The sequence below is a fragment of the Paenibacillus sp. GCM10027630 genome, from assembly GCF_042676305.1.
In the GTDB taxonomy this organism is placed as follows: Bacteria; Bacillota; Bacilli; order Paenibacillales; family NBRC-103111; genus Paenibacillus_S.
Genome location: NZ_JBHTGY010000015.1, coordinates 115344 through 173014 on the forward strand (window position 1 = coordinate 115344; position 57671 = coordinate 173014).

50 protein-coding genes (2 of these 50 cut by a window edge) are annotated in these 57671 nt (G+C 46.1%); 15 read left to right on the forward strand and 35 right to left on the reverse strand.

The window, feature by feature from the left end; translation table 11 throughout:
- The 8 genes from ACFQ0C_RS08225 to ACFQ0C_RS08260 form a co-directional block, all read right to left on the reverse strand.
- Positions 1 to 1057, reverse strand: the 5' portion of a protein-coding gene (locus tag ACFQ0C_RS08225) for a TRAP transporter large permease (RefSeq protein WP_379365710.1). 242 nt of this gene lie to the left of the window's left edge; the window shows 1057 of its 1299 coding nt (coding positions 1–1057); the start codon lies at positions 1055 to 1057; its stop codon lies off the left edge, out of view.
- Positions 1057 to 1557, reverse strand: coding sequence for a TRAP transporter small permease (locus ACFQ0C_RS08230; protein WP_258215389.1), 501 nt, complete (start codon positions 1555 to 1557; stop codon positions 1057 to 1059). The genes ACFQ0C_RS08225 and ACFQ0C_RS08230 overlap by 1 nt, the downstream gene beginning before the upstream one ends.
- A 234-nt stretch (positions 1558 to 1791) precedes the next feature.
- On the reverse strand, positions 1792 to 3192 hold the full coding sequence (locus tag ACFQ0C_RS08235) for a sensor histidine kinase (protein ID WP_379365713.1): 1401 nt from the start codon (positions 3190 to 3192) through the stop codon (positions 1792 to 1794).
- A gap of 267 nt (positions 3193 to 3459) precedes the next feature.
- The gene (locus tag ACFQ0C_RS08240; protein ID WP_258215387.1) at positions 3460 to 3720 is read right to left on the reverse strand and encodes a metal-sensitive transcriptional regulator; all 261 of its coding nucleotides are present in this window, start codon (positions 3718 to 3720) and stop codon (positions 3460 to 3462) included.
- A gap of 92 nt (positions 3721 to 3812) precedes the next feature.
- Positions 3813 to 4295: a DsrE/DsrF/DrsH-like family protein gene (locus ACFQ0C_RS08245; RefSeq protein ID WP_379365715.1), complete on the reverse strand. Its 483-nt coding sequence runs from the start codon at positions 4293 to 4295 to the stop codon at positions 3813 to 3815.
- Between the two features lie 6 nt (positions 4296 to 4301).
- On the reverse strand, positions 4302 to 4877 hold the full coding sequence (locus ACFQ0C_RS08250; protein WP_379365717.1) for a sulfurtransferase TusA family protein: 576 nt from the start codon (positions 4875 to 4877) through the stop codon (positions 4302 to 4304).
- Positions 4878 to 4940: 63 nt separating this feature from the next.
- Positions 4941 to 6086 carry an MBL fold metallo-hydrolase gene (locus ACFQ0C_RS08255; protein WP_379365719.1) on the reverse strand — a complete coding sequence of 382 codons (1146 nt, stop codon included), beginning with the start codon at positions 6084 to 6086 and terminating at the stop codon, positions 4941 to 4943.
- Between the two features lie 365 nt (positions 6087 to 6451).
- Positions 6452 to 7153 carry a class I SAM-dependent methyltransferase gene (locus ACFQ0C_RS08260; RefSeq protein WP_379365721.1) on the reverse strand — a complete coding sequence of 234 codons (702 nt, stop codon included), beginning with the start codon at positions 7151 to 7153 and terminating at the stop codon, positions 6452 to 6454.
- 187 nt (positions 7154 to 7340) lie between these two features.
- Here ACFQ0C_RS08260 and ACFQ0C_RS08265 point away from each other — a divergent pair, with 187 nt between their 5' ends.
- A complete protein-coding gene (locus ACFQ0C_RS08265) occupies positions 7341 to 8570 on the forward strand; it encodes an aminopeptidase (protein ID WP_379365723.1) in 1230 nt (409 codons plus the stop codon).
- 76 nt (positions 8571 to 8646) lie between these two features.
- On the opposite strand, the gene apgM is transcribed toward ACFQ0C_RS08265, so the two are convergent.
- The 4 genes from apgM to ACFQ0C_RS08290 all read right to left on the reverse strand — a co-directional run bounded on the left by apgM (position 8647) and on the right by ACFQ0C_RS08290 (position 14529).
- Positions 8647 to 9888 carry a 2,3-bisphosphoglycerate-independent phosphoglycerate mutase gene (apgM, locus tag ACFQ0C_RS08270; protein ID WP_379365725.1) on the reverse strand — a complete coding sequence of 414 codons (1242 nt, stop codon included), beginning with the start codon at positions 9886 to 9888 and terminating at the stop codon, positions 8647 to 8649.
- A 55-nt stretch (positions 9889 to 9943) separates the two neighbouring features.
- On the reverse strand, positions 9944 to 11431 hold the full coding sequence (locus ACFQ0C_RS08275) for an SLC13 family permease (RefSeq protein WP_379365727.1): 1488 nt from the start codon (positions 11429 to 11431) through the stop codon (positions 9944 to 9946).
- A 279-nt stretch (positions 11432 to 11710) separates the two neighbouring features.
- Positions 11711 to 12751 (reverse strand): type I glyceraldehyde-3-phosphate dehydrogenase, encoded by a 1041-nt coding sequence (gene gap / locus ACFQ0C_RS08285; RefSeq protein ID WP_379365731.1) that lies wholly within the window; start codon positions 12749 to 12751, stop codon positions 11711 to 11713.
- Between the two features lie 14 nt (positions 12752 to 12765).
- A complete protein-coding gene (locus ACFQ0C_RS08290; protein ID WP_379365733.1) occupies positions 12766 to 14529 on the reverse strand; it encodes a methyl-accepting chemotaxis protein in 1764 nt (587 codons plus the stop codon).
- A gap of 138 nt (positions 14530 to 14667) precedes the next feature.
- Here ACFQ0C_RS08290 and ACFQ0C_RS08295 point away from each other — a divergent pair, with 138 nt between their 5' ends.
- Positions 14668 to 15579, forward strand: coding sequence for a LysR family transcriptional regulator (locus tag ACFQ0C_RS08295; RefSeq protein ID WP_379365736.1), 912 nt, complete (start codon positions 14668 to 14670; stop codon positions 15577 to 15579).
- A 391-nt stretch (positions 15580 to 15970) separates the two neighbouring features.
- On the opposite strand, the gene ACFQ0C_RS08300 is transcribed toward ACFQ0C_RS08295, so the two are convergent.
- Both ACFQ0C_RS08300 and ACFQ0C_RS08305 read right to left on the reverse strand, forming a co-directional pair.
- A complete protein-coding gene (locus ACFQ0C_RS08300) occupies positions 15971 to 16144 on the reverse strand; it encodes a hypothetical protein (protein WP_379365738.1) in 174 nt (57 codons plus the stop codon).
- 69 nt (positions 16145 to 16213) lie between these two features.
- Positions 16214 to 16831, reverse strand: coding sequence for a nitroreductase family protein (locus ACFQ0C_RS08305; protein ID WP_379365740.1), 618 nt, complete (start codon positions 16829 to 16831; stop codon positions 16214 to 16216).
- 316 nt (positions 16832 to 17147) lie between these two features.
- On the opposite strand from ACFQ0C_RS08305, the gene ACFQ0C_RS08310 reads away from it, so the two are divergent.
- Complete coding sequence (locus tag ACFQ0C_RS08310; protein WP_379365742.1) at positions 17148 to 17480, forward strand: hypothetical protein; 333 nt, start codon at positions 17148 to 17150, stop codon at positions 17478 to 17480.
- A 122-nt stretch (positions 17481 to 17602) separates the two neighbouring features.
- Here ACFQ0C_RS08310 and ACFQ0C_RS08315 read toward each other — a convergent pair whose 3' ends face one another.
- From ACFQ0C_RS08315 to ACFQ0C_RS08350, 8 genes are all read right to left on the reverse strand, one after another.
- Entirely contained in the window at positions 17603 to 18892 is a 1290-nt protein-coding gene (locus ACFQ0C_RS08315) for an eCIS core domain-containing protein (RefSeq protein ID WP_379365744.1), read from the reverse strand.
- 129 nt (positions 18893 to 19021) lie between these two features.
- Positions 19022 to 20527, reverse strand: a complete 1506-nt coding sequence (locus ACFQ0C_RS08320; RefSeq protein WP_379365746.1) for a PP2C family protein-serine/threonine phosphatase — start codon at positions 20525 to 20527, stop codon at positions 19022 to 19024.
- A gap of 37 nt (positions 20528 to 20564) precedes the next feature.
- Positions 20565 to 20900, reverse strand: a complete 336-nt coding sequence (locus tag ACFQ0C_RS08325; protein WP_379365748.1) for an STAS domain-containing protein — start codon at positions 20898 to 20900, stop codon at positions 20565 to 20567.
- Positions 20897 to 21349: an ATP-binding protein gene (locus ACFQ0C_RS08330; protein WP_379365750.1), complete on the reverse strand. Its 453-nt coding sequence runs from the start codon at positions 21347 to 21349 to the stop codon at positions 20897 to 20899. The genes ACFQ0C_RS08325 and ACFQ0C_RS08330 overlap by 4 nt, the downstream gene beginning before the upstream one ends.
- 27 nt (positions 21350 to 21376) lie before the next feature.
- Positions 21377 to 24427 (reverse strand): HEAT repeat domain-containing protein, encoded by a 3051-nt coding sequence (locus ACFQ0C_RS08335; protein WP_379365752.1) that lies wholly within the window; start codon positions 24425 to 24427, stop codon positions 21377 to 21379.
- A 97-nt stretch (positions 24428 to 24524) separates the two neighbouring features.
- The gene (locus ACFQ0C_RS08340; protein WP_379365754.1) at positions 24525 to 25016 is read right to left on the reverse strand and encodes a GNAT family N-acetyltransferase; all 492 of its coding nucleotides are present in this window, start codon (positions 25014 to 25016) and stop codon (positions 24525 to 24527) included.
- A gap of 27 nt (positions 25017 to 25043) precedes the next feature.
- Complete coding sequence (locus ACFQ0C_RS08345) at positions 25044 to 27803, reverse strand: adenylate/guanylate cyclase domain-containing protein (protein ID WP_379365756.1); 2760 nt, start codon at positions 27801 to 27803, stop codon at positions 25044 to 25046.
- Between the two features lie 132 nt (positions 27804 to 27935).
- Positions 27936 to 31388, reverse strand: coding sequence for a stalk domain-containing protein (locus ACFQ0C_RS08350; RefSeq protein ID WP_379365758.1), 3453 nt, complete (start codon positions 31386 to 31388; stop codon positions 27936 to 27938).
- Between the two features lie 254 nt (positions 31389 to 31642).
- Between ACFQ0C_RS08350 and ACFQ0C_RS08355 the strand changes: the two genes are divergently transcribed.
- Together ACFQ0C_RS08355 and ACFQ0C_RS08360 are read left to right on the forward strand one after the other, a co-directional pair.
- Positions 31643 to 32029 (forward strand): DUF4280 domain-containing protein, encoded by a 387-nt coding sequence (locus tag ACFQ0C_RS08355; RefSeq protein WP_379365760.1) that lies wholly within the window; start codon positions 31643 to 31645, stop codon positions 32027 to 32029.
- 86 nt (positions 32030 to 32115) lie between these two features.
- On the forward strand, positions 32116 to 33813 hold the full coding sequence (locus ACFQ0C_RS08360) for an MORN repeat-containing protein (RefSeq protein ID WP_379365762.1): 1698 nt from the start codon (positions 32116 to 32118) through the stop codon (positions 33811 to 33813).
- Between the two features lie 69 nt (positions 33814 to 33882).
- Here ACFQ0C_RS08360 and ACFQ0C_RS08365 read toward each other — a convergent pair whose 3' ends face one another.
- Together ACFQ0C_RS08365 and ACFQ0C_RS08370 are read right to left on the reverse strand one after the other, a co-directional pair.
- Entirely contained in the window at positions 33883 to 34581 is a 699-nt protein-coding gene (locus tag ACFQ0C_RS08365; RefSeq protein ID WP_379365764.1) for an AIM24 family protein, read from the reverse strand.
- 44 nt (positions 34582 to 34625) lie between these two features.
- Positions 34626 to 35105 (reverse strand): DUF3450 domain-containing protein, encoded by a 480-nt coding sequence (locus tag ACFQ0C_RS08370; protein WP_258215362.1) that lies wholly within the window; start codon positions 35103 to 35105, stop codon positions 34626 to 34628.
- Positions 35106 to 35276: 171 nt separating this feature from the next.
- On the opposite strand from ACFQ0C_RS08370, the gene ACFQ0C_RS08375 reads away from it, so the two are divergent.
- The 10 genes from ACFQ0C_RS08375 to ACFQ0C_RS08420 all read left to right on the forward strand — a co-directional run bounded on the left by ACFQ0C_RS08375 (position 35277) and on the right by ACFQ0C_RS08420 (position 41034).
- The gene (locus ACFQ0C_RS08375) at positions 35277 to 35750 is read left to right on the forward strand and encodes an NUDIX domain-containing protein (protein ID WP_379365766.1); all 474 of its coding nucleotides are present in this window, start codon (positions 35277 to 35279) and stop codon (positions 35748 to 35750) included.
- An 82-nt stretch (positions 35751 to 35832) separates the two neighbouring features.
- Positions 35833 to 36285, forward strand: a complete 453-nt coding sequence (locus tag ACFQ0C_RS08380) for a GyrI-like domain-containing protein (RefSeq protein ID WP_379365768.1) — start codon at positions 35833 to 35835, stop codon at positions 36283 to 36285.
- Positions 36286 to 36300: 15 nt separating this feature from the next.
- Complete coding sequence (locus ACFQ0C_RS08385) at positions 36301 to 37002, forward strand: HAD family hydrolase (protein ID WP_379365770.1); 702 nt, start codon at positions 36301 to 36303, stop codon at positions 37000 to 37002.
- A gap of 161 nt (positions 37003 to 37163) precedes the next feature.
- On the forward strand, positions 37164 to 37325 hold the full coding sequence (locus tag ACFQ0C_RS08390; protein WP_258215357.1) for a hypothetical protein: 162 nt from the start codon (positions 37164 to 37166) through the stop codon (positions 37323 to 37325).
- Between the two features lie 222 nt (positions 37326 to 37547).
- Positions 37548 to 38072 (forward strand): GrpB family protein, encoded by a 525-nt coding sequence (locus ACFQ0C_RS08395; protein WP_379365773.1) that lies wholly within the window; start codon positions 37548 to 37550, stop codon positions 38070 to 38072.
- A gap of 27 nt (positions 38073 to 38099) precedes the next feature.
- Positions 38100 to 38519 carry an NUDIX hydrolase gene (locus tag ACFQ0C_RS08400; protein ID WP_379365775.1) on the forward strand — a complete coding sequence of 140 codons (420 nt, stop codon included), beginning with the start codon at positions 38100 to 38102 and terminating at the stop codon, positions 38517 to 38519.
- A gap of 69 nt (positions 38520 to 38588) precedes the next feature.
- Positions 38589 to 39329 (forward strand): methylenetetrahydrofolate reductase, encoded by a 741-nt coding sequence (locus ACFQ0C_RS08405; RefSeq protein WP_379365777.1) that lies wholly within the window; start codon positions 38589 to 38591, stop codon positions 39327 to 39329.
- Positions 39330 to 39396: 67 nt separating this feature from the next.
- Positions 39397 to 39858: a UPF0158 family protein gene (locus ACFQ0C_RS08410; RefSeq protein ID WP_379365779.1), complete on the forward strand. Its 462-nt coding sequence runs from the start codon at positions 39397 to 39399 to the stop codon at positions 39856 to 39858.
- Positions 39859 to 39932: 74 nt separating this feature from the next.
- Positions 39933 to 40268 carry a cupin domain-containing protein gene (locus tag ACFQ0C_RS08415; protein WP_379365781.1) on the forward strand — a complete coding sequence of 112 codons (336 nt, stop codon included), beginning with the start codon at positions 39933 to 39935 and terminating at the stop codon, positions 40266 to 40268.
- A gap of 97 nt (positions 40269 to 40365) precedes the next feature.
- Entirely contained in the window at positions 40366 to 41034 is a 669-nt protein-coding gene (locus ACFQ0C_RS08420) for a zinc dependent phospholipase C family protein (protein WP_379365783.1), read from the forward strand.
- A gap of 96 nt (positions 41035 to 41130) precedes the next feature.
- Here the strand turns inward: ACFQ0C_RS08420 and ACFQ0C_RS08425 are convergent, their stop codons facing one another.
- From ACFQ0C_RS08425 to ACFQ0C_RS08475, 11 genes are all read right to left on the reverse strand, one after another.
- Positions 41131 to 42783: a hypothetical protein gene (locus tag ACFQ0C_RS08425; protein WP_379365785.1), complete on the reverse strand. Its 1653-nt coding sequence runs from the start codon at positions 42781 to 42783 to the stop codon at positions 41131 to 41133.
- A gap of 51 nt (positions 42784 to 42834) precedes the next feature.
- Complete coding sequence (locus ACFQ0C_RS08430; protein ID WP_379365787.1) at positions 42835 to 44943, reverse strand: phage tail protein; 2109 nt, start codon at positions 44941 to 44943, stop codon at positions 42835 to 42837.
- A 53-nt stretch (positions 44944 to 44996) separates the two neighbouring features.
- A complete protein-coding gene (locus ACFQ0C_RS08435; protein WP_379365789.1) occupies positions 44997 to 47240 on the reverse strand; it encodes a putative baseplate assembly protein in 2244 nt (747 codons plus the stop codon).
- 194 nt (positions 47241 to 47434) lie between these two features.
- Positions 47435 to 47995, reverse strand: a complete 561-nt coding sequence (locus tag ACFQ0C_RS08440) for a DUF6155 family protein (protein WP_379365791.1) — start codon at positions 47993 to 47995, stop codon at positions 47435 to 47437.
- Between the two features lie 34 nt (positions 47996 to 48029).
- On the reverse strand, positions 48030 to 48482 hold the full coding sequence (locus tag ACFQ0C_RS08445; protein WP_379365793.1) for a GNAT family N-acetyltransferase: 453 nt from the start codon (positions 48480 to 48482) through the stop codon (positions 48030 to 48032).
- Between the two features lie 106 nt (positions 48483 to 48588).
- The gene (locus ACFQ0C_RS08450) at positions 48589 to 51669 is read right to left on the reverse strand and encodes a baseplate J/gp47 family protein (protein ID WP_379365795.1); all 3081 of its coding nucleotides are present in this window, start codon (positions 51667 to 51669) and stop codon (positions 48589 to 48591) included.
- Positions 51670 to 51771: 102 nt separating this feature from the next.
- On the reverse strand, positions 51772 to 52173 hold the full coding sequence (locus ACFQ0C_RS08455) for a GPW/gp25 family protein (protein WP_258215344.1): 402 nt from the start codon (positions 52171 to 52173) through the stop codon (positions 51772 to 51774).
- Between the two features lie 130 nt (positions 52174 to 52303).
- Positions 52304 to 53029, reverse strand: a complete 726-nt coding sequence (locus tag ACFQ0C_RS08460; RefSeq protein WP_379365797.1) for a phage baseplate assembly protein V — start codon at positions 53027 to 53029, stop codon at positions 52304 to 52306.
- A complete protein-coding gene (locus tag ACFQ0C_RS08465) occupies positions 53026 to 54120 on the reverse strand; it encodes a phage late control D family protein (protein ID WP_379365799.1) in 1095 nt (364 codons plus the stop codon). The genes ACFQ0C_RS08460 and ACFQ0C_RS08465 overlap by 4 nt, the downstream gene beginning before the upstream one ends.
- A 4-nt stretch (positions 54121 to 54124) precedes the next feature.
- On the reverse strand, positions 54125 to 54751 hold the full coding sequence (locus tag ACFQ0C_RS08470) for a CIS tube protein (RefSeq protein ID WP_258215341.1): 627 nt from the start codon (positions 54749 to 54751) through the stop codon (positions 54125 to 54127).
- An 85-nt stretch (positions 54752 to 54836) separates the two neighbouring features.
- On the reverse strand, positions 54837 to 57671 hold the final stretch of the coding sequence (locus tag ACFQ0C_RS08475) for a hypothetical protein (protein WP_379365801.1). Its footprint extends 3045 nt past the window's final position; only the last 2835 of its 5880 coding nucleotides appear in the window; its start codon lies beyond the right edge, outside the window; it ends in the stop codon at positions 54837 to 54839.

The window sequence follows — 57671 nt, forward strand, 5'->3', positions numbered from 1 at the left end:
CAACCGGCAATAAAATCGGCGTCATGATCAGGATCAGCGGCGCCATATCCATCGGAGCTCCCAAAATTAGTAGCAATATGTTAATAATGAGCAAAATAATAATCGGACTGTCGGAGATGCCGAGCATTAAATCTGTCACCATACCGGGGATTTTCAAGTAAGCCAATAACCAACTGAAGGCATCGGATGCGGCAATCAAGAATAAAACCATCGATACCGTACGGAATGTCTTCTTCAAAATTAGCCACATACGACTAACCGGAATATCGCGGTAAACAACAAATGTCAGGATGAATGCATACAAGCAGGCAAGCGCACCGGACTCCGTTGCAGTAAACCAGCCGGTAAAAATACCACCCAATATGATGGCTGCCGTTAACAAAGACATCACACCGTCAAGCACAATCTTGGGGACATCCTTACGCTGTATAGGGTCGCCCTTCGCATATCCCCGTTTGATTGCGTAAACATAGCTGGTTGCCATCAATGAAATACACAGAATAATACCAGGCACGATTCCCGCCAAGAACAAACTCGCAATGGATACTCCTCCACCTGCTGCCAAAGAATATAGCACAAGATTATGACTTGGCGGAACAACAACACCTTGAATAGCTGAGGATACGGTTACACCGACTGCATAATCGGTATCATACCCTTTTTTCTTCATCATAGGAATCATAACCGAACCGATAGAGGACACGTCCGCGACGGCAGATCCGGAAATATTTCCGAAAAACATACACGCCACCGAGTTAACCATCGCCAATCCGCCGCGAACTCTTCCGACAATCAATTGGGCGAAGTTGACGAGCCGCAAAGCAAGCTTCCCCTCACTCATCATATGGCCCGCCAATATAAAGAACGGGATCGTCAGCAGCGAATAGGAGCTTATCCCCTGGACCATCCGCTGGCCGACTACTGCAAGCGGTATTTCCAAATACATTACCGTCAGCAGTGTGGATAACGCCAAAGTAAGAGAAATCGGAAACCTCAGAATCATAAACAGCACAAAGCTTATGCTTAGAATCAATACGGCAATTGTTGCTTCTTCCACTAGTGCTCACCCTCTTCTATACCGTAATGCCTTTTGGTTTCAATACCGATAAACTGCAGAAACGAATATACACACACCAACACGCCTGTGATAGGCATAATCACGTAGATAACGCTATTGGGCAGCTTGGTAGCTGCGAGAGTGCTTTCATTCATCAACTCCGTAAATTCGGCTCCGGATATGACCAGATACACACCGAAGGCAAAGGTACTCGCGTAAATAACCCGATCCAACACCCAGTTCCACCTTGCCGGCAATTTACTGGTAAACGTGTCGATAGCCATGTGCAGCTTCTCTCTGAACCCGATAGCAATACCGAGAAAGGAAAACCACACTAGCAGCAACAGAGTCACCTCTTCTGACCAGAACAACACAAAATTAAACAGCTTGCGGGTCATTACCTGAACGGTTACGATCAAAATCATGGCCAGCAGCGCCAGCATCGAAAAGTTTTCGAAAAAACTGTCAATGGAAAGCGCAATACGTTTCAATGCTTTCAATTCCTTATCCTCCCTCTTGCTATATCTTGATGTAAGTGTTTTCATTTGACTGACACAGCTAATTGTAATGAATTTGTGAGAGGAACGTAACGCGATTGATTTTAGAATTTTTTGTAATTTTTTTAGGATTTTTATAAAACTTGCCGTTTTTCACACAAAAAAAAGCCTCCCCTGCTTTTCAGCAGTTATGGGAAGCTTGTACTCTTCTAGCTTGTTGGTTCTAGTCACAGCACGTTAACGAATTGGCAAAAATAAAGTGAAGGTGCTGCCCTGCCCCGCCGTGCTGGTTAATTCCAAACGTCCTCCGAGCAGTCCGGTTAATGCACGACTTATCGATAGGCCAAGGCCGGTCCCACCGTACTTGCGGCTTATAGAGCCGTCAGCCTGCTGGAACGCCTCGAATATCGGCTCCTGCATCTTATCAGGTATTCCAATGCCTGTATCCATTACTGAGAAGGCTACCCAGTCCCCGGACATCCCCTCAATCCCCGGCTCAGGCTTCCACACCTTGAGTGTTACGCTTCCGTATGCGGTAAACTTGAACGCATTGGAAAGCAAATTCCGTAAAATTTGCTGCAGACGAAGCGCATCCGTATGAATTAGAGCCGGAAGATCAGGATCCTCCTGGATTATAAATTCGAGCTCCTTCTGCTCAGCTATATGGCGAAAGCTATGCTGCATTACGTAGGTGATTTCGCTGATAATGACTTCTTCACTCAAAATCTCCATCCGTCCTGCCTCTACCTTCGATAGATCCAATATATCGTCGATCAGCCTAAGCAACTCCTGCCCTGAGGAATGAATAATGGCTGCATATTCGGCTGCCTCGGATCCTTCCTCCTGCTTATCTCCATCGATAATAAATTGAGATAGTGCAATAATGCTGTTTAAAGGGGTCCTTAGCTCATGCGACATATTAGCTAGAAATTCTGATTTATATTGAGAGGAAAGCATCAGTTGATGCGCCTTCTCCTCTAATATTTTGCGCGTTTCAATCAGCTGATCGGTTTGCTTCTGCAAAGAATCATGTGCGATTTGAACATCAGCCACTCTACGCCGTTCCAAATGAAAATCGCTGAGCATAAACACATAAAAAAAGCTTAAAAGTATGCTTGCCGGGAGGATGGCGGGAACAATTTGGCTAATATAAATTTCTTTTGGAATGGTTCCATATAAAACAACATTCACACAATTGGCGATATTGACAGCAAAAATGACAACTGTAATCTTAGCCCAGAAATTCCAATCCACTTTCTTTAGTAGCATATTTAAAACTACACACAGAACACCCAGAAGCACCATATTTAAGCAGCCTGCCCAAGCTGCGCTATTCAAACCAAACGTAAGACGGGCCGCCCCAATCCCAACACCGATAACAAGTAAGATAATGGGATTGGAATAGACTAAAGTACAAATAATTAAAGGCAGAAACCGCAAATCGAATTTAATATCGAGACCAAAATCAAAGCTATAGACCATGGTTAGCCAACCAGCACCGATGGCTAGCAATACCGAAAGGGCATATTTCAACACACCTGAAGCTTGGTGAAGCAAATATTTATGGATTAACATTGCGGTATAGGTCAATGTAGTTAGAATACTTATATTTATAATTAACACTTTGGAAAACTCCACTTACTCCTCACTCCTCTAACCAATCGATAGCTCATATCTTATGTTCATTATATCACAATGACTCTTTACCCCTGCCAGAGTCATTATACTCATACCCACTGTCACTCCTTATCCCATGCAATGACACAAGGTTGATGCCATACAGCTATTAAATTAGTACTTACTTATATGCAAAAAAAATCATTAGCCATATAAATAGCTAATGATTTTAAATACTTCATAATCATATAGGAGTCCGTCTGAATTTATTGCTATTCTTGCTAGGCCTTACCGGCTTTTGACTAACAATTCCACTGCTTGTCTCACCATTTTACTGGTGTCTCTGCCGGCTTCCTTTTCTTCAACAATACATTGCTCCAAATTTACCGCAACGATATAGGCAATCGCCTTATCGGCTGCACTTCTGACCGCGGACAGCTGGCTTACAACATCCTTGCAGTTTTGCTCTTCCTCCATCATTCGCAGTACGCCCCGAATTTGGCCTTCTACACGTTTTAATCTTTTTTTGACATCCTCATCGTATTTCATTTTAAATACCCTCCCCATTATCCATACCTGTATAGGTATATTATTGCCGATATGTTTTATAAAAACAACGTAAGGGAAGAGGAGACCACCCATTAAATAAACAAATTTACTTTAGCATCTGCGGCATCACCCAAGTAGGCTGCAACCCCAGCATATTCAATGCCATCCATTAATTCCTCCTGCTGCAAACCAAGCAGATCCATAGTCATCGTACAAGCCACCAATTTTACACCTTGCTCTTGAGCCAGTTCTATTAATTGCGGCAATGACAAAGCATTATGCTTCTTCAACACATGCTTGATCATTTTGGGCCCCATTCCGCCAAAATTCATTCGAGATAATCCAAGCTTGTTCGCGCCGCGCGGCATCATTTTGGCAAACATGCTCTCTAACCACCCCTTTTTTACCATAAGCTTCTCATCCTTACGAAGAGCGTTAAGCCCCCAAAAGGTAAAAAATAGGGTTACTTCGTGATCATAAGCAGCAGCGCCGTTTGCAATAATAAATGCAGCAATAGCTTTATCTAAGTCTCCACTAAAAAGTACGATGGTTGATTTTTCTTTAATTTCTGCCATAAAAATTTAACCCTCCATCTTTTCAACATTATAAACCCACTCAGACATGCCGGGTATGACATTAATGCTTTTGAACCCTTGCTCATTGAGCATCTGACAGGCAGCATCACTCCGACTCCCAGTACGGCAAACTACATAATATTCGCTGTTTCTGTCAAGCTGACTGATCTTAGCCTCCAGCTCGCCAAACGGGATGGATATCGCTCCTGGAATATGCCCGAATGCATATTCGGCCGGTTCCCGAACATCGAGAATTCGGAGCTTTTCTCCGGCGGCTATTTTTGCTTGAAGGTCATCATTCGTTACCGTATGAGGGTAGTTCATCTCAGCCTTGGTTATGACTGCATCGGATTTGCGAATAAAATGACGGTATACTCCACCGTCCTCTTTTAATCCTACATATTGATGGCCTGTACGGCTGGACCAGCTTTTAAGGTCTGCAACCGAGCCTTTATCTGTTGCTCGTACTTCCAATACTTCTCCGGCTTCCATTTCTTCTATCGCTTTTTTAGTTCGAACCACCGGAAGGGGACAGGCAAGTCCCTCACATTCTAAAGTACGGTTCACTTGTAATGTTGACATGAATAAAACCTCCATTTTATATAAATACTTATTGATTCCCACAGCGGCATCGGTTCTCGCAAGCTAATTATAAATCGCGCAACGATTCGGCCCAATCTCCATTTCCCGTTGTTCTTCATTCGCAGGGCTGATCTTGCCCATATTCGTCTGACGTATTTCCTGATAAGCATTCGGTTGGGGTGGCAGATTTTCAGAAACGGTTCTTCTAAATTCGGATTCGTCTTGAATGTTTAAGCCTGGATTATCTCGATACAAATCACCCAGACGCGCAGACACTTGTCCTTTATCGCCCAACTCTGTGTATTTACCAAAATGTGCAGGAAGCACCGTCAAATCATCTGCCAGCTGTTTATAACGCTTGTACAAGGTCGTTCTGAGGTCTGCAGCCCAATCCTCTGCTTTGCCAGCCAAATCAGGGCGTCCAATTGACTTGACGAATAAGATATCCCCTGTGAGCAAGTATTGATTGTCCACAATTAATGAAGAACTCCCTATCGTATGACCCGGCGAATAAATCGGCTGAATGCTGATTTGCGCATTTCCTACAATAAGCGTTTTGCCTTCCTCAAGCTTTTCATAATGGAATGTAACCTCTGTCGCATCTTTAGGCGGGAGCCAGTAAGAACCCTCTGTTTTTTCAGCTAATTGTCTACCGCCAGAAATATGGTCAGCATGAAGATGAGTATCGATAGTATGTTTAATCGTGACATTCTTTGCCTTTGCAAAATTCTCAAACACATCGGTCATACGAACTGCATCAATCACAGCAGCCTCTCCATCGGACATAACCATGTAAGACAGACAGCCTTTGCCAATACGGACAAATTGATAAATCTCCCCTCCGTCTTTTAAATCCCCAATTTTGACAGGCTCCAAATGTTCACTCCAAGATTTCATCCCACCAATTAAGTAAAAAACATTTTGTTTACCCTCCTTAACCAGCTGTTCTCCTACAAACTTGGAGGACCCTTCCTTGGCACACACAACCAGAATTACTTGATCATCCGGAATTGTATCTAAAATAGAATCAACCCCATCAAGCAATTCAAAATAGGGGGTATTCATTATATGAACATTGCTGCCTTCGATCTGCCAATCCTTAAAATCACTTTCGTTACGAACGTCCAAAATAAAAACCAATTCATTATCCAAAACTTTTTTAGCTAATGATTCCGCACTCATTCCCTGCAATTGAACTGGATCTATCATCCTGTTATTTCTCCTTCAACTATAATGTGGAAGTAAATTTTACGGCTATCGCAGTAATAACGCTGTAATACCAATCATGCCTAAGATGAATGAACCCGGGATTCAGATCATCAAGAGAGCACAAATGCTACCGCTAACTCGGCTCAATCCGCCGCACATACCCATATGGGTATGTAACGGACCAAAAAAAGAACATAATTCACATTATGTTTATTACATATACCCGTATGGGTATAAAGCCACTATAATATTAAATGGCCTTTTCGTCAAGTACACGTGATCAAACACCAAAAGCGCCAATTGCACCTCGCGGCTCTGAAGAAAAAACAGATGCAAGGTACAATTGACGCTATTTTTTGCCAAGATTATGGCTGCTTTAAACTTGTTTTTCTTGCAAAAAAGACGGCAAAATCCATATATTTGTACATACAGTCTGCGTCTGCAAAACCCGCTTCCTGCAGCCATACAATTTGCTCATTTACAGTTGCGTTAATATCCAGTTTCCGTCTCTCCTTGGCAGCCGCTATCGACTCATCGGATAATCCACTTAGTTGAATAGCCGCCTCCCATTGCTGCTTATAATATGTATCAACATAGGTCGTATTCCCCATCGCTTGATCAGCATTGACAAAAACCCCGCCATCCGACAATAGATCATAAACAGTCCGAAACAGCTTTCTTTTTCCAGGATGTGTCAGGTGATGTATGGAAAGGGACGAAATGACAAGATCATAGGTTTTGGAAAAGTCATAATTGGTATAGTCAGCAACGATGTATTCGATATTAGATGCCGGGCCGAAACGTTCACGGGCTGTCTGTAGCATGTTTTCGCTTAGATCGATTAAGGTGAACTCCGCATCCGGGTACTTGTGCTTAACGAAGGCGCTAAATAGGCCGGTTCCTGCGCCCAGATCCAAGACTCGGATTCCCGAAATAGAAAAATTCTGTACAACCGCCAATGTGGCAGCCACTCCGTAAAAATCATCGAAGCAAGGGATCAATTGCCTTCTTTGCTGATCGTACTGTTTGGCTATAGCATCAAACTGTTCTTTTACCGAGTGTCCCATTCCGATCCTTCCTTTCAACCGTTTTGTTGTTATAAGTATATAAGAATCCGAAAATAGTTATAAATATATAAAACAAATGATATCTATAGATTCATCCTATAAGCAAAACTTCATTCTCAAGTTCTTTCCCCGTATAATATAAGTTGAGCACATCAGAGTTGCATAGATGAGGGAGGTTGAGAATAAGATGGAGAATTTCGAAGCTCAACTGGAAAAGTACGCAGAACTGGCTTTAAAGGTCGGTCTGAACATACATGAGGGGCAGACACTTGTGGTGACGGCTCCTATTGCCGCGGTTGATTTTGTACGTAAAATCGCTCAAAAGGCTTACGAATCAGGAGTACTGCAGGTGCTGGTAGAATGGGATGACGAAGCGATCCGGCGAATCCGGTTTCTGCATGCCCGTGATGAATCCTTCGAACGGTTTCCTGAATGGAAAGCTGCCGGATATGCTGAAATGGCCCGTCAAGACGCCGCCTTTCTAACGGTACATGCGCCAAATCCCGAGCTGCTGCAGGGCATCGATCCCGTTAAAATCAGCTTAGCCAGCAAGACGCAAATGAACGCAATGAAGGAGCACCGAGCCTATCTACAAGCCGGCAAAGTAAGCTGGTCAATTGTATCTGTACCTACGCCGTCTTGGGCGGCCAAGGTTTTTCCTGATTTGCCGGTAGACAAAGCTATAGATAAACTGTGGGGATATATCTTCCAGGCAACGCGCTTGGATCGCGATGACCCCATCGGTGCCTGGGAAGAGCATATTAGGGAATTGCAGGAACGAGTTACTTTTCTCAACAGCAAAAACTACAGCAAGCTGTACTATACAGCCCCAGGAACCGATTTATCTATACAATTGCCGCCCGAGCATCTGTGGGTTGCAGGCGGCGTCTATAATGAACGCGGAGCTTTCTTTGTACCGAATCTCCCAACGGAAGAAGTGTTTACGCTGCCGGCAAAGGACGGCGTCAACGGCAAGGTCAGCAGCACCATGCCGCTTAATTATAACGGCAACTTGATTGACCGCTTTTCGATTACCTTTGAAAACGGACGCATTGTTGATTATAGCGCTGAACAGGGCTATGAAATACTCAAGCAGCTGATTGAAACGGACGAAGGCTCCCACTATCTAGGTGAAGTCGCTTTAGTTCCTCATGGTTCACCGATCTCTGCGATGAATGTTATCTTTTTCAACACAGGCTTCGACGAGAATGCTTCCTCTCATCTCGCCATCGGCAGCGCTTATCCGTTATGCATCAAAGAAGGCACATTGATGACTAAAGAGGAATTAGCAGCCCATGGTGCTAACAGCAGTCTGACCCATGTCGATTTCATGATCGGCTCAGGTGAACTGAACATCGATGGAGAAACCGCAGACGGTGTGCGGGAACCGCTTCTGCGCAACGGCACGTGGGTGTAATCCCGCGAGAATAAACAGAAAATCCGTATTGCCGAAATTTATCTTGTCGGCAATACGGATGGTTCAGAACAATTATTTAGTTACCCTGTTTTTTCACATATCCCATTAATCCGTGCAATGTCGTCACAAACTCATTCCCGGATAAATGCCCTAATCCTCCATAGGCACAATCCAATTCATTATACTGCTGAACCCGATCTCTACGGATACTAGGGCCGTATATAAGTACCGGCACGGGCTCCCCTGTATGCTCACCTACTTCACAAGGTGTGGAATGATCGGCAGCCAAGGCCAAATACACATTTTCAGGCAGCTGCTGAAGGATAAGGCCTACCATCCGATCGAACAGCTCGATCGCTCTTGCTTTCTCAAACGGCTCGTTATCGTGGCCCTTAATATCCGGTGCTTTGAAATGAACATATACCATGTCATTGTCAGCAATTTCTTCTATTGCCAATCTCGCTTTTAATTCGATATCCGTATCTATATTGCCTGTCATTCTGATATCCGTCACAGTTTTAAACCCGGCTAATTGAGCAACTCCTAATACGGTACTTTCGCCCGCGATGCAGCTCCCCCTAAAGTTTAGCTGCTGTACAATGGGCTCAAGCTGGGTCACCTGTCCGGCTCCCCTTGTCAAAATAAAATTAGCAGGCAGCTTTCCCTGTTCAATAAGCTCTTGATTAATAGGATGAGCCGATAGTAGGGCGTGGACCTTCTTAAGAAATAAATTTAAAAGAATGGCTGTTCTTCCAGCTTCATCGGAAGAGTCTAAAGGTTTTATCCTACAATAGGGTTTACCATCGTTCGGAGCCTTTGGATCCGAATCGCTGACTTTATCGCTCAAACCGTTTCCGCGCAGGATCAGCACAGCCCGATGTTCCGTAGCCGGCTTCACATAGGCCACTACTCCATCTTCTAGCTCCATGCCATCAATAGCCTGAGCAATCTCACTAGTATTCTCACGAATTCTTCCTGCCCGGCGATCAACAACAATTCCATTCTCATCTACCGTAGCAAAATTACAGCGAAGCACAATATCTCCCGGCTTGACATCCATACCGATTCCTAACGCTTCAATGGGTCCACGACCCGGATAATGATGAGGTTGATATCCGAATAAAATTAAATGTCCCATATCCGTTCCCACAGGAATGCCTGAACTGATCAAATCCATCATGCCTGTAATGCCTTTAGAAGCCAGGCGGTCCAGATTCGGAGTTTTTGCATATTCCAATGGGGTTCTATTATCTAATAATGGATGAGGGCGGTCCCCCAATCCGTCGGCAATTGCCACTATAGCTTTTCTGTACAGCATGGTTTCCTCCTATAAGTTCGTGTTCAAAAAGAAGGCTTTTTGAACAACTTCTATATTATAATCCCAATACTTTAAACCAGGTGAATAAAGCCAAACTGATAACGCTAGCTCCTACAAAACATGTAACGATCGCATACTTAACTTGATCAAGGACTGAGAAATAGCCTGTTCCGAAATAGATCGTATTGACCTTCGAATGAGGCGGGAGTGTGATTGTGTAGGTCATGGTCATAGCGGCAGCCAATCCAAGGGCAACCGGATCCATACCCAATGACTTGGCCAGAGCAATGAACGCTGGAATCAAGATCGTGACTCTAACCGTTTTACTCGTAAATATGAGATGGCTGTACATGCTGAGGAATATCACTACCATATAGACCAAGGCATGGTTCATTTGTTCTAAACCGAGGCCGCTAACCATATTTTTAATAATCCATTCGGCGCCCTTTGATTTATCCAGTGCGTTTCCTACGGAATATGCTCCAGCAGCGAAAATCATAAGCTCCCATTTGATGTTCGCTTCTTTCCAGGTCAGCATTCCAATACGAGGAAGCAGACATAGGAGCGCGGCAATTACAGCGGTCTGTTCGGTGCTGATTTCAAAACCAAACCAGCCCTTCTGGTAATCCCCTGTTGCCCACAGGATTACGGTTATGATAAAGATAATCGATGCTTTCTTCTCGTCCTTAGAAAAGGAACCGAGCTTCTTCAGCTCATCTTTCAGCGTCCCCATCGCATTCTCGAAATTGGCCTCTCCTTTTGTAGAGAAAAGCTTAAACCCAATGAGGAAGGTTATCAGCATAGTGACGATAGCGGTCGGCATCGAAGCCAACAGCCAATCCATATAACCGATGTGTCCGCCCGCTTGTTCGTTGATGAAACCGACGGCAATAATGTTACCCGCAGTAGCGGTCATAACTCCCGATGTAGCGATAGCATCCGCCTGGACTCCTTGAAGCATCATTACTTTCCCAAAGTTGCTTTCACCTGGAATGGCCTTATAGACTTCCAACAAAATCATGCAAATGGGCACCATCAACGTAGCTCTGGCCGTCGTTGAAGGGACGAAGAACGCCAAAATAAAGTTGATAATGATCAATACGAGCAGTGTGGTTTTCGGTGTTTTACCAAACTTGGTGACCATCCACAACGCGAACCTTCTGCCCAGATTTGACTTCATCATTGCAGAGGTAAGGACAAATGCGGAAACCATCAGCCATATGACGCCAAACCCTAATGATTCGAAAGCAACATCCTGATCTTTAACCGCTCCAATCAAAGGAAGCATCAGAATCGCCGCGATTGATGTCAAATAAATGGGGATAGGGGTCGTTATCCAAAGAATCAGAGCCCCTGTAAATACAGCTATGGATCTTTGGGCTACTGGGGTCATTCCTTCAGGTGTAGGCATAAAAAATAATAGTAAAAACACAGCTACTGCAATGGGAATCCCCCACTTTTTCATAACTTCCTCAACTCGGCTTTTTTTCTTGACCGGTGGTTCCTTGCCATCCGTTTTTAGGGTCGATAAGACCTCAGCCATCTTGTATAGCCCCCTCGCAATTAGTAATGTTTCCGCTTTCATTATATCCAGCTAAAAATCATAAAACAATTTGATTTAATTTTCGTTATCATAAGAAAACATTATAGTTTATATTCAACTTATCCTTATTCGTCTACTTTCCCTTTTCCGGGTTCTCGACAAACCTCACGTTTACAGTCGCTATAAAATATAGTCACTTTTTCCGTATCTACCGTAGCGATTTCACTTCCGCAGTACTTACACAAAATGACTCCCAACATTATTGATGAATTTTTGTAATTATCCATATTTATTAAACACTTCCTGTTTTTTATTAATAACCATGCTTAAAATATCCATCACTCTGCTGACATATCCCCATTCATTGTCATACCAAGCGAGAAGTTTAATTTGATCATCTCGAACTGCTAAAGACAGACCATCGATGACCGCAGATTTTTCACATCCTATAAAATCTATCGAAACTAACGGGGCTTCGGTATATTCAACATACCTGCTAAGGTCCCCTTTTACCGCTGACTGCAGCGCATTTCGTACATCAGCCTGCGATACCCGCCGGCTTACACCAACCGTCAAATCGACCAGTGACACATCCGGTGTAGGAACCCTTATCGATAAACCGTGGACTACAGGAGCAAGGCGGGGCATAACATCCCTCAGAGCATTTCCTACGCCAGTACTGGTTGGAACAATGGATTGTGTGCAGGCACGCGCACGGCGCAAATCCTGGTGAGGATTATCCAGATGTCTTTGGTCATTCGTATAAGAATGAATAGTAGTCACCCAGGCGTGGTTCACGTGAAACGACCGATCCAATATACTTAATACAGGTACCAAACAATTGGTAGTGCAGGAAGCGGCAGAGAGTAAAATATGTTTCATAGGATCATAGTCTTGTTGATTTACTCCCATAACTATAGTTAAATCCACCTGTTCCCCCGGTGCGGTTAGCAGTACGGCGGATGCCCCGCCAAGAAGATGCTTTTGCGCCCCCTTACGATCATTAAACTTACCTGTTGCGTCAACCGCCAAGTCGACCCCCAAGTCTTTCCACGGAATAAGTTCCGGATTCCTCTCGGACGTCACTTCTAACCGTTGACCGTTAATGAGCAAATAGTTCTCTCCTGTCTCGATGTCGGCCTCCCATGTCCTATGCACGGAATCATATTTCAATAAATGTGCGATTATATGAGTAGGATATGACGTGTTAATTGCCTTCAAATGAATAGGATGGGTATTATCTGATAATATTTTTCTAATTAATAATCGCCCGATTCTCCCCGTCCCGCTTATACCAACCCCACATTGCAAACAGCTCATCTCCAAACTGAATATTATTTGCTAAATTTATTTAACAGCTGATCCATTCTTTCGGCGACTTCTGATAACGATCTGGCGGATACGGATATTTCCCTTACAGATGAAACCTGTTGGTTAATCCGCATATCGTTATCAAGACTGGATTGGGTATTATCATCGACAACTCTGCTCACCTCCTCTGTTGCTCGCAATATGTTAACGCTTTCACGTTTCATATGCTCTAAACTTTCATACATGCCATTCACATTTTCCGTTACGTTCGTCGTTTTTGCCTGAATCATCTCTAAGACAACTATCACTTGTTCAGACTTTACAAGGCCCAAGTGCACCTTTTCAGCGGCCAGCTTCATGGCTTGTATCGCATGTTGAGTATGACTGCGAATATCCGTAATAACATCTGCAACGATTATCGTAGATTCCCCTGATCTTTCTGCTAACCTCTTCACTTCTTCCGCCACTACTGCAAAACCTTTGCCGTGTTCTCCAGCTCTGGCAGCCTCAATGGCAGCATTGAGCGCCAACAGCTTCGTTTGGGTGGCTATCTCGTTAATGGTATGGATGATCTTACTGATTTCCTCCGAGCGCTCCCCCAGTTGAAGAATGATCGACGATGTCTTATTAACCGCATCATTGGTTTCCTTCATTTGATTGACGACATTTTGTGCCGATATGCAGCCATCCTGTGAAGCCACAAGAGCTTCTTCCGACGAACGTGCAACGGTCTGACCCTTACCTTCTATAGCAGACATACCTTCGGACATGTATTTAATAGCTTCAAAAGTATGGGTAACCATTTCATTCTGCCGCTTGCTCCCCTCTGAAACCATTCTTGAGCCTTCCCGGATTTTGTCCGCCGTGAACTCTCCTTCTTCAACAGCGGCGAGCAGCTGCTCCGACGAAGCGGCAACCATCTCTGCGGTCTCACTTGCATTATGGATCAACTGACGAAGGTTATCTGTCATGGTATTGACGGATTGAGCCAGCAGACCAATTTCATCATTGTTCTTAACCTCGATACGTTCAACAGCCAGCCTCCCTTTGGAAACAAGGTCGGATACGTGTACAATTTGATTAATTGATCTGACCATATAACGAATCACGTACCATCCCAATAAAAAAACTGCAAGAAAGAGGATCAAGGCTATAAGGAGAACGGTAATTCGTGCTTCTCTGGTTATTTGATGCGCATTGTCCACCTCTTCTTTGGCTATTGAATCCATGAGGTAACGAATTTCTTTGAGCGTATTCCGTGCTTCCTCAAATTGAACATCGTAGGTTACGATTTCATTCAAAATCTTTTGCCGGTCCTTGATCGGCACCGTAGGCACCTTTTCCACCAAACCTGTCGTCTGATTTTGCCAATGATCGAACTGCCGAAAAAAATCGTCCAAATTATCGAAAACGTTCTTCCGGGTCTTCTCAGTAAGAATGCCTTCGTATTTCGCGCGGCTTTTCTCGAATATTTCCTTTCCCTCCAGCATGCGATTGCGAATATTGATCAGATTGCTTTTGTAATGCTGCATTTGCTTGTTGTATTCTTCTTCAGGCATTTCCGTAAGAACGATGGTTCTTTGGTTTAGCAGCTGTTGATATAAATCTTTATCTGCACGTAGAATAAGGGAGCTTATTTGATAACTTTCCACGTACAAAATTTGAATCAATTGCCCGGAGACATTCCCCATCGTCAATAAAGCCAATCCGGTTGACAAGGTTAATGCCAGGAATGCGATGACATACAAAGCAAACAACTTGGTACCCAGTTTCCAATTTGTAAACATCACTTTCTCCCTTTCAGCATCCCTCATTTTCATTTGCATTTTCATTATATCTTCGGTAATATTATTAAACAATTTGATTTAAATTGGATTATAATAAGAAAACATTATAGTTTTAATTTTACGAAAAGGATGGCGGAAATGAATCTAACCAAGCTGCAAACCTTTATTACCTTGTCGGAGTGCTTGAACTTCACCGAAGCAGCGGAGCAGCTTTATTGCTCGCAGCCCGCTGTCAGCATGCAAATCCAAAGTTTGGAGGAGGAGCTTGGGGTTCCGCTTTTTGACCGTATAGGAAAAAAACTGTACTTAACCAATCAAGGAAATCATTTCAAGCCCTACGCGGAGCAAATTATTAATCTGGTTCATTCTTCTAAAGAGCATATTAAGCAGCTCGAGAGCTTGGCTTTCGGAACCTTATCCTTCGGAGCGAGCAATTTTGTCGGGGTGTATCTGCTGCCTGCAATCCTCAGTGACTTTACCAAGAAACATCCCGGCATTAAAATCAACATGAATATTACATCCTCCAATCATTTGATCCATATGCTGGAGTCCAACAAAGTGGAGTTCCTGGTTGTGTCCGATAGAATAGCTATTGATCAAGCTCGTTTTCAAGCCACAACCTTTTACCAGGATGAGCTTGTTCTAATCGTAAGCCCCGAGCATCGGCTGGCCCAAAAGGAGGAAGAGTGCACCTTAGAGGAATTGGCTAATGAAACGTTGATTTTAAAACCTAATAAATCGGCTACGCGGACCTTTTTGGAAGCCAAATTTGCCGAAAACGGGTTTACTCCACCCAACTATATGGAGATAAGCAATCTGGAGGCTATCAAGCAAGGGGTCATTCATGGGCTCGGAGTATCTATTGTTTCCAACTTTGCAATCAAACAGGAAACCAAACACGGCTTGCTCGTTGAGATTCCAATAAAAGGGATAACCTTTCGAAGAGGAATCAGTTACATCTATCATCGGAGCAAACATCTTTCCCCGGCGGCTAAGGAATTCATTGCTCTGCTGGATCAACAAAACGTTTTACGTAAAAATTCGACATAGCCAACTGGCTCACCATTACATAGGTCACTTAATTATGGCTCAACTTTAAAATCAGAGCTTGACCCTCCTCCGTCCATCACTGGTCCTTACAAAATCCTGCGAACAACATACAGTTATTTTCTACCGAAGTAGCTGTAGAGAGAACAAACCTGCAAAAGTACATCAATTTCCATGGAAAACGCTCTGGTTCAGCTATGAATGAAGGAAATAAATGCACATTTGCATGAATTTTATAAGGCTTAGGGATATACCGGCCCAAAGGTTGTATAGATGCAGGTTTTCGGGAGAAGGCAATGGCAACATATTTTTATTACCACTTTTAACCTTGCTTTTAAGTTCTCTAGGCAAAGAAAAAGAAGCTTACTCAATTTCGAGCAAGCTTCTTAATGATTTACTTTTCTTCACCAGGAACATAATCAAACAACTTATCTTCACTTATTTGCAATTGATCCTCGATCAACTTCTCGTTAGCGGCATTAAATTGTGCTCGACTCATAACAGCTTCATTCTGTTGTTCACTATCAGTGCTGCCGATTTTTTCTTGATTTGTATCTTTCTGTACCACGCCGCACGCTCCTTTACCTATCGCATTAACAGTAATATGAGCAGCGGTTCCGATTTTTATGCTTAAAGCTTAGAAGCTCTCTTCAATAACCTGATGATTAAGTGGCAAACGATCCGTTGCGCGGCCTTCAACTAGCGCCTTCCCGATTGGAATAACCACCACAGGGATATATCGTTCTGGAATGTTCAATTCCTTGATTAGCGCCTCTGCATTATAACCGCCCATAGGTACACTATCATAACCTTTGGCTTTGGCAGCCAACATCAATTGCATAGCAGCAAATGAAGCATTACGGATGGCTTCATCGCGCCCAATCTGTGGATTATTCTCGTAAGCACCATTGATTTGACCAATCATCATATCACGAATTTCAGGTGTAGCTTTCTCATAAACGTCTGGAGCTACAAGGTTGGCTTGAAGATCTCCAAGTACTACGACAACAACTGACGCATCGGAGGTTTGCTGCTGATTATACGTTATAGGCAGCAGTTTGTCCTTATTAGCTTGCTCCTTTACTACAAGAAACCGCCAATGCTGCAAATTCCAAGAAGATGGAGCACTAAAAGCCAGCTCTAATATTTCATTCCACTCAGCATCCGGTATCTTAACATCACGTTGATATTTACGTACGGAATGCCTCGAAAGAATAACTTCTTCAGCAGTTAGTCCAAGTTTGGTTGTATTCATTGAGGTTCGCTCCTTTAATTATGCTTCATATTTGCTTATAATATCACATCGACTTACTTTAAACAATATACTAATTAATAGTTTGTTATTTCTGTTTTTTGTAATAAAAGCAAGATATGATACTATATCGTTTCCCGCGCTGCACTTTAAAAAGCATGTGAATGGATGGCATATTTCCCTCTATTTCTCCATTTATGTACATAGAGCAGCAAGAGCGTGCATAAAGATCGCATGTTTTTCACAAGTTAATAAAGTTGGCACATAAAAGGGTTTTTGAAGCGCAATTACATAACATCCATCAGGAGGTTTTAAAGTAATGTCTTCCACCTATCCATCCTATCAGCAATTCCAGCAGGACCAACAGATGATGCAATTCCAACAGGCTCAACAAGCCCAACAAGCATTGAACGCTTCAGGTTTAAGCACGTTTACACAAAATGTGCGGCAAGCCCAACAGCAGTTAATGCAAGTGCAGCAGGATCTGCAGCAAGCGCAATCTCAAATTGACATTCAACTGGATGCTCAAAAACGCCGTCTACTCGAGACACAACAACATGTAGAGCAAGTAATTCAGCAAATGAACAGCTTTGTCCAGGCTTCGCAAGTACAGCCTCAGTCACAGCCTACAACTTTTTTTCGTCAAAACTAGATTCTAATTGCATCAATTCTCCTCTGTCAGAAAGAGGTTCAGCACAGCAAAAAGAGACATCTCTGAGGCATGAGCCTCGTAAGATGTCTCTTTACTTTATCCCGTTCAACGAACTAAAAAAACTATTTGCCTCGCTGCTGCACCACATGAGTTAATTCATGGGCCAACAGCTCTTGTCCTTGAGGACTGGATGGATCGTATTTCCCGTTGGAGAAAAATACATCATTCCCCTGTGTGAAAGCTTGTGCCCCAATTTCCTCATTAAGTTTACCCGATTCCGCATCATTATGAATGGAAACATCACTAAAATCAGCCCCCATTGCTTGCTCCATACCGGATCTCGTCTTCGAATCCATTTGCGAACCTGCTCCGCTTTTGGCTTGTATGCGCTGCTCAACCGAAGGTGTCACATCGAACCCGCCTCCAGCCTCTGGCTTCATTTGCAGCTCTTCCGATTCTTCCTCCGGAAGCTCCATTCGCTGAATCGAATCTGTCGCCGGCTTCATTTGCAGCTCTTCCGACTCTTCCTCCGGAAGCTCCATTCGCTGAATCGTCTCTGCCGCCGGCTTCATTTGCAGCTCTTCCGACTCTTCCTCCGGAAGCTCCATTCGCTGAATCGTCTCTGCCGCCGGCTTCATTTGCAGCTCTTCCGATTCTTCCTCCGGAAGCTCCATTCGCTGAATTGACTCTGCCGCCGGCTTCATTTGCAGCTCTTCCGACTCTTCCTCAGGAAGCTCCATTCGCTGAATCGTCTCTGCCGCCGGCTTCATTTGCAGCTCTTCCGACTCTTCCTCCGGAAGCTCCATTCGCTGAATCGTCTCTGCCGCCGGCTTCATTTGCAGCTCTTCCGATTCTTCCTCCGGAAGCTCCATTCGCTGAATCGTCTCTGCCGCTGGCTTCATTTGCAGCTCTTCCGACTCTTCCTCCGGAAGCTCCATTCGCTGAATCGACTCGACCGCCGGTTTCATTTGCAGCTCTTCCGACTCTTCCTCCGGAAGCTCCATTCGCTGAATCGACTCGGCCGGTTTCATTTGCAGCTCTTCGGATTCTTCCTCCGACTGCTCCATTCGCTGAACCGAATCCGTTGCCGGCTTCGTTTGCAGCTGCTGCACGACCTGGCTAGCTACCTTATCCGCTTCCTGCTCGTACTTATCGCCTACAGGTCCAACGGCCATCTTCGTTTGAATCGGAAATCGGCTGCCAACACTATGGTCCTGCGAACCGGAGATCATTCTCTGTACACCACGGTTACCGATGGTTCCTTGCAAATTCATCATACTAGCGGCGGTTAGTTGCTGCCCATTATGTGGTGAATGAATCGCGTTGGAAGCAGACTTTGCTGCGTTCGCTCTTCTCTGTACATTAGCCATAGCGGATGATTTGCCATTTTGTCGTGATTGATGGATGGGCATGCTGTACCTCCTGGATAAACTTATATCAAACAATACTTCGCATCTCGTAATCTAGTATTACTAATATATCATATTGTTGATAGGCAGAATATCCCAAACGGAGAAAATCATTCTCTGCTCCATATCTTCCTATCCAATCCGATTATGTTCTATTAAAAGCATCGCGATATCATCGGATTGCAATGCTCCATTCGTAAACTGGTCGACATCGTTCAAAATCCGCTCCATTAGTTCTTGTACAGAAAGACCAGATTCGCCTTCCGCTGCAAGCTTACCGCCTAATACATCGTATAATCTCGCTGTACCGTACTGCCGAAGCTGTGAATCCTCAGCTTCGGTGATTCCGTCCGTATACAGGACAATGGTCTCACCCGCTTCGAGCATAACCGTATTGTCGGCATATATCCGATCATCCATTACGCCAAGCGGTACGCCCTTGATTCCTCTAAGCGGTTCGACAGCTCCGTTGCTTCGGATTATATAAGGCGTACAGTGTCCGCCGTCACTATACTCAAGCTTCCCGGTTTGCATGTCCAATACCCCGCAAAAAATCGTCGCGAACATCGCTGACTCATCCTTGTACAGTTCATTATTGACCTCGGTCAGCAGCTGCCCCGGCGTCATGTCCGGCGTCATCTTTCCTTTGATGAGCGTCATCGTTACAGCCATAAAGAGCGCCGCAGGAATCCCTTTGTCCGATACGTCCCCTAATGTGAAGAAAAGCTTCGAGTTGTCCAGTGTAAAGTAATCATAGAAATCACCGCCCACCTCGCGAGCGGGACGGATAACGGAACGGACCTTAGCCGGAATTTCTTGCTGCTCCTCTGACAATAAGGACACTTCACCAGCCGCTACCGCTTCTACGTCAAGCTCTTCCGCCTGAAGCTCCCCTAATCCGCCCATCTGAATAGGAACGGATCTCCTTGATGACACCCCGCGAGGCAAGAAACCCATCTGGATATCGCGTGCAATTCTCAGCTCGCTCTCCATTCGTTCCTTGGCCGCGACCGTATCGCTTAGAGCCCTGAGCGATTTCTCCAAAGCATCGTACAGCATGGCATTTTCCAAGGAAACCGCCGTTGGCGAAGCAATAGACTGCAGCAGTCTCAGATCCTTGTCGCTGAAATGCTTGCCATTCCGTTTGTTCAACACCTGCAGCACGCCAATGATGGCTCCCTTGCTTGTTACGGGCACGCACATCAAGCTTCGCGTGGGATAGTCCACACGATTGGCTACCTTCGAAGACCAGCGCGAGTCGCGAGATGCATCATCTATCTTCACCGATTCTCCTGTTTGTGCCACCCATCCGGCAATCCCTTCCCCCATGGTCAGACGAATTTCGCGGATTTCATCGCCTTTTTCCCCAAGTGCAACCTCGAAAAATAACTCTCCCGTTTCAGGGTCGACCAATATAACAGAGGATGCCTCAGCATCGGTTACCAGGGAAGCTGTATCCATAATCTTTTTCAGCAGGTCCTGCTTAAGAATTGTCGAGTTGATCTCTAGGCTGACTTCAAATAACTGATGCGTCCTCCGCAGCTCCGTCGTTGCCTCACGCCGCTTCCATTCCACAGCCGCCACAACGAGCAGCAAGAGCACGACTGCCAACAACCACCCTAATGGAATATCGCCCATCTTCCTTCACCTGCCTCCCGGCTCCCACTATTCCGTATTATCCAATTGCGCTCAGCGCTTCAGCCTCTGTCCCATAAATCGTAAAAATAGTGCTGAACCCCGATATATCAAATACTTCTTTTACATTATCGGTCATTTGTGCCAGAGCCAAGCTGCCCTTCAATGCTTTTAATTTTTTGGCTGCAACAAGCAGAATACGCAGCCCCGCACTACTCACATAGTCCAGCTGAGCCAGCCCAAAAACAAATCGGGTATTCCCCTGTTCAATCATCTTAAGAAAACAGGCTTCGAGGATTCCCGATGTATTGGCATCCAGCCTCCCTTGAATATCCAGCACCACAACACCGTTAACTATTCGTTCCATTACATTCATGCTGTCCCCTCCGTCTCTAAGGGCCGCTGCCCTATTTTTCTCAAACGAATCGTATTTCTTTCCCCAATCCGCTCATATACAACCTCATCCATCACTTCTCTTACAAAATGAATCCCCAGACCGCCAATCGCCCGTTCATCTATACCCAATGTTATATCAGCTGCTGCCAGGGACAATGGATCAAAAGCAATACCGTCATCTGTGATCAACAGCTCAATATCATCCCCATCTACAGTCAAGTGAACTTCAATTATATGCTCCTCAGGCTCTTCAACAGCCCCATACCCATATAAAATTGTATTCGTAATTAGCTCATCGCAGACAAGATTCAAATGAAATAACATTTTCGGATCGATAGACAAGGGCCCTGACCATTCGATAAACCAATCTCGCAGCCGAATAAGCTCCGCCAGATCATTTCTCAGCTCCATACTGACTTGCTTGTTCATGCGATCCCTCCCCGCTTCACATTACCGTTATCCCATCTTGGTCAGCATCGATTCGAGCAGACGCACCCGGGCACTCGAAGCATGCAATAGGCCGATGCCAATCTCCGGATACAAACGAACCAATCTCTCTAAATTATCCCCGCGTAATGAAAGCACCCGAACTTCATCGAATATCACTTGCGCAGTAATAGAAGATTTGGCCTGATCCAACGCCGTTGTATCGCCAATTGCCTGCTTGGGGCCCAGAACGCCGAGCGTGCTCTCCAAGCCGTTAGAGGAAACACTGCTCAGCTCCACGTTGCCTTCGATAATCAAATGCATACTCGAGTTGGTCTCCCCTTGCCGCAGCAAAAAGGTCTGATCGGGGTACACTTCCTCCTGAGTAATGCCTGCAATAAGTCCAAGCTCGTCGACCGATACGTCAGAGAATAAGGATACCTGCTTAAGAAAAATAACTTTATCCAGCATCGACAACAGCTTCTGATCATTCGCCATCTCGTCTTGCACCTCTCTGTCTAAAGCATGTGCCGCAATACTTCGCAGCCAATCATCCGACCAATGACAAGCCTGCTCCAGTACGACCCTTGGATCCTCTAGCGCATCTGCCTCGGCCTCGTTGCCGTTCCTCAGCATATCTAGAAGCGCGTAAGCAAGCTTTCGGTCACCGAGTCCTTCAGCCAGCACTTCCAAACCGTTCTCGCGAATCTCTTCATTCTCATCCTGTACCGTTTCCCGCACAGTGGCTACTACACGCTCATCCGCGAGCTTCGACAGAACCGACCATGCCGCATCGCATAGCGCGATCCGAATTTCCTTATAGCGCTGACCTGCCAAATCGGCCAGACCTTCTATACCTAACGCGCCAATGGCAGAGGATAGCTCCTTCTCCCTGCTTGAGTCCTGCATCCGCTTCACGCACGACTCCACTAGAATCTGCCGGATCTGCGATTCTGGAAGCAACTCCGAGAGAGCAGCCACGCAAGCATCCCATATGAGCGGATGAGGGTTTTGAAGGCCCTCCATCAGAGCTGCGATTCCAATACTACCCATATCGATCAAGCCTTGAACGATTGTTTTGCGCAGCTCCTGATCCGCTCTAGGATACATTAATAATAAGGATCCAATGGATGCATCATGCTTCAGCTTACCTAAGCAATGAACCGCCGCCACCTTGACTGCAGGTCGATGGTCATCCAGAAGCGACAGGACCCAATCCGTGTACGAATAGAGCTTCAAATCAGCTATAACGCCACAGCCATAAACCGCCCACTCACCGCCGGTATCCAGCAGCTTAATAATCGCCTCATCACAGGCCGGATAGCTTTCCTCGCTCTGCAGCGCATAGATTGCTCTAATCCCTTCTGCTACCACCTGAGGATGAGAATCCAGAAGCTTCATGCGGATAAAATAATGCGATTGGCTTTTTAGATGCTCAGCCTTCGCAATTAGCTTGACGCATTCCACACGTACGCCAGGCTCCTCGTCTTCGAGGAACGAAGCCACCTGAACGAGCTCCTGAAGTGTAGCTCCCTGCAGGTTCATCGCACGCAAAGCTGCAATGCGGATACGCGGATTCTTATCGCGGATTAACTCGACAAGCCGAGGGAGGAACGAGGAATCCTTCGCCTTGCTGATCATCTCCAACGCCAATTCACGGACGTGATCGTTAGGGTCGTCGAGATGTTCAAGCACCCCCTGAAGCACTTTGGTATTGCGCATCCCCCCGAGAAAGGAGGCCGCCATATCGGACAAATCGGTGTGGAACGACTGAACACTTCTGACCAACTCTTTAATGTACAAATTACGTCCGAACCAAGCTACGACTACCAACAATGCAGCAAGGGCGACCCCGATAATCGCTTGCAGCTGAATCTCCAGCACACCCTCCGAATGGAGCAAGGACAGCAGCGCCCCAAGCAAAATACCTCCGGAAGCGGCTATACCCTGAGCTACATAACGAACTCCATCTCGTTGCGAAATCGGCAGCATTTTGAAAAACAATTGATAGCAAGGCTCCGCCGTATAATACAGCAGAATATAAAAAATCGCGTAAGCTCCTGACACAGCAGCAAGCCCGAGGGGAGTGTCAAGGAATAAAGCGGAAATTCCGAATCCGCCAATAAACACTATTGCGATCCCCAGCAGCATATTGCTTGCACCCAACCAGTTCATCAATCTTCCAACGAAGGTTTGCAGCAGGAGGGCGACCGTGAATTGAATCGTAATAATCATACCGTAATAAGCTGTTAAGTCACGTTCATTGGGATAAGCTTGCTGCGTTGTGGTGAAATACTGGTACTCCATCAAAAAGTATAAGGCAGGCATCAAGGTCATGAGTGCCACAGCACAGATCAGAAACGGATTGCGCACCATCTGCCTAATATAAGTTCCTGACGTTGCACCAGGGTCCAATGCCGCAGCCGTCTCCAATGCACCCGATCTGACTTCGTTTTTAATCGTAAGCGGGGCCAAATATTGTGCGATCGCTTTGCGGAAATTCCATAATCCCAGCAGCAAAAAGCAAGGAGAAAGTAAGTATACCGCTTCCGTTCCCCAATAGTGTGTGACCTGCTGAGCAATAAAACCGGCTGTAATACCGCCCACCATCGCAGCGCCAACAAAGATAGGCATCACACGTTTGGCTTGCTGTGTCGGGCACAAGTCAAACGCTGTGCTCCATAACAGCAAGGTCAGCTGGCGCACAACGAAGTTGGAACAAATAAATAAAATCGGATAATAATACCTATAGTCAATTTCCCCCAGCTTGAATCCCAAGAGAATGAACCCATTGATCAGCAGCAAGCCTGTCATCATAACATACAACGTTCGCATCAGCTTGGCTTTTGGCAGCTTTTCCGCCAGCTTTGCCAATAACCAGCCCTCCAAAGGCATAATTATCGCTTCCGCAATATAGACGAATGGTAAAAACTGCACTCCGAACCGTTGATTAAACAGAGCCATAAACGCTGTATAATTGAGCAGCTCAGCAATACCGCCGCAATAAAACACCGGAAGCATAACCCACAGCTTACGCAAGTCCTCCGCACGCAGCCCAAGCAATCGAATTATCGTACTCATAACAACCATCAAGTCCTGTCTATGTAAAATATCCCGCCGAGGATAAACGGCTCCGCTGTCCTGCAAGAACGAGCGCATTTGTCTGGGTTGACGCCAACTAAAGCTTTTTCAAAAAGGCCATCCGGCCCTCGCCCTCATAATAATAATCAGGGTAACTGCCTATGTGCTTAAAACCCCGCTCATGAAAAATTCGCCGAATCGTGCTGTACTCCTCCAAGTCACAGGTATAGGTTAGTATATAACGCCCTTTCTGCGACTTCACAAATTCCAAAAGTGTTTCATAGAGCCTATTTGCAATCCCGCGCTTTCTGTAATCTTTACGTACCACAATGTAATCCCACAAATACCCACCTGTTTTATGCTCATTTTCGGTGACGCTTATGGCACCAACGATTTCACCTTCCTCGTTTTCCACATACCAATGCTGATGTGTTTGCAGTCCCAAGCTTTCCAGAGGCTTATTGCGAAAGTGTTCCATCTCTCCGGGTGTATGACGCTGATCGTCAAACGATTGCTCCGAAAGGAAAAACTGACTGACCCGTTGTGCCTCTCTTTCCGTTTTCATAGCTATAATGTTAATTTCATTCATGGCTTACTCCCCCGTCTTACCTCGAGCTTAGGACACGGACAATGTGCCGTTCCATTCTTCTGTGGTACCGTTCTGGAAATATTCATCACATAAATAGAAATATAGCTTTGCGGCTTTGTCTTGACGGTTGATCTTGATGACCTGCACGAAAGCTTCTCTTGCGTCATAAAAGCGGCCTACCTGATACAGCACTACCGCTTGCTCAAACAACGCTTTTGTTTTTTCCTTCAAAGCTCTGGCTGTATCCGATTCTCCATGGTACACATCGAATACTTGCAGCGGCTCCTCCTTGCCTTCCACCCTAATCAATCCAAGGCTGCGATACTGAAATATACTGCGGTCACTGAGCGATTGAATAATAAAATCAGAAACTAGAATGGAAGCTCCCAATGGCTCAGTCAGTCTCTCCAGCTCATTGGCCAGATTGACATCATCCGAGATAACATTCCCCTCCAGCCGCTGCTCCTCCCCGATAATTCCAAGCCGAAGAGGGCCCTTATGCAGCCCGATACCAATATCGATAGGCCGGTACCCGGAATGAGCACGATGTACATTGTACAGATCCAATTCCTTTCTCATTCCGATGCAAGAAAGCAGCGCTTGCTCCACAGCGTTAGGAAAGAGCGCCATAAAGCCCGCTCCCGCATATTTATTGATCAGCCCATCATGATTGCGGACATAAGGACCAAAACGATTCAAAAACGAGTTAATAAAATTGAAATTTTCCTCAGGTGTCAACTTCTTCGATAGTAAATAGAAGGACCGTATATTAACAATTAATATACTCATCTCCTGCTCAACTTGATCGCCAAGCCGAACTTCCAGAATGCTGTCCTTATCCAAATATTTCAGAAACTGCTGCGGCACAAAACGGTAATAGGCTTCGCTTACCCGTGTCACCTTGGCAATGTAACCGCGAATATGCTCTGCCATCATATTGAAGCTGTCTCCCAGATCAGAAACCTCGTCGCGGGTTCGAATATCAACAACCGTATCCCAATTGCCTTGGGAAATAGCGATTGCGCTGCTGCGCAGCTTGCGTATCGATGAAAGCATCAGATAGGTCATCAGCATAAAAATACATAGCAATATTAACGTAATCACAGCGATATTCTGAATGATGTTACGAAGCAGCTCACGTCTGTGCTGAAGAATACCTTCCATGTTTTTACTTGTTTCGAAGAGACCGACAATTTTGCCTGAGCTATTATAAATGGGCCCCAATGCATAAATCCAGAAGCCGGTTTCATCCTGCCATTGGTCCGTAGCAATCTTACCTTGCTTAACTACCTCCTGGTTCTTCTCCGTCTGCGGGAACGGGTTGAACATGTTGACGTCGTCCGCATCCTCTATGATCCGATAAATAACGCCATTCTCATATTTATAGAGTGCTTTGTAAAAGCCTCTGTTTCCACTTTCATCGCTTCCTTCGAAAACAGAGTCCATTTTTTGACGAAACGATTTGTAATCGCTGCTCATATACTCCAGTGGAGAGCTCATCTTCTCCAGCTTGTCGCCATCGATCAAATTCCGGCCATTACGCGCCAGCAAAGAAAGCTCATGAATCGTTTCATCCTCAAGCTTTTGGGAAAAGTTCGTATAAATAAAATAGGAGAGCAGAACCATTGAAGCAACGATGACCGGTACAAAAACAATGATCTGCTTGAGCATGAGCGAGATTCTTCGGTTCATTATGTTGAAATAGAGCAATTTGACCGCAAAAGCAAACAGCAGCAGCCCAACTACCGCTAAAGCCCAAACGAACCACTTATGCCCCATGGCCTCCGTAGAATACGTTCCTCCGGTTATCTTTCCAATAATCGTTCCATCCGGGCTTTGGTGCAATATCATTCCCTCATGTACCTCAAGCAAGCTATCGTCCGCACCAAGAGCAATCGTCGGCATAACGTCTGAGGAAATTTCCATACCTTGCTGCTTGGCTGTTTCTTTGGTTAGCAGCGCCTCCACGATATACGGATTGGCAGGATCTATCCGACTGATTGTTTCTCCGTAGTAATCTATATAAACCAAACGGCCTTTTCGATCCAAATTAAGCTTCTCCGGAAAATTTCTATACGAGCGGTCTATGCCAGGTAAAGGATAAATAAGCTCGTAGCGTCCGCCTTCCTGCATGCGATAAATTTCCCCGCTTCGGGCGGAAACATAGATCTGACCCACGGTTGTTCCTGCAACTCCAGCCAAATACTTCCCTTCGGGGAGCTTGGCGGTAAAGACAGCTCTAGGTTCTGTACTGCCGGCAGCGGCTTGATAAAGTTTAGTTTCATTAAAATCATCCACAAAAAATGACAATACATCGCCTTGAACCTTCAGTGATTTCAGGCTGCCTATACGATACCTTTTGCGCTCGGACTCACTGTAGTCTTTGCGAAAGAAAGCCTGATCTTGTTGCCCTTCCGGTGTAAAGCGGATAATCTGCTCCGATCTGACAGTTAGGCCATAAGAATCAAGCGTCGTTTTGACCGTATACAGGTTGCCCTGTTTATCTGCCGCAAGCTCGTTAAAATGGTAGATTTCACCGCCGGTATCGTTCGTGCTCACGGTATAAATAACATTTCCAGAGGAATTCAGCTTAACTATCGATTTCTTGGAGTTGTCGATCACATAGAGATTGTTCTCCTCGTCGAGAAGCGCATTGGATACACTCCCGAACGGCAAATCCTTACGAAAAGGAGAGCTGGTTAGCGTACCCTTGTTTAAATACACATAATATCCTGCCCCGGCAGCCAGTATTAGCACGAGCAGTAAAACCGCTATATACTTCTTCATCGTTCTCTCATCGCCTCATTTTCGCAAGCTCGTAAAGTCCGTTTACAAACAGTCCGCTTCGCGGGTTGATTTCCCCACTGAGTCCAGGCTCCCGATGTTAGTCTGCTTACGCAAACTACTAGCTGTTAAATCTTATTGGGAAGAAACCAGGATCGTCCTCGTCCCCTCGTCCCAATGCACCCCAAGTCCTATCGTCTCAGCAATAAAACGAAGTGGAACAAACGTCCTTCCCGCAATTAAAACGGGTGCCGTGTCCAAGGATACGGCTTCACCATCCACATAACCAGTAGTACTGTCTATTGTACATACAATCATTGCACCTTCATGACTGATAGTGACAGTACGAGCAGCCTCATCATAGATTACAACGGCTCCAAATGCCTCAGAAACCGGCCTTATCGGCAAAAAGGTCTTTCCATTTATTATAGCAGGAGGGACCTCAAAGAGAATCGACAAATCCGGAGAAATTACATTTTCAACCGGAAAAATTTGCATTGAATCGCCGTAGGCTTGCTTCATCTCCGCAGCGGCTTCACTCAACAGCACCAACTGCTCTTTCGAGTATTTCTCAAGCTCAACGCTCTTAATCTGTTCCAAAATTTGCTTGCTTTCTTGAGCCAGCACGCCTTGAACCGCTTCAGGAAGCAATGCATTAACCTGCTGCTCCCCGTCCAGCAATTGAGAAGGCAGCTGCATAATCGCGTCCAATTGCATGAACAGCGCTTCCTTCTGCGCAGACAGCACCGCATTATCGAGTGATGCTATTGAATTCAGAAGCTGCTCAGCCCGCTGCATGTCCTTCTGCTTCTGCGCTTCCGCCACAGCTGCTTGCAGCTTGGCCTTCGCCTCCTGCAGCGCAGCTACGCTCTCGTCACGGCCGCTCTCCAGCAGCGCGAGCTGCACGGCCGCTTCGGCCAGCTGCGCGGCCAGCGAAGACGCAGCTGCGGCATCGCCCGCAGCGAGCGCTTGCTGCAGCAGTTGCTTGCGCTGCTCGACTACAGCGGCGCTCGCGCCACTGCCCGCTCCGCCTGCGGCGCCTCCACTTGCGCCACTGCCCACTCCGCCTGCGCTGCCTCCGCTTGCGCCACTGCCCGCTCCACCTGCGGCTCCTCCGCTCGCGCCATTGCCTGCTCCGCCTGCGCTGCCTCCGCTTGCGCCACTGCCCGCTCCACCTGCGGTGCCTCCGCTCGCGCCACTGCCTGCTCCGCCTGCGACGCCTCCGCTTGCGCCACTGCCCGCTCCGCCTGCGGTGCCTCCGCTCGCGCCACTGCCTGCTCCCGCTTCCGCCTCCAGCTGCTTCAGCAGCGCTTCCGGGTTATGCACCAGCGCAATCTGCTGAAGCGCTGCCTGTTGGTCACCGGCTTGCAACGCCTGCATCAGTACCAGCTGCGCTTCTGCATCCTTCAGCTCAATAGATAAGCGAGCAATGTCCGCACCTTTATTCGCCGCCACCGCCTCTTCCTTGGCCAGCTTTAACCGCTCTGTATCTTTTTTAAGAGCCTCAACTTCTTGAGCTATCTGCGAAGCAGTGAGCAGCGGCGCTATTAGGCCAGACTCACTAAGCTCAACAGTCAGCTTAAGTGCTGCTATCTTCTCAGGAGCAACCACTGCCGATCCATTGGGATCCTCCATAGCTTTCAAGTCCATAGCATTTTCGTTGGAAACCCAAGTTCCTCCCGACAATTCCGATTTATAGAACACACCCTGTCCCGATGCTGCCATTGTAGCTTTGGCTGTATTATACAATTCAGGTGTCAGGGCTTCCACAGGAATACGATAAGTGCCAATAATCAAGGTTCCTTCCGGCGCTTCGCCCTTCTCAACCTCTACATTTGGCTTGGCTGAAGCTTGAGCAGCTTCCTTCACAGCAGGAAGTGCCGCTAATTCCCCCGGCTTATCAAAGGCTATCGTACCCGATGTCCCATTACCTGTAAGGGCACCTTCGGCGACAACCTCTTTTTTCTTAAACAGCACCACCTTCAAGCTTTCCGGCTGGCTGAACATGACGCTTAAATGCCTCACCGGTTTCTTGATCGGCTTCTTTTTGCCAATTGGCTTCCCTTCAGCAGTAAAGATCGCAAAGTCAGTTGCCTCCAGCCCTTTATCCGCTTGTATGGTGAAATCACTCATCAGCTCGCCAACTGACGGCTTCAATTCCCATTTGCCCGCAGGGCCTTTCTTTTCCGGTTGAGGCGGCTTGATTTTGGCCAAACCATCATCAATCTCACGATATGGCAAAATACCTTCTTTATACGTCAGCTCCACCTCACCGCCCGAATCGAAATTCAGCTTGCCCAAGGCCAGCTTATAGCTGATCCAGCTTGAGGTAACGGCTTGCTCCGCTTGCTCTTTCGCTTCTATAAGCTTCTGCAGCTCATCTGTCTTCAGAAGTCCGAGCTTCAGTTTCTTAATAGCTTCCTCAACCCCGTCTGCTGCTTTATCTCTAACGCGCAATGATTGGGCATAGGCTTCCTCCGCGCCCTTCGCGTCCAAATACGACTGCCTGATCGCTAAAATCACGTTTTTCCGGCTTTCTTTTTCCTTCAAAACAGCTTTGTTCTGATCCATCATCGAGATCGGCAGCGACTGCCGAATATCATCGAAATACCTTAATCCGTCATATTCCCCCTGAAGCAAAATTTTAGGAAGCGGAATAATGCCAAGCCATACCCACCCTTGCCAATCCGTACCTATTTTCTCCAATGTCACATCATAGTTGGCCATAAACAGGTCATAATCCATATCCTTCATTTGGTACATGCTCTCAATGACTTTCATCCGAGCTTCACCAAACTTTGCACTATACAGCATTCGGTTTGTATTGAACTTCTCCTCAGCCAGCTTGCGTTCCTCTCGGTCCTGAAGCAGCCCCAGATTCGTCTTTTCAGCACCCGAAGTATATTTCTCCAGCATTGCTTGGTTCAAATTGGCATAGTCCTGGATGTAGGAAAGCGTCACACCCGACTCCAGATCCAGTCCTACCTTCTCTCCAAGCGCAAGTCGGGTCGATTTATAGGACAGCTGTGCTTGCTTCAGCTCCGATGCTGCTTGCTCCAAAGCTTTGTCCGCCTGCTCCCGAGCCGCTTGATCCGCTAATCCCAGCTTTTGCATTGTTTTAACGCCATCCAACGCTTTTTTGGCTGCGTCCAGCTTCTTCTGCGACACCGCTTCAGCAAGCATGCCTTGCACTGCATTCCAATACAGCTTCTCCATGTCATTCTGAACCGATCGCGTCTTATTCTTGAGCGTCTCCTCAGCAATAAGCAGCTGTTTGCGCGCCTCAGGAATTTTCAGACGAATCTGCAAATCCTTGCTTAAGTTTCTTGGCTTGGCAAACAGACTTGAATCCTTGGCTTCCTCACTCTTTATTGCGTACTGCGCTTGGGTGAGCTCCACTTTCTTCTTGGTAACTTCCGACTTCGCTTCTCGAATGTCTTGACTGTTCTTAATACCCAACTGTACGGCATCCTTAAGCGGCAGCTCCCTTACCTTATCACCAGGAGCAGCCGACACCAAACCAACCAACATATGATTCAGTAATAGGAGCAGCACCAGACAGCGTCCGACACCTTTTGCGACATCCAAAGCAAATCCCTCCGAGTCCCATTTTCATAGTTTAATAGTACAATACTTGTAGGCATATCGCATCCTCTTTTTGGAAAATTAACACGAATACGGACGAATTAGGTCTTTAAAAGGATTTTATTGCCGCATTGGGTATTTTTTAGTACTATTAAATTAATTGTTTCTACTATATGTCCGCTTTTACATACGACTCGCTCTGAAGCTGGAAGGCTGATTATAACTCATATATTTAGGACTAAAGGGAGGTGCTTTCGATGGGAATGGTTGTTTGTGGAGGCGCTATGATTCAATGTAGCTTCGGCGCTGCACCTGGTACCTTGAACGTGCTTCCTATGAACCTCGTCATGACCTCTATGCCGATAGCTAATATTATGGATAATAAGCCAATAATGAACATTACACCGTTTGGCATGTGCAACTCTCCTTCCAACCCAACCGTTGCCGCAGCAACAGCAGCTGCCTTCGGTGTGCTCACTCCCATGCCCTGCGTACCTGTCACAGCTGCCCCATGGGCGCCCGGTTCGCCTACTGTCCTTATTGCCAATATGCCCGCGCTCAACAATAGCTCCAAGTGTATGTGCAACTGGGGCGGCGTCATCCAGATCGCAAATCCGGGTCAAGCCACAATCCAAGTGCCATAAGCTAAATTTGCTGCGGCTTTCTGTTTTTCAGGTGTCCCATGTCCTGCGGCATGCGGGCGATTTTGTAAGCGGGAGTGAGAACGTCGATGAATGGATTCGTAAAAAATGTCGAAGCTGTTTTTAGGCCGGTTTTGTCGCCTATAATAACCAAGCTGCTTAAACCGCTGCAAGACGCGAAAAAGCTGCCCGGGATCATCATCAAAAAATTCCAGGACATATTGAAGCGCATGCTTGTGGCCAAAGAAACCTCTCTTCGCAATTATGTGCTTATTGGCCAGTACTATGTTTCCAAGAGACTGCTGCTGTTTATTGCGCTTGTCATTTTGGTGCTCGCTTATTTCATATTTATCAAGCCCCCTGCTATGGTTAACAAATTCTTCAATCGGGTACCTGTCCTTCAGGAGAATACTTCCAAAAGCTTAACTTACTCAGGAACCGCTAAAGTAGTCGATGAGCAAAGCGCCTCCAAGTATGAGGGTGATTTGGTCGAAGGTTTGTTTACAGGAAAAGGCAAGCTGTATGGCAAGCAAGGTATCGTACTGTATGACGGCGAGTTGGATAAGGGTCAAAAAAATGGAGCAGGCACCTTGAACGATGAACAAGGCAGACTGCTGTATAAAGGCCAGTTTCTCGGGGATGCCTATAACGGTCAAGGAACTCTCTATGCAGCAGATAAAAAGGTCAGCTACATCGGCGAGTTTCAAAATGGCCAATTCGGCGGGGCTGGCAAGCTGTACTACCCTAATGGGGCGCTTCAATACGACGGGGCTTTCAACGCAGGCCGCTACAGCGGCGCAGGAAAGCTGTTCGATGCAACAGGAACACTGCTGTACGAAGGAGAATTTGCCGCAAACGAGTATAATGGGGCCGGCAAGCTGTACACCAGCAAAGGCATACTACTCTATGACGGCCAGTTTAAAAATGGCAGATTCTCCGGGGAAGGCTCGGAATTTTACGACACAGGCTTATTGAAATATAAAGGGCTTTTTGCAGCGGGCATGTACAACGGAGAAGGCACCGCCTTCAGCGACAAAGGAACGGCCGTATACAAAGGCTCTTTCTTGAACGGTGTGTACCAAGGTGCAGGAGAAGCGATGGACGGTACAGGGAAGCTCGTCTACAAAGGCGAATTCAAAAACGGCGTTTACGAGGGCATAGGCACTTTATTCGATGCCGACGGCGCCCCGCTGTTGAAGTCGTTCTTCGCAGGCGGCGCAGTTAGCCTGCAAAGCTTCATCGGGCTGTCCAGCAAAAAGCTCGAAGACCTGCTGGGCAAGCCTGGCGAGGTCACCATGCTGGGCCTGCCAGATCCATTGGCGCAGCTTGCCGTACCGGATGCTGCCGCAGGTACAGCACCCGCAGGCGTCGCTGCCAGCGGACTGCCTACGGCAGCAGGGGCTGCGGGGTCCGCCGGGACACTTCCTGCAGCGGCAGCTGCTGCGGCTTCGGCTGCCACAGACATCGCCAAGCTGCAGCTCAGCTACCCCAACTACCAGATGTCGTTTAATGTAGAAACGACTCCGATGAATCCGAAGGAAGCCACGGTAACGCTGGTGACTTTGTGGGGCAGCAAGCCGCTAGCTCTGATACAGCCGGTCATTGAAACCTTCGCAGACCCAACCAAGCCGAACGCGCAAGGATATCGTATTCTTGAGCTGAAGCAGCCGGCTATTACTGGGGGCTACACCAACAGCTACTATAAGGATGATTTCCTGCTCATCTTCACCCACCGCACTGTCGGTGATGCCGTGACGCAGCTGGAAATCATAGCGACGAAGCCTTAACGAATTAAAAGCCCTTGCTGTCCGGAGAATCCGGATTTAAGCGAGGGCTTTTTTACGTGATTGTTAGCTTTATTTGATAAACACTCCGCCAAACGGAATGATTTCTTTTAGTATGCGCCGCATCAAGCTATCGCTCTGCATCTGCTCATTTAATAGTTTGTCAGGCTTGCATGGCTGCAGCAGCACGGTACCCGATCCTTTTATCTCCCAATGGTAGTTCATATTCTGGCTGGCTAACGTATTGCCGTACACACAAGGGGTTAAGCTGACATGCTGCGGATAAGCAACAAGACAGCTTATATCGACATACAGCGGCTGCCCGGGATCAAGCTCGATTGGATATAAGGGACCAGCAGTAAGCAGCCCCAGCTTTCCCGGACCTTGAAATCGCATTTTCACAAAATCACGTGTCATCAGCGCATTGCGTACTGTCTGTACATGGGTCCGGAAGCTCATCCCTTCTGAATAGAATAGGACATGACGAAATTCAAACAACAGGTCGTCATCCTCCTTGATCTCAACCGTCCCCAAAGAGTAGCCCTCCGGCAGCCCGAGCATAAAGCGGGCCGGCCCGTGGATTCGCGATTGCACCATTCTTTTTTTTCGATACATCCCTGAGAGCTTCATGAATGAGTCTTCACGCAGAGAAGGCGCTCCTTGGAAAGCAACGATCTGATTCGGATGAAGCACATGCACGGATTCGCCCAAGTCCAATGTCAATGCAGCTAATCGCGTCATTTGACCGGCTTGCTCATAGGAAATATTCAAGCCTGTCCCCTCCCAATCCCGACCATCGCCGATTTCTTACCTATTTACTGCTTCATCTTGCTGTTTTGCCGTCTCCACACCGTTATCCTAAGCACGCGACCTAACACAAAATAACCTAAAACAAGAATAACGGCCGTTATAGCTATCGTTGTTATTTTTCGTGTAAAAGCATTTTTATCCTGTGCGGTTTGTTCCATAGATTGGATGCGTCTTTGGAGCGCTTCATTCTGCTCCTGCAGCTGCTTGTTTTGAGCGATCAGTCGCTCCTCCGTTTGCATCGACTGCCTCACCGTCTCGGTTAGCTTGTCCTTTTGCTCCTGCAGCTGCTGCTTTGTCGCATCAAACTCTTTTTGAATGCTCTCCACCTGCTCCGGCAGCTGGTAAATATCTTTAACCCGATCCAATAGTCCGGCCTCTACAGTGGAATACGGCTGAAGCAGTGCCGCTGCAATACCTACAACCATTAATGCTTGTCCATATCGCGTTTTTCGTGATCGCTTTGGACAATGTACCATTGGTTTCATCCGTTCTCCACCTCCACCATTCGACATCTATCTCTATTTTACCTCGTATTTCGTCCATATGCCAATGACTCTGCAATCCCACATTATTCCTCGAAAAAACCTTACGGTTCACTTCCATAATAAGGTATTATTGTAATTGGATATCCTAAAAGAATGGATGTGGTATTTCGTATGGGAGAGGCAAGATTTTATTATAAAAATATTGATGCTCCGACACCGAACCAGCCGACAAGTGTTGGTGTTGTAGCGTTAATCACAGATGACAATAGATTATTAATGGAAAGAAGAACCGATAGTGGAAAATGGGCGATAATAGGCGGCGCAATAAAGAAGGATGAATCATTAATTGACGGGCTTTATAGAGAAGTAAACGAAGAAACCGGATTGAGGATCAGCAAATATGAATTGTTTGGGACTTTCTCCGATCCTTCCAGAATTATTGAATTCCCAGATGGAAACGTGAAACGAATTATTACAATTGCTTACAAGGTGGAAGTTGAACCGTATGAGAGGCTAGTTTGCAGTGATGAATCATTAGAACTCAAATATATAAATAGATCAGAACTAGAATCAATAGCTGTCGCTGAAACTCATAAATCCATAGTAGAGCATTATATAAAAAACAATACACTCATTTTAGAGTAACTTTTTGAAGACGCTTGTAAAATGCTAAACGTCAAAGCATAAGCTTATAATCTTTGCCTAAAAACGAAAGGTGGAACCTATTATGAGCATTGAACTAGTTAAAATGGAGGTCAAGGAAGCATTCACAGTAGTTGGAATGGAATGTCCTCTTTCACCAATTGAGGCCCCAAAAATATGGCATCCGTTCATCCAAAACATACATCTCATTGAAAATAGAGTAAATTCCACTGTCTCCTTAGGGGTATGCGATGATCTTAATCAACGGTATATCACCTCAGTTGAAGTAAATAAACTGGATGCTGTTCCAGAGGGAATGGTTAGTTTTGTGATACCCGCCAACGAATATGCTGTTTTTAAACATAAGGGTTCCATTCAAGGAATCAATGAATCGTTTCAAGAAATCGGTAGATGGTTGCATCAAAATAATTACAAAGGAACCCACAAACCACCCTTCTTTGAATTATATGACGAGCGTTATCAGGGTGAAAGTGAAGAAAGTGAGTTTACTATTTATATGTCTTTGGTAAAGATTTGATTGGAGGTTCCCTCTATGAAATATGTTTTCTTCGATCTTGATGAGACACTTTCAGATCATCGATACGCTTGCCAAAATGGAATTGAAGCTATTATGAATCTCTATCCAGACCTTCGAGTGAAGACAGTAGAACAGTTAGAGACCGAGTTCTGGCAGATGTTGAACGGAAATTATAATCAAGTCCTAAGTGGCGCTTTATCTCTGAAGGATACCAGGCTTGAACGTATTGCAGCACTATTTATAGGATGTAACCTTAAACCACCAGAGGATTTAGAGAAGCTGGGCGAACTGTATGTAAGCTGCTATGATCAATCATTTAGAGCAATTCCCGGGATAATCGAAGTTCTAGAGCTACTAAAAGAACAAGACCGTAGAGTAACCGTAATCACCAATGGTTTTAAGAAAACACAATATAAAAAGCTAGTATCCTGCAAAGTCATCAAATACATAGACCATATAATAACTTCGGAGGAAATTGGGGTCCCCAAACCGCATAAACAGATTTTTATGGAAGCTCTCCGAATCTGCAACGTCAGTTCTGAAGAAGTAATTATGATAGGTGACTCATGGGTAAATGATATTATGGGCGCCTCCTCACTTGGTATAAAAACCCTATGGTTTAATAGAAGAAACGAGTCTTGTCCCGATAGTTCGATTACAGATGTGATATATGAGCCTCATGAAATAATTGACTACATGAATTTAAAAAGAAGGTGAAACTTATGCATTTTGAAATAACAACAGCCATTGTTCAGCTGATATCTTTCGCACTTCTTGTCGCGTTAATAGTAATTATAATTAAACTCGTTAACAGCTCAAAGCGGAAGGAATAAATTGAGACTGATATACGTCTTATAGAAAAAGGTGAGTCCAAACAAATGGATGTAATTGTGATTGTATTAGTTATTCTTGTCTTTGTAGTGGTTTTAGGAATTAGCAGTATAGACTATAAGCTGAAGAAAAAGCTAGAAAACGATGAAAGAATTATTGAGAGACTTGATTTATTAATAAACGACAAAAGAAAGAGCAATAACGATTAAGGTGGTTAAATGAATGGATACATTCTCAGACAATTTGAAAATTAATAAGGATAGCTGGGATGCAGCTTCAGAGCGATTTTTTGGTGATCGAAGAGGTGGAATGGCCTGCTAAATCGAGAGGAAATGAAACCTCCTGGTACTCAGATCTGAAAGCTAATTATTTCCCAGCTACCCTGATCATAAAATGCAAGAAATTATGAAGCTTAAGATAAAGGAGCAATTATGGTAAGAAAAACCGTAATAGAGCCATGGACAGAGGATTGGAACCAGAGGTACCAGTCTGAATCGGAATTACTCGCAGCGATTTTGAATGAAAATGTCGTTGAAATGTATCATATCGGCAGCACATCGGTCCCCCAAATAGGGTTTGCTAAACCGATTGTAGATATTTTAATCTCAGCTTTAAGTATAGAACAAATAGATTTTTACAACGAAACTATGACTAAGCATGGATATCAGCCTAGAGGGGAGAACGGAATAGCCGGGCGAAGATATTTTATAAAAGGAGACCCGCGAATCGTCCATCTCCATATTTATCAACAGTATGATCCCCATATAAAAGACCATTTGGATTTCAAACATTATATGAGCGCCCATCCCGAAAATGCTGCCAAATATGGGGAACTTAAATTATGGCTCGCCAAGCAGTACCCGGATAATACTTATTTGTATCAGAAGAATAAGGAAGCATTCGTAAGTGAAATGGTCGATAAAGCACGCGAATGGGCTAACACGCAGAGAACCTAATGACGAAAACAGAAAGGAAGACACTCCATGAAAAGAGTAAATGTCGCCTATTCCCTGATTTATAATGAGGAAACCCAACAAATACTAATGGTTTATAACAAGGATTCAGGCTTCTGGTCCCTGCCTGGCGGAGCCGTTGAAGACGGAGAAACACTTGAGCAAGCGGTAATACGAGAAGCCTTTGAAGAAACCGGATTAACGGTTAAGGTTGGGGATATAGCCGCGGTTAGAGAATGCTTTTTCACCCCAAAACAGCATCATGTGCTATTTATTATTTTTCACGCGTCTATTGTTGACGGCTCAATTCAAATTCAGCATCCTGACGAAATATCTGAGATCTGCTGGATGGACATAGAAGCAGCCCTGAAATTAATGCCTTATTATGAAAACGGATTGCAAGACATGCTGAAGTCTTCTTGTAAATACCAATTTGAAGGCGTGAGATAAACATCAAAATCATGTATAATAATTAATAATAATGCATTAATATTCACAACCAGGATAGGAAGGTACTTCATGAGAATATCTATCGAGCTTGTGCCAAGAGGAATCGAACATTTACAATCTGAGCTCCAATTAATTAAAGCTAAATTTCCATCCATAAATACGGTTAATATTCCAGACCTGATGAGATTAGATATTCGCAGTTGGGAAGGCACTGCTATTTCCAAAACCTTTTACGATAACTGTATCCCACATATACGAGCGATCGACTTTGATTTGAACAAAAACATTACCATTACTGAATATTTGAATCTTCATCGCATCTCCGAAATTCTTGTAATAACCGGGGATCACCCGCAGGATATAAATAGAAAAGTTTATCCGGTGACTAGCACAGATTTTATAAAAAAGATAAAGGCCGAATGTCCGAATATCAAGGTGTATGCAGCTATTGATCCCTATCGGAACAGCATTCGAAAAGAATACGAATATGTCCAACAAAAGCTGGATGCGGGTACGGATGGCTTTTTTACGCAGCCCTTTTTTGATATAAGGCTTATGGAGGTTTATATGGAGCTGCTAGAGGGCTCTGATATTTTCTGGGGAGTATCTCCTGTAACCTCGCTCAGGTCTAGAAACTATTGGGAGGTAAAGAACAACGCCGTATTTCCCAAAAGCTTTGAACCTACTTTGCAATGGAACATTGATTTTGCCAGGAAAGCTTTGGACTTCTCCCATGGTACGAATAGTCATATTTACTTTATGCCAATAAAGACAGATTTGGAAACTTATTTGGCAGGTATTTTTAGTTAGTATAAATCCTTACTATAAAGACAATAAAGAGAATAAAGACTATTAAATTGATAAAGGGTTGAGAGCCTTGAAAGTAAAATTGCGAGACATAATTGATGGAATGGATATGATGTTTGATGGTTCAAATTCGTATCTCAATATTAAGACCGGAGAGGTCATAACCGTATCCGTGGAGGAGCTGCGGGCTGCGGAAGAAGAAGAGTCATTCGAACATTTGCATGATTGGCAGCAGGATAATATGGAAGTAGCTATTGATGTAATTGAGAACTTTGAAAATTATAAGGAATTACCAACGAAATTTGATATTAACGATTATGCAATGATGGAAAGCTACATCTATTCTCTTGAGAATGAACAAAGCGCGAGGTCTCTACTAGAAGCGATACAAGGAAAAGGTGCTTTTAGAAGATTTAAAGACACACTCGCTTATCTGGGTATTTTAGATAATTGGTACGCTTATCGTCATGAATGCTACAAGAAAATCGCTATCGAATGGTGTGAGGACAACAGCCTTGAATATTCCGAATGACATCCCGTCACATTACTAGTCACTGAATTATTGTATTCAAAATGATAGAAAAACGGCTGCAAAGGACTGGTTAAATGATAAGTAAGCATAATGCTGAGCACTATACTTGGGGAGATAACTGCGATGGATGGCGACTTGTCAATAACGAGGAAAAAAGCATTATCCACGAAAAAATGCCACCCGCTACAAGCGAAGTAAGACATTACCATAATAAAGCGAGTCAGTTCTTCTTTATTTTATCAGGTGTTATGCATATTGAAATAAACGGCGTGGAGTTTACGATCAGGCAGCACGAAGGAATTGAGGTTCTACCTCTACAAGCACATCAAGTGTTTAATAAATCGGAGCAGGACATTGAGTTTCTAGTCATTTCACAACCAAATACCAAAAATGATAGAGTTCCCTTATGAACTAGCTGTTAGACAACTATCAGAATGACATCATTGTAAAATCTGGTATTTGTTGTAAGCTTATAGGATACAAAAATGATGAGAGGTGTACTAGAAAATGCCGCTACCGATGATTCATTTAAGTGTTGCTGTAAATTATATGGGAAATGAAGACATTCCTGCCACTTTTTTATTAGGTAATATCGCTCCTGATTCTATACATATGCGGAAGGGCACAAACAGAGAGGATAAAAGACGCACCCATTTAGACATTATAAACGCTGCCAAGAACATGGACCTTTTACAAGCTGAATACCACCGTCATATTATCCAAAGTAATGAAGATGAGGCGTGGAAATGGTTTGTTCGGGGATATTTTGCTCATCTGCTTACAGACTACTTCTGGACTTATAGTGTATATGAACAGTTTAAAGAACAGGCCACAAAGGACCAAATTCCAGCCGATGAAATAAAAAGAGCTTATTATAAAGACACTGACCAGATTGACTTCCTTATTTATACAACGAAAAAATGGACACCTGAAGTATGGAGAAAACTAATCTCCACTCCGATATTCCCCTTTGCCCCTTATCTTTCTGCTGATGAAATTAACTTCTGGCGGTTACGGACAATTCATTGGTTCGATTTACTGAGCGAGGAGCCCCGCATAACACCGAAATATATAACCGAAAGCATAACGGAAAATTTCATTAGTGAGACTGCTTATAAAATCAAAGATTTAATTTCAGGATGGGATCGCATCTTGCTCGGGCAGAAAATAGGCTGAATATGAAAAGCTTCATTTCGAAAATAAAAAACGGTCTCCTTGTCAGTGCAAGGGACCGTTTTTTTGTTTAAAGAGATTGCACCAGAGGCTAGGTGGCTATTCTTCCTTGCCGCTTGCAGCCTCGCGCACTGAGTTCTCAACAGCTGAGCTAGCTTCCCGCACCTCGGATGGCTTGTTGTACGCCCACCAACGAACGCGTATATTCGTCGCCTCTGTTGGCTGCTGCAATCGGACACCTACGCGGAAGGTGCCTTTGCGTGGATACACGAGTGTGCCTATCTTCACTTCCGGGCCGCTTGTCTCAAACTCGCTGCCTTTAAACACATCGGAAGCGCCATAGTAAACTCGCTCGCTGTTGCTAAGAATGTCCGATATGTAGTCATCGGACACTTCCTCAAGGCCGGTTACAATATAAGTATCCCCGGCTCCTAAACCATGTTCGATTTCATCGGAAACATAGCTTTTTCCACCCTTCCCGAATGGGGATGCAGTAAATTTATTTAATGATGCAACCGGAATTTCCACCACGCCGGTCCGCATATCTTGATTCGACTGGACACTTGGTAATCCGAGATTGAACGAAATCTCGTTATTTTCCCGATTATATGCAACCTTCAATTCTGGCTCTTGGTCAGACCCGAGACTGGTTATAGAGGTCTTCGTTATGATCGGACTATCGGTCGGTGAGGATACTCCGTCATTTTGACCTAGCTTGTGAAGGGCGGAAGCGTTGTAGACATATTCCCCGAAAGGCACGGGCTCAACCTTCTCAATAATGTAGGTCGGACCCATCTGCAATAAATTAATTTTAGCCAAATAAATACATGGCTCTGAGGAAGATTCCAAGGAATCCTCCAAGGAACGATTCACATAATCCTCCAGCCACTGATCCTTAACGGCTCGGTTGATGATGTTCAGCTCATTCATACTGCTGGCAGCAAGAGGTACCTGCTTGTCGCCTATCCGCAGAACAGCTGTATCACGCTTAACGCCAACCCGGCTTTTGCCTTTGGAGGATCGCCCTGCTCTCAGCTGCACCTTAATTTCATATTCCGTTTCCTGGCGGTCCTGCGGCTCACTGAACGTCAACGCCCCATAACTTTCCGCCTCAACTTGATCTCCTGCAACCTCATATTGGAAAAACACCTTAGCCGCTTGCAGCGTCTTCTCCACCCGCAAAGTCATTTCGAATAGCTGTCCCGGATTGACATAACGCGGTGTGCTTTGCAAAATACGAACCTGAGAATCCTGGTACAGCACACTAGTCTGGTCCATCACATTATTTAAAGGAAAAGAAGCCGGGTCCGGCGCTTCCTCACGAATAAACAAGCGGTAGCTCTCCAGCACACGGTTGTATTCACTGATCTCATCGGAGCGAACAGCGGCATTAGCGACGGAATGAACCGGCTCCTTGCCTTTTTCATCATAAGCGATACAAAGGTATACATTTTTGGCGTATTCATTATTAGTGAAACCGTCCATCATGGACAGCTTCAAGGTAACCGGCGAAGAAATAATAATTTCCCGGCCTAACGCATCAATGGCAGCCCCCATTTCTACCGAGACCGACTTGTCATCCACTGCAATAACCTGCAATCCTGTAATAACACCCGCTCCGTGTAATAAACGGTTCATCATGCGGCGTTTGTCGTTAAAATACTTTTGCTCCGATTCAAAATCACGAACAGTCAGCAGCTTCCCATAAAAATAGCGGTTTCGTTCAAACGGATAATAGCGTGTTTTTTTCATCGAAATTCCCTCGCCTTCCCCTATATTCATACATATTCCCAAGGATTGTTATTATTCTAGCTCTGAATCTAGTCCCAGCCGAGTATGGATATCCATTCGCTTATCCCGTTCCAGATCGATCAGCACCGTATTGTAAGGCATCGATGAGCCTTGATCGAGAGTAAGCAGCGTAGGCTCCGATAGAAATGTATTGATCCCCATATAAGTATGCATATCTATGTACATCCATGGCTGCAGCAGCGTCAGCTTCCCCTCGGTAAAAGCAGGCTTCTGGTCGTTGATTATCGACTCGACAATCAATCGCTGCTTATCGGTCTGCACACATTCCTGCGGCAGCATGACACAAAACACATAAGGATTGTCGCCATACAACCGAGACAGCAGTTCTCTGAGCTCGGACCGCTCCTGCATTTGCTTCATTTGAAAATACTCGATAATATAGGGCTCCGAGCCGGTGTAAATCTGCAGCATTCGTGACAAGCCTTGCCTTGTGCCTCGCAGCTTGTACAGCTCAGGGGCTTGCTTAATCAGTTGACGAAGCTTGCCCTCTCCCCAGGATTCATCCTCGGAGACAGCAAGCCAAGTGCCAAGCCATTCCAGATAATGCCCATGCACCGCATCAGGATCAAAGTATTTGGAGATACGGTCGATCTTCTCCTCCATATCCTGAAAGAAGGTTCCGAACATAGACAGGAAACGATCCAAAAAACGGCTCTCATCCTGCATCTCCTGATAGATCGGAGGCAAGTAGGAAATCAAAGATTGCCTTGGAAAATAAACCCTCAGCTTATGCAAAAGTGGCGATTGCCGTTCGCTGCCCATTATCTCCAGCTTAAACCAAAGATAACGTCCCTGCGCATTCATTAGCAGAGCATCGCGCGGATTAACAATGGGCTCAGACCATAAATCCCTTGTTGATCTTAGCTTATCCTTAAGCGTAATATCGGAATTGGTAAGGTACCTGCTCAAATCGACAAATTCCCCATCAACCATCAGCTCTTTGCGGTCTGATGCAAAATACGAAATGCGAACCTGCGTCTCCTCGGGAATGACCGCCTCCAGCTGAAACCTGTGCCATTCCGTCTCCGAAAGGGTTGTATCCAGTTCAGAGGATAAGTAAATCCCCTCAGGGAGAGAGCTTTCCTCAAGCTCCAGCGTGCGCTGCTGCAGCTCCAGCAGTGTAATCTCAGCTAACTCTCCATTCAATACGTACATCCGGTTTCTCGAATTAATCAGCAGCTTATCGGTACGGCCGCGGAAACCGGAAACCCTCGATTGAAAATCACCTTGTGCCCCGAACTTTAGAATGAACCGCTCATCCTCTTCATCCACCCCGACAGACCTGCTGTCTCCGATGTAAATATTATTATTCGTATCAATGGAAAGTCCCGCATAGGAACCCTCAAGAGCAAGTGGGAAGTGGGTGTCGAAGGTTCCGTCCTCTTTAAAAACTGTTAGCAGGTTGCGGTATGCGTCAAACAGATGAACTTTGCCCGCCTCGGATACAGCCGCATCATATCTTCGCTTCAGCTGTTCAGCATCCGTCCGTTGGTCCAACCTGAGCGAGTCATGCTGATACACACCAACCACTTCACCCGCAGCATCCCACTGCAAAATCCCAATTCTTCCTCCTTCCGGCACCTCTTCTTTTCCATTCATTCCAATAATCATATCCAACGGAACGACCGTATACAGTCGTTTTTGCAAATCGGAAGCTACAGCAAGCGGATATATCGGGCTATTCTTCCAGTTTTCAACCGCCCATAGCAGCTGACTGTTCGATATGGAGTATGCTGCTACACGGCGTTCACTTACGGGATCAGCCACAAACAAGGTGTCACCTCGTGACGCAAGCAGTGCATGTCCACTAAACAGCTGATGATTCCGTCCAAACATAAGCTCCGTATGGCGGTTTTCTGCATCGTAGGACCATATGGCAGCTTCCGCATCCAGTACGAATAGCTTGCCGCCTTGTCCTACCGTAAAATCCATCATCACATCAGGGCCATTGATATCCATGCAACGGATTACTTTATGTACCGCATATTTCTCGGTTTGGTGAATGGCTAAGTCTCCATTCACCATCCGCAGATTGTAGTAGCTTCCTTTATCCCAATCCAAGCGTTTGTTAAAAGAGAAAAATTGATACGGATCCTGCACCGTCCCCACCCCCTAGTTCCTGCAGGTACTCTATGTCTCTAGTTCTGCAGCCCCTACACATCGTTCTTGCTGAGCAATTCAATCTCATGCCCGCCGGATGTTACCAATCCATAAGGCGGAATGATAATATCCCCGCTGGCATCCTTTCGTGCTCCAGCTCCTTCATAATCTATCCACAGATCCTGCACATAGACGACACCTTTTACCCGACTAATTGCACCATAAATATCACCTTTGTACACAGCACGCCCGAATGGCCAGCCTCTCGCTTCACTTCCTTGATCCAATGGATGAAGCAGCCGCTGCAGCTCACGAATAATTCGTCTGGCCTCACCCTTCATATGCGGCTCCATTACTACAACAGCATGTACGGATATCTTAATGTATTCTGCCGGAATAACGTGAAGCTCCGTGGTCAGAAGCCTGTGAAGATCGAGATGTCTGCGTACCGTCTGCAGAAAGCCGCTGCCTGCTTTAGGTTCCGCAGCTTCACTGTAGGGAACGACAACAACCGTCATCTGGGCGGGAGCCCTTTCCTGCTGCTCAATTTTCATCCCCGGTTTATATAGAGGAATAGCCTTCACTCTCGCCACACGAACACCCGGTGTGGAACGGGCAATTGCCTCATAGTCCTCACCTGTTACCGCGCGGTATGGCGTATGCAGTTCCTGCCTTACGCGCAGCTTCGCTTCGGCAATGGTCTCATTTTCCGTCCCACCTGCAGCAGGAAATGGATTTGTTACCCGAATGCCCAGAAGTTCAGGTTCAGCCGTCATGATCTCCGAAATCAACCCGTCCTTCACATTGCCTCTAAGGCCTCCACCGGTTTGCAGCGATATAATCCGTACATTATTGATTTCCGCCTTGTGGGGGATTAGTCCCTCTTCGTTATTGCCAAACCGAATGATGCCATTAGCGGTATCCAATACGTAATGTCGATCCTCAGAGCCGGAGTGGTCGAAGTCTTCTACAGCCGACCAATCCTCCCATACCAGCAGCTCCTCAGCTCCTGGCTTGACGCACCCGATTTGGAGCTGAAAGCTGCCGCTTAAGCAGTTTAGCAAACGATCATACTCAAACTCCTGATTAGGTAGCCCGTTGCTTCGGCCTAGCCAACGTTCCAATTCAAACTCAGGTGTATAGGAGATGAGCCTAATACTATGATCGCCAGCTGGGGGAATAAGGGCATGGCTTCCATTTCCAAATACAAGCTTGACCGATTGACTTTGCTTATCTCTATGCAGCTCATAGCAGGGATCTTGTGGTCCGCAATCAGCTAAATTCATGACTGAACGCCAATCACACCAATCTCCTGCGGCATCCCGAACCTGCACCATATTCAACCCATAAAAAGGGAGATGTCCTACTATTGCAAATTCCATATCTGCTTCGCCCGAGCTGGTAAAAGACGCTGTCTCACTCCACGTCTCTCTCTGTGCAGCGATCCCGGCATTAGCATGGATTTGTTCAAGCTTGGGCGACAGCTCATAGCCTTCCCGCTCCAGCGTGCAGCAAATCCAATAACGCCGCTTATCATTAGCCGGATGCACCAGCATCGGCTTCATGGGAGCAGGCAGGCGGAACACAAGCTGGCCGGTTTGGGATAAATGCACCGTCGAGTCGCGAACCAGCTCCACCGGAAGCCATCCCTCACCCTCTTCGGCCCCAAAATATTTCCAAGACACATCTGCAGAAGAGACCAATCGGACCGACCCATCGGCTTGCTTGCCAATAGATACCGGATAATCCTCAAACAGCTTGAATCCAATGGAAATATCCATATGCTCTGGCAGCGCCTGGTCGAAACCCAGGTATAGCTTGCTGCCACTCCTCGCTTCAGGGCCAAATGCGTAATAAGAAATTCCAGAGTGATGATTGGAAGAGGTGTAATCACTTGCTGCTGCCTCGGTGCGCACGATAATTTTATCCAACTCAGCTGGTATCAGCTGCAGCGTCTCAACCGTTTCAAAAGGCTGGTCCATCGCCTTCAGCTTCGTACCCTTCGGCAGAACCTTATGCTGTGTGCTGCCCGAAAAGGTGACATAAGCTGAGGCAGACTCCGCTTGGAGCAGCTTTATGCCCAACAGCTTCAGAAATTTCCGTTCATTTTTCTCCGTAATCCGATTCAGGTAATATTGTTGAACTTCAGTCATCCACGACATCAGCTCGACCAATGTAATCCCAGGGTCGCTCGCATTCTCATCGGTCCACTCTGGCAGCAGCTTAGGTATGGCTTTACGGGCTTCCTGGACAATCTGATCGAAAAAGCGGTCGTCTAAATTGGGTATCGGCAGCATTTGATTTTACACCTCCTTTTTTTTCTACCCTCCCAAACCCTCCCTATAAGGGAGGGCCCCAAGGGCTTCCGCCCTCTGGACACCCGAAAGGGTTGGGGAGGGCTCGGCGGTGGTTCTCCTTGGTTAGTTATCTGCTTGGAACGCTTTCGTCCCTATGGGACACGCTTTAATTTGGGTGCTCCCACGAATGCATACTACTCAATCATTTCTTCAAACTCAGCTGCGAATTCCATATATAAATAGGATAACTCGTCATGAAACCCCCAACCGATTCCAGCTGTTTTACCCACAATCGTTTCAAGCCTTTCATTGAATCTATGAAATAGGGCTTCGTTCCCTACTATCTTTTTTATTACATTCGAATACATGGAAATCATACTATTATAAAATGGTTCATCTATATCTCCATAAGCATTTGTAAAATTCACGCCCACTTCCACATAGTAGATCATCAAATCAATCGTCCTAACTTCATCATTGCTCAAGTTCTTAAAATCTGTAATAGCCTTCTTGGCATGGGACAATCTTAACCTTGCCAATCCACGTTCAGGAAAAAACTCCTGCCGTATCTGATGCTTTGATTTTTCAAACAACTCTTCAATGGTTTCATCGGGATTTATGAGTATATGGATGTAATTCTTCACATCGCTGCTAAGCTTATAACAATCCATAAGCATTGAAATTAACGCTTCTTTCTCATAGCTTTTCAATGATTTTTTTATTTCTGGGATCGAGGTTTTTTTAGATTTTGTCAAAATAGTTCTTCACTCTTTCGTATAGTGATCTAAATCAATCGAATTTCATGATAAAGCCGGTTTTCAATCCTTTGATGAATCCATTTCTCTCATAAAATCGATGTATTTCTTCTCTTTTAGATCCGGTCAATAACATGAGCTTATAGCAATCACGTTCTTTTGCTAGTTCAATTGCTTTATTTAATACCATTCGAGCATAACCGTTCTTCCTGTATTCTATATGGGTTACTACGTTCTCTATCAATCCATAAGGTCTCGCATTTCTAGTTAAATTCTTAATGATGGTCAAGACACATGATGATATTATCGTCCCTTCCTTCTCAACAACAATGATCTTCATGTACCTATCATTCATAATTTCATCCCACAGCTTTTCAAGCTTATTATCGAAAATTAAATCAGGGTCTTGTGCATGCATATGCTTGTATAATTGAAGAAGATTACTTAATTCATTCTTATGTATTAAACGAACGGTTACGTCAGACATAGGACACCTGCTTATAAATTATTAGGTAAGCCTTTAAGGGTCAGGGTCTCAGATGCTAACAAGAGTACGATGGTTTATCCATAGGCTATTTGCTAATGTGCTCAACCTATATAGCGTTCACAATAACCTTATGTTTGCCGCTGACTACGATACCATGAAGCAGGGGCTCAAGCCGATTCACATCCAGCTCGGTGCGGACGCCATCCTCCAGCTTTTCGACGGTCATGTAAAGCTTCTCCACGTGGTTAATGGAACGGATCGACTTCAGCAAGGAATAGAACATCGATAAATGGATTTCCTGCCCAATCTGCCAACCGGTCCCATCATAGTTACCAACTAGGGGATCCAGAAACCGCTGCAGCTTAGCTATCGCTTCCAGCTCAACAGGTACTACCACTTCTAATCCCTGCACAGCAACAACAGCAGTAACGGATACTTCGATAAAGGCCGGTTGGATAACCTGAATCCGCTCAGGAAGAGCAACAAGATTGGAGGCGCGATTCAAAATATATTTCTCCACCTGTTTTTTCAGCTCCGGAAAAGCAGCCATGCCTCCCACCCCCTCCTGCGGGAGAATGACGAGTGTAATGCAGCCGATATCCGGCTTAATTAAAGCATTGTAGTTGGCAAGACATTTCACCCTGGAAATGTTCGGATAGGCATCCCGTGCCAACCACTCGAAATCCTCAGCGGTTACAGCGCGCCCCCGGTGCTTCAGCTGCTGCGGGCCGCGGCGCAAGGCCGCCTCCTGCTTCTCGGCATCGCATCCGCCAGCGGCCGCCTCCGGATTAGCCACGCCTCCTACAAAGGCGATGGAATTTTGCAGATTCACGATTGTTTTGGCAGCTACATTGCCTGCTTTTCCGCCCGTAACCTTATAGTGAACCTTGATCTGCTCAAGCCCGCCTTTTGGAGGAACCATACCATGAATTCCGTTACCGAACCGAATGCGTCCGAATGCCCGGTCTATCGTATAATGACGGTCCTTATCTCCAGATTCAGCCATGTGCCCGACAGGAAGCCACTGTACCCACAACCTTTGAATATGGCCATCCGAATCCCGGATGATATCCATCTCCAGCGTTTCTTGCTCCAAGTGTCGAAGAACTTCCTCTTCCGTCATCGCTCCGGTTTCATCGACCCATACCGTTTCTGTTACTACTGGCGTACGGCTCAATTGGTACTCGGAAGATATTTCGCCAGCCCGTTGATCGGGATATTCATTACTAATCGTTTCTTGTTGAACTGCAGCAACAGTGTTCAAGTACAGCCCGTTGACAACAGGCATTGCATAAATGCCTGAACGGTCGTCATACTTGCCATCACGATTCATTACCCGAATCCAATAGCCTTCCGTACCAAAAAGCAGCTCATTGGCAAAGTCAACAGGTCCCGCAAACTGTACGGTACCACTTCGGGTCAAACCATTTGTGTCATCGATAACCTTCAGAGTCGACCATTCCGATCCATTCCCATTATAGTTGGCTTGGCGATACTGCCATTCCATGAGAGGAACATCCTGCTCCGTAATCTTTTGCTGCTGAACGGATACGTACATAGAAATAGGGCCCTTGACGGGCGGGATATGAAATCCCAAATATAAGGAAGGATAATCTCCATCCAAGTGGTAAAAAGGAGCAAAGCCTCCTGATTGTCCCCGACTCTGAGCCGTCCTGTCGACAAAGGCTGTATTATTTAGCGTCAAACAGCGCCGCAGCGGATAATTCCGATCCACAAATTGATAGGTAAGCTTTACATCCTCAACCCATGGCGATAGATAAATGGGCTCTGCAGAATATAAATTTTCAAGATGCAGAATTCTCACTCGAATCCAATAGCTCAGCTGCGAATTAACGAAAGTTTCCTGCAAATCCTGTGGACAGCGGAAGGTCACTTCCTTACGCTGTATTTCATCCCCCGGATGGTAGAACAACCGCTCCGCCTCTTTGCCAACATTCAACCTCACCCATGCGCTGCCGTTCCAATATTCCCACAGCACCTCTGCAATAGAAATGATTGGGACATTGCGTTTTTCAAATTTGGACTTTTTCATAACCAGCTTCCAGTCCACAGGTTGTTCAAGCTCCGGCTGGAAACGGTTCGCAACCGCCTTAAGCCCGAACGATAGTGTAATCAGCCCATCCAGCTTACTGAGGGCTTCCCGACTCGATATATAAAAAGTTCCGTATGGAGCAAACATATCACCAAAAGGGTAAAATCCATTAGGATCAGCTTGAATATCGTTATAAAACATTACGTCAGGTGCAATGCCACCTCTGTTCAAGCAGTCCTCATAATCGGTTTTCACAGAAATCCGGTCCAGCTCCAGCTGTTCATCAGCCAAAGTAGGAACAACGCTCTGAGAAGAGCGTTTCTTCATTCGGCACTGAATCCAGCGGCCCGAAATGCCCGACAGCTCACTTTCTACAAGCTCACCCAATTGCAATTTGTAAAGACTGATACGATTCCCACTGGCCTCGACACGGTCAAACAAGGTCCAGCCGTTTGCCGAGGCATACCGCCACTCCGTTTGCAGCGGATTAGCTAGCCGCTCACAGAGGGAGCCGTCATCGAACGCTCTAAGAGAATGCCCAACCTCAAGCTCAATACGTGCAGTCTCATTCAAAAGAAATAATTCACCATGCTCCATATACAATACATGTTCCTGTAAATTATCCGCTTCTCGCAGTTCGAACAGAGCATTCGGGGAGGCTATGCCTTCATTGGATGCAGCAGTAAAGGAATTAGAAATAGGTACAATCATATCGTGCTTCTTGCTCGACAAAAAGATGGCTGTCAGCATAGCCGGTGTCAAAAGCACCGCACGTTCCGTTTCAAACAGCACCTCGCCATCAGCTCCAGCTGCCATTACTTGCGTACCAGCCGGAATAAGTACCGGTTCAACTACGCCTACATTCAACCGAAATGTCACATATGCGCTAGCCGGTCGCGCAGGAAGCAGCGAAATATCCAATAAATTCATAAAAGAAATAAAATTTTTCATTGGAACCCGGTTAAGCCGCTTAATGTTCTCCTGAAACATCTCGGCAAACAATAAGAACAACGTTGTACCGGGATCAGGATCCTCCGGAGAGAAACGCCATTCCGGCGTATAGTAGGGCGCCATTTCCTTCATGCGGGCAATTAAATCCTGAATATTGCTTGTATCAATTTTGGGAGGCTGCATGCATCCACCCCCTCTCTGTCCGCTTTTTCATGGTCTATGCTTCATCCTCTTACCAGTAAAATGAAAGAATTACTAAAACGAATATTGACAAAAATTCACAGTTTAGTTGGACCCTTCGTGGATATAGAAAGGATATACCTGATTAAATAAGTTATTCGTTGTACGCACCAAGTAACGGATTTCGATATTAACCCTACCATGCTCGTTCGGATCTGGCACCGCATTGACATCCACCTCATGTACACGAGGCTCCCACATCCTGATCGCCTCTTTGATGCTGCTCTCCAAAAGCCGTAAAGTGGTATCATCCGTCTGCCCAAATACAAAGTCATTCACTTCGCAGCCAAAATCCGGACGCATTACTCGTTCCCCTTGTGAAGTGCCAAGAATGATCCGGATCGCCTCCGCTATATCCTCTTCGTATTCCGACAAACGGACGCGTCCTGTAGCCTTGTCCACTTGGATTGGAAATTTCCAGCCTCGCCCGAGAAAAGCCTCCGTCATTGGTTTGATCCTCCTATGAATTTTGCTATGCAAAACCTGTATCGTAAGCAACTACTACAAGTTTGCATGGGGAAGGCAGAAAGCCATCTTCATAAGCACTAAGCATGTGAATAAGCTGAGTTTTCCGGCCTTAATTAATTTTGACCATACTGCCTTTAATATTAATAATCCCATCGGATTTAAGATCGAGAGAAGCGCCCGCCTTCAACGCCATTGTAGCTGAAGCCTCGATATTAACCTGCGTGGACTTGATCTTAATTTCCTTCGTGCTTTCAATACTGACATCGCCCTTGGCATTCAGCATAATGGTGGAGGTACTGCTTTTTATCGTAATCTCATTGGCTGAGCCGCCTTTGATTTGTATGGAATTGTTGCCACTTTGTTCTTTGATGTCGATGATATCCTGCTTATCTGAAAAAACAATGGTCTGGCCCTTCTTCGTCTTGATCGTTACTTTGCCGTCCGAGTCGTTATCATCAAACTCCAGCTCATGCCCTGCCCGCGACTTAAACTTGCGGAGGTCGTTCTTATCATTTCCTTTGGGGGAGGGCTGCTTCGTACTCCAAAGCGTACCGATTACAAAAGGCTGGCGAATTTCACCCAAATGGAACGCAACCAGCACCTCATCCCCAACCTCCGGAATAAACAAGCTGCCCCGGTCCTTACCTGCCATTAATGTAGCCATCCGTACCCAATCCGTCTCTGTCTCCGCCTCTCGTAAAGGCAGCTTAAGCTTGACTCTGGCAAGCCCATCGGGATCTTTATTATCCGTTACTACCGCTACCATGACGCCATTAATTTTTGGAAAAACAGGCTCGGACGTACCACGGAACATAAACTCGGGATAATTCATCATACCACATTTCCTCCCAGCTGGAATCGGGTCACATAGCCACTTTCATCCAAAATATGTGTAGTTGCAATGATGTAATAAGGTTGATTGAGCTTGGCTCCGACCCCACCGAGCTTCATGTAGCGACCGGCGCGTATTTCAGGAATGCCAATGCATTCCCCCTGCCCGCTAACAAGCTGCATAGAACGTTTATTCAAAAGGGCCTCGGCATGCGTTTTGGCTTCACTTGCAGAATCGATGTTCGTGTACACATGCTCGATGTAGCTGCCCTGGGCTTTCATAATATCTTTACCGGTTTTGGAATTCGACCCCAGCTTGGTGACCGAAGTAGCCTTCGCTTCAACTACCTCAAGTTTTTTATTATCCCATCCACGCACGCATACCTCTGTAATTTGATCGGCAATATTCATGTCAATGGAGAGGTTTCGTATAAAGGTCCCCCATTCCAGAGTGACCACAGGTGTCATTTCTGTTAGCGGCTTGCGAAAATAGAGTGTTTTACCGACTACAAAAAAATCGTAATTAACCAAATCGGCTAAATATTGAATAAAATGATAATCATCAATCTGATTTTGTGAAACCGTAATATACTCCGTTGTAGTATCGTCTACCTGCGGCTTTGCCCCGTGGGCTTGCGCTATTTCCTTAACGATGTCACTATATTTTTTCTTTGCCCATGATTTGGACTTGGAGCCCTTCATCATTAAGTAGGACAGATCCATCCCCCTGACGATCAGGCTTGGCGTGTCATCCTCGGAGAAGTCAGCGACCACAGAGGTTATATACCCTTGAAAAACTAAAGTAAGCTTATCCAAATAGCCTAGCTTAATATCCACCGCCTTGCCCAGCACAAACACATTATCCAGCCATACAAAGTCACGTTTTATCAAATTAAAAGCATTCGTTACACGAAAGGAAAAAGAATCGGCAGTCCCTTGAAGACTGTTCTCGACCTTGAGGCTGGCCACAGCTATTTCATCCGAAATTTTAGTGCCATCCACCGAAATTTCAAAAGCCGGAGCGAAAAAGTCACTGTACTTCTTTGCCAAGGAATCCGTCGTATACGTAGAGGAATCTAGTTTAAGGTCTGCCATAGGATCACTCCAGCCTTGGTACGGTTATTCTGCGTCCCGACTGCAATTTGAGCGGGTTATCTATGCCATTGGCATTTGCAATCTCACGCCATAGACCCGGGTTCTCGTATTCATGGGCGGCAACCATCCACAGCTGCTCTCCTTGCTTCAGCAATTTCTGCTTGGTACGATCGGCAGATTGGCGTGGAATATTCTGGAGCTGTTCCTTTTTACTTTGCCATGACCGGAATGTAACCTTTAATGTCGCACGAACCGGAATCCCGGAGTCGAGAAACATCGTAAACCGCTGATTCACTTTTTCTACAACGCCTTTAAAATCAAGAGAACCCCAAACAAATCGGCACACAGGCGGAGCGTGAAGATCCTTTTCTACATCTAGCAAACCGGAAATTTTCTTGGTATATGCCCTAACGTCCGTACCTTTTTCATAAGTATCGAAAAATATATCCATCGTCAAAGAGGTCGTACCGCCGCTGACAAATTGTCCGATCGGCATCGAAAGGCCTGGAACGCTATCCCATGAGTAGCTATTGCTCGTATCTAGTGAGTATTCATTAGGATTAAATAGCACCGAAATCGTTTCCTTGCTGTTTCCTTTATCAACAATGATCTGTGCTTTTTTGAGCGCCATCGGCGGTCCACCTCTCTATCCATTCTATAATGCTGAACTACCATTACTTCTTAAGAACGGCTCCTATTGGATAACAATCAGTCCATTACATGCCACGTTTTTGACGCTCGAACCGCATTCGCCGTTCCAGCTCCCGAGCCACCTTATCCGCGATCTTATTCACGTCGAGCTGCGGAATTTGTTTGATCAGTTCTTTGATCTGTTCCTTGCTCAGCTCTCCCTGATTGACCGGTTGTTCCATCATTAGCTGCTCTTCGGCTGGTTCCGCTGACTTTTGAGGTCTTAGCACATCCATGCTCGGTGACTCCGCAGCATCCTCCTGACTATCTCGGCCTTCGGGCTGCCTGTAATCGAGCGTTGGAGGCGGTCCCTGCCCTTGCAGCATATTCAGGGGCTGCTGCTGCAGATGTGACAATGACTCTGCACCTGCAACGGCTGCGGTCATCGGCTTCGTCATGATGACCGGATTGGCACTAGCCACCGGCATGCTTCTGCCGCCGGTGACAGCCGCAGGCATTGAGGGCAGGCGAGCCGCCTGAGCGGCCTGCCGTTGGAGCAAGCCGCGACCGGGCATTAGCGTGGCTCGGGCAGGCTGTGCCTGCGGCGCAAGTGGCCCGGGGGCTTGCTGCCGCGACGATGCGCTGCGCGTCGCGGTAAGGCGGCCAGCAGCGCGTTCGAGCGCTGCGCCGTCGGTTGCGCGACCCGCCGTGCGGGTCGCGATTGCTTGGCTTGGCGAGCCGATGAGGCTCGCCGTTGCGTGCTGCTGCGGCGCCCCAGGGGCGTTCCGCGCGCGCAGCGGAGCAGCGGATGCAGCCGCTCGGCGACTCACAGCAGCCGTGGTTGCTGCTGGGCCACTGGATGCCTCAGGCTGCTGCCTGTTGACCCTACGCGTCGCATGAGCCGTCCGACTTCGTACCCTATCCGTGATTTCTTCAGCAGTCCGCTGCTCCGGTTGCCATTGTACCGGAATCCGAGAAGGAACTTGTCCATTTCCAACAAGTGTGTCCCTCGACTCAGCAGCTTTTTCTATCATAGGATTATGCTGCAATATTGTTGAAGAGCTGCTGCTTGTTGCCATTGGAGCTAACGTCGAGGATGCTAAGCTTGATGCTAAAGGTTCTACATTGCGCTGTAGCAAGCTTTTGGCATGAGCTTGTTGTTCAACCCGCATAAGCGCAAAGTCATTACCTTCATTTAATGGGCTCTCTTTGCGATGAATAAAAACTCTCTTTGCAGCTATTGTCGATACTTTACCTATATCAGCTAGCTCCTGATGTGTAACCGTACGTTGGGTGTCAGACTGCTGCTGCTTCTGTACGTCTGTAAGATGTGTACCGGTCCGTTGTGTCTTTGGCTGTGCAGCTATACGTTGCTTCTCAAACTGCCGTTGATTCTGCAGCACTACGGGGAGTGGAGCAACCGTCCTTGCAATCTGCTGCACAGTTGCAGGCTGTTCACTTAATGGCTGCTTCAATCCGTGAATCATTCGCTTTGATAAGGATGCTGTCGATGCTCCTGAAATCTGAACAGCATCCGCTTTGTTGTTCTGAATCCTGGGCTTTGCCAAATCTTCCGCCAGGCTGCGCCTCACGATACGACTGCTCGGACTCCTGGTCAAAGAGCTTTCTGTCTGCTGCCCTGTAATCCATCCATCCGCTGGTAATCCAGCAGCGATCCCATTGGGTATGCGAGCTTGAACATTCGCCGGCACAGCTTCTCCCTTAGCAGTATCTATTAAATGTACAGCATTAGAGAAAACATCTGCCTTACCCGTTGGCCCATTTTTAAAGGCAGGATCAGCTGATCTAAAAATAGATACTATCGCTGCATTTACACTATTAATTGCTTTAGTCCCTCGGAATGCTCCTGCCCTGTTTACAATACTGGCAGTCGGCCCGCCAGCAAATATTCCTGAGGCTGTCGATCTATCGTTTGGCTGCTCGGCTCTAGGCCGGTTTCTGCTGCCTGTGTTTTTTGAATCGCCAGCTTCTTGCCTGCTTGACAATAGCTTTAAATAGAAAGGCTCAGGAGCATTCAGGTAAGCTTGTTTTGAATGATTCGAGCTTTGGAGCTGCCTCCTCTGAATGTCCATCATCCTCATTGATTTAGATAAATGGGTTTCATTCAATCCTTTAATCGGTTTGTTTACCGAAACATTAGAGGAAGCTCCTGCTCTTGCTCCCATTCCAGCCGTATGAAGTCGATCAGCCGCCCCATTAGTTGGTCTTTCCTGTCTCTTTACAATGCCAACTCGTCCAAGAGGGAACCCTGCATCCTTGTCAGCTTGTTTATTGCCAGGCACAGCGGTAATCGCCCGAAAAGCACTTCTCATAAGAACGGGTGCTTGCTCCGCCAAAGATCGCTGTAATACTGCTGTGGCTCGCTGCATTTGAGATGCCGCTGTTTGTTGAGCTCTACCTTCGGCTGCGCGGTTTGTTGTAAGCAAATGATCTTCTGTTTGGGGCAGAAAAGCTTCCTGTTGTGACGGCAGGTGTCCTTTCCTAAGTGTTCGCCTTCCGGCTGCGGCCGTCCCCCTAAAGAACTGCTTAGCGTTGACCGTATCGAGTTCATGTGTCGCTCTGTCCGGGAAGCTGGTTCCTATAAACTGCTGCTCTCTATCCCCCCGCCGAGCAAGGGAGCCCAACAGCTGCCGACTGCTCGGAGTTTTCTCCTCTGCATTGGGAAGAAGCAAGACATCCTTCGAATTATCCCGCAGCGATGTTTCCTTCGACCTCATGCCTCTCCCAGCAATTGCAAACGGAAGCCGTTCATTCCGGCGCTGCACCATTGAGCTGCCTTGGGAAGCTGGAACAAAATGACCATGGCTATGGTCAGCCCGCTTCGGTGCTGCGCTGGATAAGACCCGTTCCGTAGCAAAACGTGAGCGCTCCAACGCCCGCTGCCCTACCGGAAGTCGCCA

Excerpts from the sequence above, each read along its gene's own strand:
- ACFQ0C_RS08240 (WP_258215387.1), bottom strand. The coding sequence starts at position 3,720 with ATGAAATACGATGAGGATGTCAAAAAAAGATTAAAACGTGTAGAAGGC.
- ACFQ0C_RS08245 (WP_379365715.1), bottom strand. The coding sequence starts at position 4,295 with ATGGCAGAAATTAAAGAAAAATCAACCATCGTACTTTTTAGTGGAGAC.
- ACFQ0C_RS08250 (WP_379365717.1), bottom strand. The coding sequence starts at position 4,877 with ATGTCAACATTACAAGTGAACCGTACTTTAGAATGTGAGGGACTTGCC.
- ACFQ0C_RS08255 (WP_379365719.1), bottom strand. The coding sequence starts at position 6,086 with ATGATAGATCCAGTTCAATTGCAGGGAATGAGTGCGGAATCATTAGCT.
- ACFQ0C_RS08260 (WP_379365721.1), bottom strand. The coding sequence starts at position 7,153 with ATGGGACACTCGGTAAAAGAACAGTTTGATGCTATAGCCAAACAGTAC.
- ACFQ0C_RS08265 (WP_379365723.1), top strand. The coding sequence starts at position 7,341 with ATGGAGAATTTCGAAGCTCAACTGGAAAAGTACGCAGAACTGGCTTTA.
- apgM (WP_379365725.1), bottom strand. The coding sequence starts at position 9,888 with ATGCTGTACAGAAAAGCTATAGTGGCAATTGCCGACGGATTGGGGGAC.
- ACFQ0C_RS08275 (WP_379365727.1), bottom strand. The coding sequence starts at position 11,431 with ATGGCTGAGGTCTTATCGACCCTAAAAACGGATGGCAAGGAACCACCG.
- gap (WP_379365731.1), bottom strand. The coding sequence starts at position 12,751 with ATGAGCTGTTTGCAATGTGGGGTTGGTATAAGCGGGACGGGGAGAATC.
- ACFQ0C_RS08290 (WP_379365733.1), bottom strand. The coding sequence starts at position 14,529 with ATGTTTACAAATTGGAAACTGGGTACCAAGTTGTTTGCTTTGTATGTC.
- ACFQ0C_RS08295 (WP_379365736.1), top strand. The coding sequence starts at position 14,668 with ATGAATCTAACCAAGCTGCAAACCTTTATTACCTTGTCGGAGTGCTTG.
- ACFQ0C_RS08305 (WP_379365740.1), bottom strand. The coding sequence starts at position 16,831 with ATGAATACAACCAAACTTGGACTAACTGCTGAAGAAGTTATTCTTTCG.
- ACFQ0C_RS08310 (WP_379365742.1), top strand. The coding sequence starts at position 17,148 with ATGTCTTCCACCTATCCATCCTATCAGCAATTCCAGCAGGACCAACAG.
- ACFQ0C_RS08315 (WP_379365744.1), bottom strand. The coding sequence starts at position 18,892 with ATGCCCATCCATCAATCACGACAAAATGGCAAATCATCCGCTATGGCT.
- ACFQ0C_RS08320 (WP_379365746.1), bottom strand. The coding sequence starts at position 20,527 with ATGGGCGATATTCCATTAGGGTGGTTGTTGGCAGTCGTGCTCTTGCTG.
- ACFQ0C_RS08325 (WP_379365748.1), bottom strand. The coding sequence starts at position 20,900 with ATGAATGTAATGGAACGAATAGTTAACGGTGTTGTGGTGCTGGATATT.
- ACFQ0C_RS08330 (WP_379365750.1), bottom strand. The coding sequence starts at position 21,349 with ATGAACAAGCAAGTCAGTATGGAGCTGAGAAATGATCTGGCGGAGCTT.
- ACFQ0C_RS08335 (WP_379365752.1), bottom strand. The coding sequence starts at position 24,427 with ATGAGTACGATAATTCGATTGCTTGGGCTGCGTGCGGAGGACTTGCGT.
- ACFQ0C_RS08340 (WP_379365754.1), bottom strand. The coding sequence starts at position 25,016 with ATGAATGAAATTAACATTATAGCTATGAAAACGGAAAGAGAGGCACAA.
- ACFQ0C_RS08345 (WP_379365756.1), bottom strand. The coding sequence starts at position 27,803 with ATGAAGAAGTATATAGCGGTTTTACTGCTCGTGCTAATACTGGCTGCC.
- ACFQ0C_RS08355 (WP_379365760.1), top strand. The coding sequence starts at position 31,643 with ATGGGAATGGTTGTTTGTGGAGGCGCTATGATTCAATGTAGCTTCGGC.
- ACFQ0C_RS08360 (WP_379365762.1), top strand. The coding sequence starts at position 32,116 with ATGAATGGATTCGTAAAAAATGTCGAAGCTGTTTTTAGGCCGGTTTTG.
- ACFQ0C_RS08370 (WP_258215362.1), bottom strand. The coding sequence starts at position 35,105 with ATGAAACCAATGGTACATTGTCCAAAGCGATCACGAAAAACGCGATAT.
- ACFQ0C_RS08375 (WP_379365766.1), top strand. The coding sequence starts at position 35,277 with ATGGGAGAGGCAAGATTTTATTATAAAAATATTGATGCTCCGACACCG.
- ACFQ0C_RS08380 (WP_379365768.1), top strand. The coding sequence starts at position 35,833 with ATGAGCATTGAACTAGTTAAAATGGAGGTCAAGGAAGCATTCACAGTA.
- ACFQ0C_RS08385 (WP_379365770.1), top strand. The coding sequence starts at position 36,301 with ATGAAATATGTTTTCTTCGATCTTGATGAGACACTTTCAGATCATCGA.
- ACFQ0C_RS08390 (WP_258215357.1), top strand. The coding sequence starts at position 37,164 with ATGGATGTAATTGTGATTGTATTAGTTATTCTTGTCTTTGTAGTGGTT.
- ACFQ0C_RS08395 (WP_379365773.1), top strand. The coding sequence starts at position 37,548 with ATGGTAAGAAAAACCGTAATAGAGCCATGGACAGAGGATTGGAACCAG.
- ACFQ0C_RS08400 (WP_379365775.1), top strand. The coding sequence starts at position 38,100 with ATGAAAAGAGTAAATGTCGCCTATTCCCTGATTTATAATGAGGAAACC.
- ACFQ0C_RS08405 (WP_379365777.1), top strand. The coding sequence starts at position 38,589 with ATGAGAATATCTATCGAGCTTGTGCCAAGAGGAATCGAACATTTACAA.
- ACFQ0C_RS08415 (WP_379365781.1), top strand. The coding sequence starts at position 39,933 with ATGATAAGTAAGCATAATGCTGAGCACTATACTTGGGGAGATAACTGC.
- ACFQ0C_RS08420 (WP_379365783.1), top strand. The coding sequence starts at position 40,366 with ATGCCGCTACCGATGATTCATTTAAGTGTTGCTGTAAATTATATGGGA.
- ACFQ0C_RS08425 (WP_379365785.1), bottom strand. The coding sequence starts at position 42,783 with ATGAAAAAAACACGCTATTATCCGTTTGAACGAAACCGCTATTTTTAT.
- ACFQ0C_RS08435 (WP_379365789.1), bottom strand. The coding sequence starts at position 47,240 with ATGCTGCCGATACCCAATTTAGACGACCGCTTTTTCGATCAGATTGTC.
- ACFQ0C_RS08445 (WP_379365793.1), bottom strand. The coding sequence starts at position 48,482 with ATGTCTGACGTAACCGTTCGTTTAATACATAAGAATGAATTAAGTAAT.
- ACFQ0C_RS08450 (WP_379365795.1), bottom strand. The coding sequence starts at position 51,669 with ATGCAGCCTCCCAAAATTGATACAAGCAATATTCAGGATTTAATTGCC.
- ACFQ0C_RS08455 (WP_258215344.1), bottom strand. The coding sequence starts at position 52,173 with ATGACGGAGGCTTTTCTCGGGCGAGGCTGGAAATTTCCAATCCAAGTG.
- ACFQ0C_RS08460 (WP_379365797.1), bottom strand. The coding sequence starts at position 53,029 with ATGATGAATTATCCCGAGTTTATGTTCCGTGGTACGTCCGAGCCTGTT.
- ACFQ0C_RS08465 (WP_379365799.1), bottom strand. The coding sequence starts at position 54,120 with ATGGCAGACCTTAAACTAGATTCCTCTACGTATACGACGGATTCCTTG.
- ACFQ0C_RS08470 (WP_258215341.1), bottom strand. The coding sequence starts at position 54,751 with ATGGCGCTCAAAAAAGCACAGATCATTGTTGATAAAGGAAACAGCAAG.